The organism is Pediococcus cellicola (assembly GCF_001438655.1).
In the GTDB taxonomy this organism is placed as follows: Bacteria; Bacillota; Bacilli; order Lactobacillales; family Lactobacillaceae; genus Pediococcus; species Pediococcus cellicola.
On sequence record NZ_JQBR01000011.1, the window covers coordinates 1 to 57,671 of the forward strand.

The 57,671-nt window shown below is 39.1% G+C and carries 39 protein-coding genes and 1 tRNA gene (1 of these 40 running past the window's edge); 25 read left to right on the forward strand and 15 right to left on the reverse strand.

The window, feature by feature from the left end; all coding sequences use genetic code 11:
* Positions 1–308: 308 nt before the first annotated feature.
* The 6 genes from IV80_RS08655 to IV80_RS08680 all read left to right on the forward strand — a co-directional run bounded on the left by IV80_RS08655 (position 309) and on the right by IV80_RS08680 (position 6,780).
* Positions 309–2,045, forward strand: coding sequence for an ABC transporter ATP-binding protein (locus tag IV80_RS08655; RefSeq protein ID WP_057752337.1), 1,737 nt, complete (start codon positions 309–311; stop codon positions 2,043–2,045).
* Complete coding sequence (locus tag IV80_RS08660; protein ID WP_057752340.1) at positions 2,032–3,927, forward strand: ABC transporter ATP-binding protein; 1,896 nt, start codon at positions 2,032–2,034, stop codon at positions 3,925–3,927. Before IV80_RS08655 ends, IV80_RS08660 begins: the two co-directional genes overlap by 14 nt.
* Before the next feature lie 85 nt (positions 3,928–4,012).
* Positions 4,013–4,336, forward strand: coding sequence for a hypothetical protein (locus IV80_RS08665; protein WP_057752343.1), 324 nt, complete (start codon positions 4,013–4,015; stop codon positions 4,334–4,336).
* Between the two features lie 15 nt (positions 4,337–4,351).
* Positions 4,352–5,173 carry a Cof-type HAD-IIB family hydrolase gene (locus IV80_RS08670; RefSeq protein WP_057752346.1) on the forward strand — a complete coding sequence of 274 codons (822 nt, stop codon included), beginning with the start codon at positions 4,352–4,354 and terminating at the stop codon, positions 5,171–5,173.
* A gap of 322 nt (positions 5,174–5,495) precedes the next feature.
* Positions 5,496–6,590 (forward strand): glycosyltransferase, encoded by a 1,095-nt coding sequence (locus IV80_RS08675; protein WP_057752349.1) that lies wholly within the window; start codon positions 5,496–5,498, stop codon positions 6,588–6,590.
* A gap of 118 nt (positions 6,591–6,708) precedes the next feature.
* Positions 6,709–6,780 (forward strand) — tRNA-Arg (locus IV80_RS08680).
* A gap of 45 nt (positions 6,781–6,825) precedes the next feature.
* On the opposite strand, the gene IV80_RS08685 is transcribed toward IV80_RS08680, so the two are convergent.
* Positions 6,826–7,377: a hypothetical protein gene (locus tag IV80_RS08685; RefSeq protein ID WP_057752352.1), complete on the reverse strand. Its 552-nt coding sequence runs from the start codon at positions 7,375–7,377 to the stop codon at positions 6,826–6,828.
* 488 nt (positions 7,378–7,865) lie between these two features.
* On the opposite strand from IV80_RS08685, the gene IV80_RS08690 reads away from it, so the two are divergent.
* From IV80_RS08690 to IV80_RS08700, 3 genes are all read left to right on the forward strand, one after another.
* The gene (locus IV80_RS08690) at positions 7,866–13,052 is read left to right on the forward strand and encodes a S8 family serine peptidase (RefSeq protein ID WP_057752355.1); all 5,187 of its coding nucleotides are present in this window, start codon (positions 7,866–7,868) and stop codon (positions 13,050–13,052) included.
* 148 nt (positions 13,053–13,200) lie between these two features.
* Positions 13,201–13,485, forward strand: coding sequence for a hypothetical protein (locus tag IV80_RS08695; protein ID WP_162259302.1), 285 nt, complete (start codon positions 13,201–13,203; stop codon positions 13,483–13,485).
* A 167-nt stretch (positions 13,486–13,652) separates the two neighbouring features.
* Positions 13,653–14,558: an alpha/beta hydrolase gene (locus IV80_RS08700; protein WP_083490580.1), complete on the forward strand. Its 906-nt coding sequence runs from the start codon at positions 13,653–13,655 to the stop codon at positions 14,556–14,558.
* A 72-nt stretch (positions 14,559–14,630) separates the two neighbouring features.
* Here the strand turns inward: IV80_RS08700 and IV80_RS08705 are convergent, their stop codons facing one another.
* Positions 14,631–14,852 carry a hypothetical protein gene (locus IV80_RS08705; RefSeq protein ID WP_057752361.1) on the reverse strand — a complete coding sequence of 74 codons (222 nt, stop codon included), beginning with the start codon at positions 14,850–14,852 and terminating at the stop codon, positions 14,631–14,633.
* Positions 14,853–15,012: 160 nt separating this feature from the next.
* Between IV80_RS08705 and IV80_RS08710 the strand changes: the two genes are divergently transcribed.
* Complete coding sequence (locus IV80_RS08710; protein WP_057752363.1) at positions 15,013–15,861, forward strand: hypothetical protein; 849 nt, start codon at positions 15,013–15,015, stop codon at positions 15,859–15,861.
* A 247-nt stretch (positions 15,862–16,108) separates the two neighbouring features.
* Here IV80_RS08710 and IV80_RS08715 read toward each other — a convergent pair whose 3' ends face one another.
* Positions 16,109–16,972 carry a LysR family transcriptional regulator gene (locus IV80_RS08715; RefSeq protein ID WP_057752366.1) on the reverse strand — a complete coding sequence of 288 codons (864 nt, stop codon included), beginning with the start codon at positions 16,970–16,972 and terminating at the stop codon, positions 16,109–16,111.
* A gap of 147 nt (positions 16,973–17,119) precedes the next feature.
* Between IV80_RS08715 and IV80_RS08720 the strand changes: the two genes are divergently transcribed.
* The 3 genes from IV80_RS08720 (at position 17,120) to menC (ending at position 20,849) form a co-directional block, all read left to right on the forward strand.
* On the forward strand, positions 17,120–18,469 hold the full coding sequence (locus tag IV80_RS08720) for a M20/M25/M40 family metallo-hydrolase (RefSeq protein ID WP_057752369.1): 1,350 nt from the start codon (positions 17,120–17,122) through the stop codon (positions 18,467–18,469).
* 14 nt (positions 18,470–18,483) lie between these two features.
* Positions 18,484–19,671, forward strand: a complete 1,188-nt coding sequence (locus tag IV80_RS08725; protein ID WP_057752372.1) for an MFS transporter — start codon at positions 18,484–18,486, stop codon at positions 19,669–19,671.
* A gap of 74 nt (positions 19,672–19,745) precedes the next feature.
* Positions 19,746–20,849, forward strand: a complete 1,104-nt coding sequence (gene menC, locus IV80_RS08730; RefSeq protein WP_057752376.1) for an o-succinylbenzoate synthase — start codon at positions 19,746–19,748, stop codon at positions 20,847–20,849.
* 85 nt (positions 20,850–20,934) lie between these two features.
* Here menC and IV80_RS08735 read toward each other — a convergent pair whose 3' ends face one another.
* Positions 20,935–21,486, reverse strand: a complete 552-nt coding sequence (locus IV80_RS08735) for a YiiX/YebB-like N1pC/P60 family cysteine hydrolase (RefSeq protein ID WP_057752381.1) — start codon at positions 21,484–21,486, stop codon at positions 20,935–20,937.
* 443 nt (positions 21,487–21,929) lie between these two features.
* Entirely contained in the window at positions 21,930–23,156 is a 1,227-nt protein-coding gene (locus IV80_RS08740) for a DUF2075 domain-containing protein (protein ID WP_057752462.1), read from the reverse strand.
* Positions 23,157–23,270: 114 nt separating this feature from the next.
* On the opposite strand from IV80_RS08740, the gene IV80_RS08745 reads away from it, so the two are divergent.
* The 3 genes from IV80_RS08745 (at position 23,271) to IV80_RS08755 (ending at position 26,717) form a co-directional block, all read left to right on the forward strand.
* Positions 23,271–23,795 carry a GNAT family N-acetyltransferase gene (locus IV80_RS08745; RefSeq protein WP_057752384.1) on the forward strand — a complete coding sequence of 175 codons (525 nt, stop codon included), beginning with the start codon at positions 23,271–23,273 and terminating at the stop codon, positions 23,793–23,795.
* Between the two features lie 303 nt (positions 23,796–24,098).
* Complete coding sequence (locus IV80_RS08750) at positions 24,099–26,087, forward strand: DUF1430 domain-containing protein (RefSeq protein ID WP_057752387.1); 1,989 nt, start codon at positions 24,099–24,101, stop codon at positions 26,085–26,087.
* Positions 26,088–26,090: 3 nt separating this feature from the next.
* Positions 26,091–26,717 (forward strand): ATP-binding cassette domain-containing protein, encoded by a 627-nt coding sequence (locus tag IV80_RS08755; protein WP_083490582.1) that lies wholly within the window; start codon positions 26,091–26,093, stop codon positions 26,715–26,717.
* Between the two features lie 94 nt (positions 26,718–26,811).
* Here the strand turns inward: IV80_RS08755 and IV80_RS08760 are convergent, their stop codons facing one another.
* From IV80_RS08760 to IV80_RS08790, 7 genes are all read right to left on the reverse strand, one after another.
* Complete coding sequence (locus IV80_RS08760; RefSeq protein ID WP_057752391.1) at positions 26,812–27,651, reverse strand: aldo/keto reductase; 840 nt, start codon at positions 27,649–27,651, stop codon at positions 26,812–26,814.
* A gap of 133 nt (positions 27,652–27,784) precedes the next feature.
* Positions 27,785–30,532, reverse strand: coding sequence for a cation-translocating P-type ATPase (locus tag IV80_RS08765; protein WP_057752467.1), 2,748 nt, complete (start codon positions 30,530–30,532; stop codon positions 27,785–27,787).
* A 213-nt stretch (positions 30,533–30,745) separates the two neighbouring features.
* On the reverse strand, positions 30,746–31,594 hold the full coding sequence (locus IV80_RS08770) for an alpha/beta hydrolase (RefSeq protein ID WP_236699594.1): 849 nt from the start codon (positions 31,592–31,594) through the stop codon (positions 30,746–30,748).
* The gene (locus IV80_RS08775; RefSeq protein WP_057752397.1) at positions 31,587–32,864 is read right to left on the reverse strand and encodes a PTS transporter subunit EIIC; all 1,278 of its coding nucleotides are present in this window, start codon (positions 32,862–32,864) and stop codon (positions 31,587–31,589) included. The genes IV80_RS08770 and IV80_RS08775 overlap by 8 nt, the downstream gene beginning before the upstream one ends.
* Positions 32,865–33,015: 151 nt before the next feature.
* On the reverse strand, positions 33,016–34,596 hold the full coding sequence (locus tag IV80_RS08780; RefSeq protein ID WP_057752400.1) for a BCCT family transporter: 1,581 nt from the start codon (positions 34,594–34,596) through the stop codon (positions 33,016–33,018).
* A gap of 455 nt (positions 34,597–35,051) precedes the next feature.
* Entirely contained in the window at positions 35,052–35,627 is a 576-nt protein-coding gene (locus IV80_RS08785; protein ID WP_057752403.1) for a sugar O-acetyltransferase, read from the reverse strand.
* A gap of 31 nt (positions 35,628–35,658) precedes the next feature.
* The gene (locus IV80_RS08790; RefSeq protein WP_057752406.1) at positions 35,659–36,729 is read right to left on the reverse strand and encodes an Mbeg1-like protein; all 1,071 of its coding nucleotides are present in this window, start codon (positions 36,727–36,729) and stop codon (positions 35,659–35,661) included.
* A gap of 146 nt (positions 36,730–36,875) precedes the next feature.
* Between IV80_RS08790 and IV80_RS08795 the strand changes: the two genes are divergently transcribed.
* The 8 genes from IV80_RS08795 (at position 36,876) to IV80_RS08830 (ending at position 50,609) form a co-directional block, all read left to right on the forward strand.
* Positions 36,876–37,574: a VIT1/CCC1 transporter family protein gene (locus IV80_RS08795; protein WP_057752409.1), complete on the forward strand. Its 699-nt coding sequence runs from the start codon at positions 36,876–36,878 to the stop codon at positions 37,572–37,574.
* 41 nt (positions 37,575–37,615) lie between these two features.
* Positions 37,616–38,278: a VIT1/CCC1 transporter family protein gene (locus tag IV80_RS08800; RefSeq protein ID WP_057752470.1), complete on the forward strand. Its 663-nt coding sequence runs from the start codon at positions 37,616–37,618 to the stop codon at positions 38,276–38,278.
* 488 nt (positions 38,279–38,766) lie between these two features.
* The gene (locus IV80_RS08805) at positions 38,767–40,509 is read left to right on the forward strand and encodes a thiamine pyrophosphate-dependent enzyme (protein ID WP_057752412.1); all 1,743 of its coding nucleotides are present in this window, start codon (positions 38,767–38,769) and stop codon (positions 40,507–40,509) included.
* Positions 40,510–40,659: 150 nt separating this feature from the next.
* Positions 40,660–41,418 carry an exodeoxyribonuclease III gene (locus tag IV80_RS08810; protein ID WP_057752416.1) on the forward strand — a complete coding sequence of 253 codons (759 nt, stop codon included), beginning with the start codon at positions 40,660–40,662 and terminating at the stop codon, positions 41,416–41,418.
* A gap of 21 nt (positions 41,419–41,439) precedes the next feature.
* Entirely contained in the window at positions 41,440–43,470 is a 2,031-nt protein-coding gene (gene ligA / locus IV80_RS08815; protein WP_057752419.1) for an NAD-dependent DNA ligase LigA, read from the forward strand.
* Between the two features lie 69 nt (positions 43,471–43,539).
* Positions 43,540–48,546 carry a bifunctional glycosyltransferase/CDP-glycerol:glycerophosphate glycerophosphotransferase gene (locus IV80_RS08820; RefSeq protein ID WP_057752423.1) on the forward strand — a complete coding sequence of 1,669 codons (5,007 nt, stop codon included), beginning with the start codon at positions 43,540–43,542 and terminating at the stop codon, positions 48,544–48,546.
* Positions 48,547–48,684: 138 nt separating this feature from the next.
* On the forward strand, positions 48,685–49,500 hold the full coding sequence (locus IV80_RS08825; protein WP_057752425.1) for an ABC transporter permease: 816 nt from the start codon (positions 48,685–48,687) through the stop codon (positions 49,498–49,500).
* A gap of 20 nt (positions 49,501–49,520) precedes the next feature.
* Positions 49,521–50,609: an ABC transporter ATP-binding protein gene (locus tag IV80_RS08830; RefSeq protein WP_057752428.1), complete on the forward strand. Its 1,089-nt coding sequence runs from the start codon at positions 49,521–49,523 to the stop codon at positions 50,607–50,609.
* A gap of 75 nt (positions 50,610–50,684) precedes the next feature.
* On the opposite strand, the gene IV80_RS08835 is transcribed toward IV80_RS08830, so the two are convergent.
* Together IV80_RS08835 and IV80_RS08840 are read right to left on the reverse strand one after the other, a co-directional pair.
* On the reverse strand, positions 50,685–53,540 hold the full coding sequence (locus IV80_RS08835; protein ID WP_057752431.1) for an LTA synthase family protein: 2,856 nt from the start codon (positions 53,538–53,540) through the stop codon (positions 50,685–50,687).
* An 18-nt stretch (positions 53,541–53,558) separates the two neighbouring features.
* On the reverse strand, positions 53,559–55,064 hold the full coding sequence (locus IV80_RS08840; RefSeq protein WP_057752434.1) for a hypothetical protein: 1,506 nt from the start codon (positions 55,062–55,064) through the stop codon (positions 53,559–53,561).
* Positions 55,065–55,297: 233 nt separating this feature from the next.
* Here IV80_RS08840 and IV80_RS08845 point away from each other — a divergent pair, with 233 nt between their 5' ends.
* Positions 55,298–57,013, forward strand: a complete 1,716-nt coding sequence (locus IV80_RS08845; protein ID WP_057752437.1) for a hypothetical protein — start codon at positions 55,298–55,300, stop codon at positions 57,011–57,013.
* A gap of 108 nt (positions 57,014–57,121) precedes the next feature.
* Here the strand turns inward: IV80_RS08845 and IV80_RS08850 are convergent, their stop codons facing one another.
* On the reverse strand, positions 57,122–57,671 hold the 3' portion of the coding sequence (locus IV80_RS08850; RefSeq protein WP_057752438.1) for a DUF4811 domain-containing protein. 191 nt of this gene lie beyond the right edge of the window; only the last 550 of its 741 coding nucleotides appear in the window; its start codon lies beyond the right edge, outside the window; the stop codon is at positions 57,122–57,124.

The following is a 57,671-nucleotide window of genomic DNA, read 5'->3' on the forward strand; positions in this document are numbered from 1 at the left end:
TTCATCTGACAACCACAAAGGGATTATCGCACACCTAAGATTGTGTTTAGAAGAACTGCTTTTTTAGTTCTTTTTAACTGAGTAAACGTCAAATGGGATGCCTTAAGAAGCCGGTTCAAATCTTTGCATGCCTTTTATGTAAGTGCTATCATACGTTGTTAGATTTTGAACAATTATTTCTAAAGAAGTATCAAAAAAACATATTTTATGACGAATGATGGGATACATAACTTAAGCGAATTAGCGCCGGATTCGATGATTGTTTTATTTATTCACTAAAAGCAACTGAGGAAAGGAACGTGAGGAAAATGATCAAACGTTTAGGGCATTCCGTGCGGGAATATAAAAAGGATGCGTTTCTTTCGCCACTACTTGTGGCACTTGAGACCTTTATTGAAACATTTATCCCTTATTTAATGGCCAACATTATTGATAAGGGAATCATTCCGGGTAATCTTGGCTACATTGAAAGGTTAGGCGGAGCTATGTTAGTTGGCGCGTTTATTTCTTTAGCCGGTGGTGCCGGTGCGAGTTGGTATTCGAGTACGGCTAGTGCGGGTTTTGCCAAAAATTTACGGCATGATTTGTATTATCATATTCAAGATTTTTCGTTCGAAGACTACGATCACTTTTCGACCTCCAGTATTGTGGTTCGTTTGACAACTGACATTATGAATATTCAACAGGCGTTTCAAATGTTAATTCGAGCGGCTGCCAGAGCGCCACTTATGCTGATTTTTTCAATCACCATGGCTTTTACCGTTGATTCGGAAATGGCGTTGGTGTTTGTAGTGGCGGTGCCCGTCATGTCTATTGGTCTAGCACTTATTATTGCTACCGGGCGAGCGCTGTTCAAGAAAGTGTACCAACGTTATGATGGTTTGAATCGGGTGGTACGAGAAAACTTACGGGGCATTCGAGTCGTCAAGACCTATGATCGGGCTGATGTTGAAAATGAAAAAGAAGCTCAAGCGTCGACCAATATTTACGCTGTCTTTAACAAAGCGGAACGCATTCTCCAATTAAATAGTCCAATTATGCAATTGGTTATGTATGGGACTTTGCTATTTCTGGCGTGGTTCGGTTCAAAAAGAATTGTGGCTGGACAAATGCAACCAGGACAGCTAATTAGTTTGTTAGCATATGCAATGTCTGTATTGATGAGTTTGAATATGTTGTCTAATATTTTCAACCAAATGACCATTTCATTAGCGTCTGCTCAACGAATTGATGAAGTTTTGACTTATAACAGTACATTAACTACCCCAAAAGACGCGCTAAAAGTTGTTCCTGATGGCGAAATTGAATTTGAAAACGTTAATTTTGGTTATGCTGATGATCATGTGATGCGTCTACATGACATTAATTTGCACATTAAGTCAGGAGAAACAATTGGGATTGTCGGAGAAACGGGTAGTGGCAAGAGTACGTTGGTACAGCTCATTCCACGACTATACGATGCTAACAGTGGCGTTGTAAAAGTGGGTGGACAAAATGTCTGTTACTACGATATTCGCACGTTGCGTGATAAGGTCTCAATGGTGCTGCAGCAAAATGTCTTGTTCTCCGGAACCGTAGCAGAAAATTTGCGATGGGGCGATGAACATGCTACCGACGCACAACTGGTGCACGCAGCTAAATTAGCTCAGGCGGATGCGTTTATTCGTAAGTTACCTCAGGGCTATGACACGTACATCGAACAAGGCGGTAGTAATGTTTCTGGTGGACAAAAGCAACGGTTGACCATTGCGCGCGCTTTACTAAAAAATCCTCAAATTTTAATTTTAGATGATTCGACAAGTGCCGTTGATACGCATACAGACAGTTTGATTCAAAAAGCTTTTCATGACGAATTACCGAACATGACGAAGCTAATCATTGCACAACGCATCACTTCTGTACAAAACGCAGACCGAATTGTTGTGCTGCAAGATGGCAGGATCGAAGGTGTTGGGACACATGCGGAGCTGTTAGCTTCCGATGCTATTTATCAAGATATTTACAATTCCCAAATTAAGGGAGGCGATTCAAATGCAAAGAGCTAGAGTAGCCGGACGTGCGAAGTTAAATGGGTCAGCTTGGAAAATTATGTGGCGGCTTTTAAAATACATTTTACAAAAAAGTCATTTCGCGCTCTTTATTGCCTTTTTCTCTGTGATTGTTTCCGCAGGGGCTGCAGTGATTGGAACTTTGTTTATCCAACGTTTAATTGATGACTACATCATGCCTTTGGCGAAAGCCGCCAATCCAAATTTTACACCGTTATGGCATATGATTATGTTGATGGGCGGCATCTATCTGTTAGGGGTCATTGGCACTTTATTGTACTCACAGATTATGATTATGACGGGGCAAAAATTACAAAAACGAATTCGCGATGACATGTTTTCTCATATGCAGAAACTGCCTTTGAGTTACTTTGACTCTAATGACTATGGGGATATTATGAGTCGTTATACAAATGATGTGGATACGCTACGCCAAATGATTGAACAAAGTTTTCCCATGTTCATTAACGCCATTTTTAATATTGTGTTTACCTTAGTTGCGATGATTAGCCTGAGTCCTTTTCTAACCATTGTGAGTTTGGTCGTGTTTGCCCTAAGTATCCTTGTGGTGCGCAAATTAAGTTCCAAAAGTAGTCAGTATTTCCGATTACAACAAAAATCATTGGGGAACATTGACGGTTATATTGAAGAAATGCTGAACGGTCAAAAAGTCATTAAGGTCTTTTCACATGAAGCACAGGCTAAAGCGGGATTTGATGTGCGTAATGAGGAGTTACGAAAAGATGCGAGTTTGGCAAATGGCTTATCAACCATGCTTTTTCCAATTATGGGAAATGTTGGGAATATTTTGTACGTGCTAATTGCCGTGATTGGTGGCTATTTTGCCGTGAATCAGATTACACCTATCACGTTGGGTGAGATTGCGGCTTTCTTGCAGTTGAGTCGCTCGTTTAGTCAGCCTATTGCTCAGATTACGATGCAATTAAATGCTATTATTATGGGACTGGCAGGCGCACAACGCATGTTTCAGCTATTTGATGAACCAGTTGAACAGGATTCTGGTAACACCACCTTGGTTTATGTCACCCAAAATGATCATGGTGAACTGAAAGAAACTAGCGAACGAACCGATCAGTGGGCGTGGAAGACGGTTACCGATGAAGGACATACTCAATTAACACCAGTGTTAGGCCACATTATTTTTGAGGATGTCAGCTTTAGTTATGATGGCAAGAAAACTGTTTTGCACCACATTTCCTTGGAAGCTAAGCCAGGTCAAAAAATGGCTTTTGTGGGCGCAACTGGGGCTGGCAAGACTACGATTACTAATATGTTGAACCGATTTTATGATATTGAAAGTGGCAAGATCACTTATGATGGCATTGATATTAAGCAAATTCGTAAGGCTAGTCTGCGCTTGTCGATGGGGATTGTCTTGCAAGAGACCACTTTGTTTACAGCTTCAATTCGTGACAATATTCGTTATGGCCGGCTAAATGCAACTGATGAAGAAGTGGTAGCAGCAGCTAAATTAGCGAATGCAGACGGCTTTATTCGAAACTTGCCAAACGGCTATGATACGGTGATTGATGGCTCTGGATCGGATCTTTCTCAAGGCCAGCGGCAACTATTATCCATTGCCCGCGCAGCAATTGCTGATCCGCCAACAATGATTATGGATGAGGCAACCTCCAGTATTGATACGCGAACAGAGCGTCTTGTACAAACAGGAATGGATAATTTGATGCAGGATCGCACAACGTTCGTCATTGCCCACCGCTTATCAACAGTGCATAATTCAGATGTTATTTTAGTGATCGATGATGGTCGCGTTGTGGCGGCAGGGACACATGAATCGTTAATGGCACAAAAGGGTGAGTATTATGAATTGTATACGGGTAAAACAGCTTTAGCCTAAAGTTTTTAGGGCTATTAATGGGCACTACAGTGTTTGCATGCTAAAATAGACTTTGAGATTAAATTTGGAGAAGAGTGTGTAAACCATGATACAAATTCCACAAGATATGACAGAAGTCAAAGTGAAAATTGCCCAGCTTGAAGAACTCGGACATAAAAGTGATGAAAAACAGGTAATTTTTGATGCTATTCAGGATAACGCACAAGCCCTTTTGGATGAGCAATTGGAAGGACACTATTATTCCTGTAAATTAGACGGGGATACCATTACCGTGTTCGATGTCATTCAAAAGCCACTGGGGATAATCAGATCCCAAGGAACTAATTTTGAAGCGGATTTTCGAAAAAATGCGCAAAACATGTTGATTGATATTGATAACAAGATGCAGAAAATTATTGACCAACGTTAAATTAAGGAGTTTTAGATGACGATTAAACTTATTGCGAGTGATATTGATGGCACCTTCTTAGATGATCACCATGAATTTGATCATCACCGTTTTCAGGCTCAATTAGATGAAATGAACCGTCGTGGCATTCACTTTGTGGTGTCAAGCGGTAATCAGTATTTGCACTGTACGAAAGTTATGGAGAATATTCATGGCGATTTAACGTATGTCACGGAAGATGGCGGCCTGATTGTGGAGCAGGGAAAAATTTTGGATGCCAGTGCTATCGCAACAGAATTGTGGCAATCGGTTGTCAGCAGTGTTTATCAAAAGCCCGTCTTGAAAGATGCGGTCGTTATTTTATCTGGTTTAGACGCGGCATACACAAATATCACACCTAAAAGTGACTTATGGGCACGAACAAGTTACTTTTACGAAGCGTTACGTCCGGTCTCGGCCTTTTCCCAAGTTGCTAGCGATATCTACAAGGTCGATGTGAATTGGCCTGGTTTAACGGATGTACGAGATAAGCATGCCGAATTGGTAAGCGAATTTGGTGACCAACTTAATGAGGTGATGAGTGGTTACGGCGGCATTGATATTATTAGACCACATGTGACCAAGGCCTATGGTTTAAAACAGTTGCAGCGTCTTTGGGGAATTTCAATGGACGAAACGATGGCCTTTGGAGATAATCAGAATGATGCGGCCATGTTAAGGGATGCTAAATATGGCTATGCCATGAAAAATGCAGCTCCAGAGGCTAAGGCAGCCACGTCATTAGTGACACCGCTAGATAATAACCATGACGGTGTGTTAGATATGATTGACCGCGTTTTATTAGATCGCTTAAATTAACGGTGCTTAATAAGATATGTCTACTCAATTTAAATGTTAAAGTTTAGCTTCGTTTCAAAATCATTTTGATGGATTTGAAACGAAGCTTTTTTGTTGCACTTAAATTGGTAATTCAAAATCAAACGTTTATATTAAATTGAAATTATAAAAATCATAAGCATAACGTTTGAATCGAAATGATCAGCGTGTTAAGCTACAAGCGTTAACCCCTAAATATTGGGATAACGTGAGTGCAACTGGAAAAAGCACTTATCGTGTATGCCATATAAGGTCGTTTTCCTATCAAATACGAATTCACTTTGAACGTAAAAGAGGGATGAAGATGAAGATTTTAGTCTGCACAGAGAATTATTTAATGGATGGATTGAAACGGGCGACGACGGTGGTGGCTAATGAACTGGCTACACAAATTGAGGTGAATTATTATAGCCTGGCGGATATTGAACCCTATTTCGAGTTGAAGGCACCCTTAATTGTGGCGAAACACCCGATTGATTCCGGTGGAAAAAGCTTTCGTGGTGCGAAACCACTGCTGAAATTTAAAACTCAAATTGAAGATCTGGCGACAACTTTAAAAAGCGGTAAGTATGATGTGGCCATTTTTACGGCGGGATTACTTACAAGTTTTACACCCGAAATAAAGCGTTTGGTTCCGGATGTGCGCGTGATTGCTTGGATGCATAATAATGCGGATACCTATCTCAATAATTATTATGTACAAATGAAACAGGAATTTTGCCAGGGCTTACGAAGTGCTGATCTTGTGGTGACACTGACAGAACAAGATTTGAAGAGCTTTAGCGCATTCAATTCGCGAACGCTCAAAGTTCATAATCCCTTAACTTTGAAGACGACTGGAAAAGCCAACTTAGAAAACCACATCCTTAACTTTACGGGCCGCATCGATATTGAACAGAAAGGTATCGATTTGCTGCTTGCATTAGCTAAAGACCTTCCTGACAATTGGAAACTCTCAATTGCCGGTGGCGGAAAACCAGAAGCAATGAAAAAATTTCGAGCGCTGATTAAAAAATATGGTGTGGAAAATAAAATTATATATCAAGGTCATTTAAATAACCAAGAGTTAAAAGAGAACTATCAAAATGCGTCAATTTTCGTCATGACATCACGGTGGGAAGGACTACCGCTTGTCGTTGGTGAGGCCATGAGTCAAGGTCTCCCAATTGTAGCGATGTACAATACGGGGGTTGATGAATATTTGGCGCATGGAAAATATGGCGTTCTTCTTCAAAACCACCGTTTGTCGGACTTTCAAAAAGCCCTTAAACCTCTATTACACAGTGTGAAAGAACGACAAAAATATGCTGAATTATCGTTAAAACGTGCCCGTGATTTCGAGTTGACGAAAATCACGAATCAATGGCTTCACTTATTGAACAAGGTGCAAACGTCATAGTTGTAAATTGTTCAGGATTCAAAAGATAGGTACAATTTGAGGAAGCTGTCTTTGCTACAGACCGACGCAAAACTTTAGGTTGAATTTTGACTTGAAGTTCATTAGAATTGTAATGAAGGCGTCGGTAGTGTAATGGATAGCACATGAGATTTCGGTCCTCATGATCGGGGTTCGATTCCCCGCTGACGCATAAGGATAGCATTTAAAAAGCACAGGTCATGGCCTGTGCTTTTTTCTAATTTTGTGAACTAGTATGACTAGCAGAGCTTTTGGAAGAACTGGCATGGCTGTCTGTTTTGCTACTTGAGCTTGTTTTATCTTGAGTGCGAGAACTAACCTTGGCCGCCTCACTTGATATTTTTTGAGCATCAGTGGCATTTTGTTTAGCAGCTTTGGATACGGAACTAGCGTATTTAGCTGTTTTTTCTTGTTCTTGTTTCAAAGAATCTGCAATCTTACTATTGGCTGCTTTTTCTTGTGCCAAGGATGCGCGCGCTTTACTAATTGAATTGCGTGCTCGAAAAATTGAGGAGGACTGCGCGTTTGATCGGTTCTTGGCACGCAAACTGGATTCAAACTTATCGATGGACGCGGATTCTGCTCTTTTTTCTTTACGTGAGCTGGCGGCGCTGATAGTTAGGTTGTTGGTCGGTGGTTTCATACGGGAATGACTGACATAGACAAATGTCGTGGTAGCAATGAAAAGTAGGACAACCAATACCCAGGGAATCGCCCGCATGAGTAGCCGTTTGTGATGTTTGCTGAATCGAGAATGCTCTTGTGGCATGACTGCTATGTTCCTCCTTTTAAATTCAAATTGTTACCTTGATTATAACCGATTTTTGTTTAAGTGGTGTTAAATCAAGTAATTGGAAAATTTGGTGTATTAAGATAAGGGAGGGTAAATAATTAGTATATGTCAGGTAGCCGTCTTGTTATTTTTTATGTTTATTCCTTTTCATTAAACAATGAAATAACTGCTATTTTTTTTGCTCTAAATTTCCGTCAAATATTAAAAAGGTTTACAGGAAAAAGTCAAACATGTAACTAATGGTAGCCTGTAAAATTTTATACTGTTAATAATTTGCCTGCATGCTTTGTCCACCAAGCTTTTAAAATTCCCTATAAAATACAACGTGTACTTTAATATACTATTAATGAAAAATACATGATTAAATCCTTAATTGACAAGTATACGACGTATTGATATCATTCAACTAATCTAAATTTAATTTTCATTTAATTTTATGAGGATATTATTAGGGAGGCGTTTTTATGGAAACAAAAGTCAAAAAGCGAGTTGTGGAAGAACCTAAGGAACACTATAAGATGTTCAAAGATGGGAAACAATGGGTGATTTCTGGAATTGTGGTGTTTTCAGCTGGAGCTGTGTTCACAATAGTCAATCCTGCGGTTTCCGCAGATACTACTCAAGACACAGGGACATCAAGCACAACTGAGTTGGTTAAGTCATCTAAGTCGGCGATTGATACCGATACGCAAGTACAAGACCAATCCGATACCAATACGAATTCTGAAACGGTAGTTGACCAATCGACTTATCAGGCCAGTGAAAAAAGTCAAAGTGACTCTCGGGTCGCTGTAACGACTAAAAAAGAAACCAATCAGACGAATCAGGTTGAAGAAAAAGCAGCTAGTGAGATTTCAACTGAGACATCTAATCAGGATGCTGAGTCAACAACAACTGACGTCCAGGCTGATGAAAATGTGCAAGGAGAAGATGTGGCTTCAAAACAATTGCAGTCGGATAAGGCCGCAGATACGACACAAAGTAGTCAGGTAGACCCCACAGAATCAATTGATCAATCCAGTACAGCTCAAGATCATGTAAAAGGTAATGTTGCTGCGGCCTGGGAGCAAGGCTATAAAGGTCAAGGCATGGTTGTTGCAGTCATTGATTCAGGAATTGATTCTACACATCAAGATTTTCGGTTAACCGATGATACTACGGGCGAAATTACTAAAGAAGAAGCCGAATCTAAAATTGCACAACTTGGATATGGTACATATATATCACCTAAATTTCCATTTGTGTATAACTACGTAAGTCAAGATAATGATTGGTTAGAAAATGACGAAACGGCCCACGGTGCCCATGTATCAGGAATCATTGCAGCGAATGGACAACCAAATAAAAATGGGGATGTTTATACAGTCGGAGTGGCACCTGAAGCGCAACTGTTAGAAATGCGTGTTTTTGCACAATTTGCCGACGAAAAACCAGATGATATTGCAAAAGCCATTCACGATGCAGTCGCATTAGGCGCCAACGTCATTCAGATGTCTTTAGGAATTGGTGCGCCTGACCAACAATTGACGGATATTGAACAGCAAGCTGTTCAATACGCAGTTGATCACGGTGTGTTCGTTTCAATTTCAGCAAGCAATAATGGAAATTCTGGTTCGATCATTACTGACAATAATGGAAATCCGGGTTCTAATCAGCTAGCATACTCGCCCGTGAATAGTAGCACGATTGCGGACCCAGGCGTGGCTAATAACGCAATGACCGTGGCTGCTGAAAACTCGGCAGTTGGTGATGAAGACGATATGGCAAGCTTTAGTTCTTGGGGGCCACTTTCAGATTACGCATTAAAACCAGATATTTCGGCACCGGGTGTGGATATCGTTTCAACGGTGAATAATGGACTTCATCAAAGTATGAGTGGGACTTCAATGGCCGGTCCATACAACGCTGGTGCAGCACTGTTAGTGATGCAAAAACTCAAAGCTACTACAAATCTACAAGGAGCTGACCTAGTTAAGGCCACTAAGTTAGCTTTGATGAATACCGCAACGCCAATGAAGGATAATGCTTATGGGGCGTTAGTGTCGCCAAGGCGTCAAGGTGCTGGCGAGATCAATGTGGGCAATGCGACTGCTAATGAGGTCATTGCGGCTGGAAATAATAATACCGGCTCTGTTTCATTGTATACTGTCGGCGAAAAAACGATTTTTGATGTGACATTCACAAATTTAGGTGACCAGGCACAAACCTACACATTTAATGATTTCGGCGGACCAATGACAGAGCTACAAGCCGAAGACGGGACAGCATACGATGCATATTTAGCAGGGGCATCTGTGAGTGCCGCGCAAACACAAATTACTGTTGATGCACACGCCACCAAAACACTGAGTTTCACATTGTCACTGGCAGGATTAAAGGAAAACGAACCAGTAGAGGGATTTCTTGGATTTACAAGTGATACAGAGGGTGTGCCGGATCTTGTGGTTCCTTATTTGGGTTACTATGGCGATTTAACTGATGAGCAGGTTTTTGATAGCTCAGCTAATCAAGAAGACAGTATTTTTTCGGGAAATTATTTTGTTAACGAAGAAAATTATCCTCGTGGCATTGCGGATGAAAATTCACTTAAAACTTTGGTGAATTTAGAAGGTAATTACGATTGGTCCCAAGTAGCAAAACTTTATCAAGATGGAAAAGTCGCTTTTTCGCCCAATGATGATCAACAAAGTGATATCTTGAAGCCATATGAATTTATCAAACAAAATTTGCAAGATTTAACTATTCAAATTTTAGATGCTGACGGCAATGTGGTACGGACCTTGGCAAACGAAAAAGGAATTCAAAAATCCTTTTACCCAGATGGTGGCAGTGGCAACCAAGATGTAACGTTATCTCCAAGTATGCGTAACGATCCAACAGCCTTAGATTGGGATGGTACTCTATTTGATCAAACAACTAATCAGTCGGTTGTGGCGCCAGATGGAGAGTATGAATATAAGTTTGTTGGCACACTTGTAGTAGATGGTGCACAAAAATCACAGAGTGCTTCTTATCCGGTAATCATTGATACGACTGCCCCAGTAATCACTAATGTCAGTTATGACGCTCAAAATCAGATATTAAGTGCAGATTTTAGCGATACTGGTTCAGGATTTACAGACTATTCGTATGCAACCTTAACAATCAACAATAAGGCCTTTCCAGTGCAACTCAAAGGAAAGTATACGGATGAAGCTAGATTAGCGGGTCAACTTAATGTGCAACTGACTGAAGATAAGCTTGCAGCTTTTAGTGCATCCGATACCCAACTGGTATTAGCAGTGAGTGATGTGGCGGATAACACGGCAACTGCTCAGCTGCTTGTATCAGGTCACGCACAAGGCCAATCAGTGGCTATTTGGAATGCCACCAATGGTCTTGCTTTTAGTAGAAAATCACCCGATTATGATGCAGACACACAAATATACACACTAAAGGGATCCGCACAAAATGATTTTTACTTGAATGGTAAATTAGTTCAAGTTGTGGATGGCCGATTTGCCGTTCCAGTATCTGCCATGTCAACAGATCCACTGATTTTTTCAAGTGATGCACAGGGCAATAACGTGCTATTTAATTGGACAACTAGTACGCCAGAAGCTGAATTTGCTTGGCAACATGTAAATGGTACTGATCAAAACTGGGGTGTCGTTGTTTATGGGATTTGGCCCAATTCGCGTCAGTTTACCGCCCAAGCCTTGGTTAGCAAAGGGGAAAACGTTCGAGCATTTGCGCAAGATTACTTCTCTGGAACAGAGTACGAAGCTACAGTGAAGGATGGCATTGCTACTTTTTCTGGCACTCTGCCGGAAGGCTCGAATAACGCGCTACTAGTAGGATGGACTGAAGTCGACGGTCCAACGTATAATGATAAACAAATGACCGATACGAATAACATTAATGATCAAAGCTATTTTGGAGTGGTTTATGATGCAACTTCAGAATCATTACCTATTCTAACTTCGGCAGACCAGTTTGGGGTAACTATTCCAAATAAGAACGCGGATCCAGATACAATTGGCTCACCTGGTGATCTACCACAACATAGTGTTGCTGATCTCACCACACGTGCTGATCCAAATACAAGTGTCCTTACGTTTGATAATGTTGTTGACAATGACTTTGTTCGCTACGGTGCAGATGCTGTAACTGCAGGCTATTATGATTCTGCTACGCAACGATTCACAGTAACTGGTAAGGTTGCCGATGACGTGGTTAAGTTGACTATCTTGGGTGATGGTTCCGAAGAGACCGATGAAATTAATCAAGTAAAATTAAATTCGGATGGTACTTTCACGTATCAGTTTAAAATGAAACCAACCGAAGACCGTGGTGTTTCGTATATTGCAGTGACAGATCAGGGTGAACGTGTGCGAGGTATTTTCGATGTAATTTTGGACATTAATCAGCCGACTCTCAATGTGCCAGTTCCAGATGCAAACTTCTGGACGATAGATGCTGATGGCAATTACGAAGTTTATACCAATCAACCAACTGTTACGATATCTGGGCAAGGTGATGACAACTTAGATGGATACCGGATGTTTGTGAACGATAATAATTTTTATCGTCAGTACCATAATTCGGGTGTCAACTATATTGCTGATTTCTTTACAAATGCAGATGGGACAGTGTCCCAGACAGACACCAATCCCTATCCAGCTCATGACTTTGTGCAAACTTATGATCTGGTTACTGCTGATGATCAAGCAGATTTTGTCCCTAACGATGGGGATGCCGACAATGTCTTCAATGTCAGTCTGATTGATCAGGTTGGTAATACGGTGACTAAACGAATTGTGGTACATTATCAACCGGCAACCGTCGATACTGCCGTGACTGATTTTAAAGTGGTTACGCCAGAGGTTGCCAATGAATTAATTGCTGACTTTAGAACGCAACAAGCCTCAGTAAGCACTTTGCTTGATGAAGGAAATGTGTGGGAAAATTATGTTGGCTCAAGTACTAGTGACGGAAATTATTACCGTATACGAGACAAGTATGGAAATGAAGTGGCGGCTTTGTTGGTTAAACAACCGGTAGTCCCAGTTACACCGGAAGAGCCAGAAGAAAATCCTACGAAAACTACAGAACCCAAGCAAAACCAAGGGCATGAAATTACCACACCATCAAGCCAACAACCGGGAGAAGTGGTTGAGAACACAAAACCTGAGGAACAACCAGGTAAGACGAATGACACACAGTTGCCTACGGAAAATACGGAACAGAATCCGAAACCTGAGCAACCGCTCCCTGAAACTCAGCCAAGTAAGTCCGAAGAGGAATCAGGAGTTCAAACACAGGCACCAAGCAATGAAACTCAGCAGTCGGATGAACAAAATCAGGTTGATTTAACTGATTCTGAAACCAAAAAAGAAGTAGATGTTGAAGGACAACAGTTAGATGGAAATCGACAATCCGCAAGTGACACGGTGGCTGACGTACAAAAACAAGAACAGAAAAAAGACGTGTTAGCGGGCGTTTCTGCTACTGTTTCGGATGACCAAGAAACCACAATTTTGGCAACTGATTTGACTAGCCGTTTACCGCAAACTGATGAAAAGGAGACTTCAAGAGCCTTAACGTGGATAGGTGCAGTAATTCTTGCTGGCTTAGGATTGATCGGTTTAAAGCGGCGAAAAGAAAATTAGGATAAGTTTCAACGAGTCAATTTTTGATCATCATAATTAGGCAATTAATCTCTGCTGTGCTAGACTTTAATTTAGTGATCAAAAAAGAAGAGGTTTAGAAACTATGACTTTAGATGGTATTATAAATAATCTCGTGGCAGAAATAAATATGCGGCGACATCCACGCCAAGACAACATTAAGTATCAATTTAACGAATGCACGTTTCCAATTACATTTACCCGCGACGGTTACAAGGAAGCTGATGGTTGTCTCATTCTGCTGATGGAACCTGACGGTAAATACAGCATTAAGAAGTTTGATACCCGCTACATGGACGTTAAAGATCCAGTTAGACAGATTTATCACGCCGCTATCTTTGATTGTGATGACGAACCGACTGTTATTGACGATTTCATTAAATCTCTAGACGACAAAGTGAAAACAACAGCATAAATTCAGGCACCTGAATCATTCGAAAGAGTGAATCATGTGCCTGTTTTAATAAGATTTGACATTTCTGTGGTAAGGCTTACATTAAAGGTGTATGACACAACCAGAGACGATTGACACCTTAATTAGGCCCATGAGTTTCAATTTTGAACATAAAGGGGAAATTCATAATGAAAGTGACACAAGCAGTACTAGACGATATTAAACGCACGACAGATCAGTGGCGCGCTTCAGATGAGAAACGAGATGCAGGACTACCAACGGAGTTTCCGGATGTCAAACGATATGACAACATCAGTTATGGTCCAGCTGGTGAAGAAAATTTGTTAGATGTTTATACACCTAAAGATGTGACACAAAGTGTGCCTACCATTATCGATATTCATGGTGGGGGGAACGTATACGGGTCCAAAGAGCTTTATCAGCATTACTGCCTTGGTTGGGCGAGACATGGATTTGGCGTTGTTAATTTCAATTATCGGCTGGCACCTCAAACCATTTTTCCAGGCGCGCTGCAAGATACGGCACTCGTCGCAAAATGGGTTGCTGATCACGGGCAAGACTATCATTTAGATACAAACAATGTTTTCATCATTGGTGATAGTGCGGGTGGCACGCTCGCCTATCAGTATTTGACAGCATATGCGAATCCTAAATATCGTAAGGCGCTGGGATTAGTCTCTAGTGGGCAACTTGTTGTCCGAGGTGGGGCACTGAATAGTGGCTTTTATTTTGTGAAACGTCCTGGTGCCATAACACCGGACAGTTTGATGAGCGCTTATTTTACACCAGAAATGATGCAGAAATATGATCAGGAACTGCATACAGAAAACTATGTGACGCCTGATTTTCCACCAGTTTTTGTAATGACCGCCAATCATGACTTTTTACATGATGAGGGCGTGCGCTTTGATCAATTTCTATTGGACCATCACCTGGCACATCGATTTGCCAGTTTTGGTACGGAGAGTGATCCGCGCGAACACGTTTTTCAATTGAATCAACGTGATGCCGTGGCAGCTAAAGCTAATCAGCAACAGGAAAAATTTTTCAGAAGTTTGTTTGTAGAAAAATAAGGTGATCTTCGAAAATTAAGTAAACAAAAAGACCGGGATTATTGCACTCCCCGGTCTTTATTTATATGAACATTATTCAGCAATTGCTTGGAAGAAAAGTACGGTACCCCAAGTTTCACCTTTAATTAAGTTCTTGGCAAATTTAGCAGCGGCATCTAAATCGTTATCAGGGGTTACTTTGAATTCAAGTTTCATACCGGTTTTTTTAACGAATTCGTATTTGAAATCGCCTTCATATTCTGTCAAAAGCTTAATAATGTCATCCTGTTTTTGTGGTGAGTTAATTGCAATCATTTTTTCTATCTCCTTATGTTTGTATGTAAAAGTTTTAGCGCTTCCATAAGTAAATATTATTATAAATAGTTAAAAAAGTAAACCTTTTCAAAAATCTAGTCTTGTAATCAATTCATTTTTCGAGTAACGTGAAAACATAAGATCAGGAGGGCGAATTTCTATGACGAATAGTAAAATTTTTGAAACGAGTAGAAATGGCTATTTGAATTTTGGTGGCCATTATGCAGCAGGAACTTTCTTGGACAATAACGTGCAGGCCACGAACTACACTAAGATTGCATTGGTACCAACCATAAAGACAATTGCAACCTGGTCTAAGCTGTATCAACAATTCAATCTTGGCGAGGCTTATACGGATGAGCAATATTGGCGTGATGCTTCGAAGTACCTTTTGGATGTCACACAAGCTCAGGAATGGTTAGAACAACTGTTTAAAAACCAGTTTAAAATTACGGCAGTGGGCGCGGAGTTCTTAGAAGGTGTAGGTAACCGTTCTTCAGAGCACTCGGTGCAATTGACTGAAGCAGTAGATGCCCAGAATAATTGTTATTATATTTTACAAAGTGGTTTTCCAGCTTTGGAAGCTAAGAGTAATGCGATGAAACAAGCGTCAGATGTGGCCTATGATCGTGATATTTTCTCGATTGATGCTGAAAAAAACGTGAGCTATGACGGACGCAATTTGGACTTGCTGATTGTGGCTATGATTAAAGATTACTTTGATCGTGAAATCAGTTTGAAAGAATTAGGTGCCAAAATGCCTGGATTCCGTGTTTGCGGGACCTTTAATGACTATGGACGACCAGCAACTACAGGGAATCGGCTGTGTACAGTTATCAAGACGACACACAAGAATGAATTAAGTTTAGACACAGATGATGTGCTTTTAGCTAAACTAAAAAAAGATGAAGATTTATTTTCAGGAGTCGCACGAACAGATATCTGGAAAGCCAATGAAAAGAAACGGCTAGAATGGCTGTTAACTGGTCAAAAGTTGACGCAAGGATAAAAATAGAAAACTTGTTTTGAGAGTAAAGTGAGCTCTCAAAACAAGTTTTTTTATTTGATTGAAATTTTATAACTGATTTTGATGAGCCAGCACAGATGAGTTTTTAAAAGTAACTCTAAGTAATATGCGTATTTATTCCGCAAATCATTTACTATTAAAACCATAAAAATTTCACATAAAATATTTTTGGGTGATTTGAGAAAATAACAAAGGATACAAACAATTCTGTGCTTTTTTGGCCAAAACATCACAGTTTCTCAAAATAAGCTTCAATTGCGCGTTCTACCTTTACATGAACGGGATTGAGATCCATCGAGGGTTGAAAGCTCAAATAAATTTTTCTGTGTGGTGAATCGGGATAGAGCTTGTGTAAAGAAATAGCAGATAAATCAACGGTTAACCAGGATCTTTCAGGGACAAATCCATATCCAATATCTTGCGCAATTAGGCCATGAAAAGTATCCCGATCGCTCGTCACAAATTTAGGGATAACGGTTTTGAAATTATGGTCAAGTAAGTAAGATTCTAAATAAGTTCGTAGAGGACTTTTTTCAGATAAAATAAGATTTTCATTTAAAAGGTCATCAGGTGTTAAGTGTTCTCTTCTACTAAGTTTGGAATGGCTGCTAACAGCGACGTAAATCTCTTCGTCAGTTAGCAGCTTATTTGTGTTACCGCTGATCGGATGTGTACTAAACTCAAAATCATAATGCTCCAAGCGATTATTCTCCAGGCCGTGCTGCACAAGGTTAACAGTCACGCCTGGGACTTGAGCTTTAATAGTCTGAATTAATGTTGGAATCATAGGAGATGACGTCTCAAAACGCAAAGTTACCGCATTATTACTGGCAGAACTGATTGTTTTAACCGCATTAACTGCATCATCAAGTTGGTTAAGAACTTGGGTCACTTGCTTTGAAAAAACAGTCCCTTGTGAACTCAACTTTAGTGAATGACCATTACGAATAAACAATGTCACACCAAGTTCTTGTTCAAGTTGTTTCAGTGTTTTGCTGAGTGAGGGTTGGGCAACACGCAGTTTGCGTGCAGAACTAGAAATATTCTCGCTTAAAGCAACGTCAACAAAATATCTTAATTGTAGTAAACGCATGGGTTTCATCTCCTATAGCCTTTTAGGTATACTGCATGTGAATTATTGTATTTCATTTTTATGGCAAAAAGCAATAGTATTATTAATATTAAGTTAGAAAAAAATGAGTTAAAATTTAAAAGTAACGTTTGAAAGGAGAAAGCAAAAATGGATCAAGACGCAGAATACATAAATGAACATTATTTGAAGTTTGAACAACTATTAAAACAATTTGTTGAAATCAGATCGGTTAGTAACACAGATGATGATATGTCGGCATGTATTAATTTTTTGAAAACAACCTTCGAAAAATTTTTACATGCAAAAGTTACCCTGATTAAAACAGCCGGACTGCCATCTCTTGTGGCCCAAATTAGTGGAAAAACGGACCATACTGTCTTGTTCTACGGGCATTATGACACAATGCCGGGCGGTGATCGTGAGTTATGGAAAACGGACCCTTTTAAACTAACCTTGAAGAATGCAAGATATTTTGGTCGTGGTGTGGGTGACAATAAAGGTCAGTTGATGGCCCAAATTTTAGGCATCTATACATATATTCAATTACACGGAACGTTACCATTCAATGTGACTTTTTTAGTGGAAGGCGAAGAAGAACGAGGCAGTGTCAATCTAAAAACAACGGTTTCAAACTTACATGAAACTTTACTAAAACAAGTGGAATTAGCAGTGGTCGTGGATGGATCGATTAATCAAAATGGTGAGCATGTGATTAGGCTTGGAAATCGTGGTCTTTTTGGATTTGAACTAACCACAAAGACGGGTGAAAATGATAATCATTCTGGTAATGCTGGCAATATAATGACCAGTGCGGCCATTAAGTTAGTTACGGTTTTAAAAAAATTATATGATTTTGACGAACAGCGCGTTTTGATTCCTGATTTTTACCAGGGTGTGCCTCAAGGAAAAGAAATTAAAACTGATCTGTTAGAGGCGCTACCTTATGATAGAAAACAGATCAGTTCTCAAATGGGTTTGAAAACTATCCCAGATAAAATGGAATTTTACCAACGATTAATGTATCAACCGACTTTTAATATTGCGGGAATTAATGGGGGATATACTGGCAAAGGATTGAAGACGGTCATTCCACACCAAGCTAACGTTAAGATTGATTGTCGTTTAGTGGGTAATCAAAATATTGAAACAATTCGCGAAGGACTGGAAACGGTCTTAGCAACTGAAATTCAAAGTGGCAGAGTTTCAATTAACTATTTAGGTGCAATTCCACCTAGTACTTCAGACTTGTCTAAGTCACTCATTGACACTTTTGCAGCAATTATTAAAAAGGCGACTGGATCAGTGGTCATTGAACCGGTCATGGCGGGAACGGTGCCTAATTATGTATGGACGGAAGTACTTAAAGTGCCGGTGGTTACGATCCCGTATGCCAATTATGATCAACATAATCATGCTCCAAATGAAAATATGACGAAAAAAGATTTTATGGATGGAATTAAAATTTCGTATGAATTAGCCAAAAATTTATTTAAATAACAGAGGTAAAGTCTATGGAAAATAGTGCATTTTCAAGTATTCAAACGGAAACCAAGAAACCAAAAGCAACATTTATCTTAATTTATATTGCGTATATTGTTTGTTTTTTAGACAGATCGGCCATCAATATTGCTTTATCGTACATTGGCAAAGACTTTAATTTAAGTACCACAACTTTGGGTGTTGTTGCTAGTGCTTTTTTCTTCAGCTACTCGTTAATGCAAATTCCTGGTGGCTGGTTAACTGACAAATTTGGAACGAGAACTACAGTAGTTGTAGCAATTACCATGTGGTCAATTTTTACCGTATTTACGGGATTTGCCTGGTCCCTAGGTTCACTTATCGTGATCCGAATTTTATTTGGTTTGGGGGAAGGCGCCTTTCCGTCAGCCAGTTTGAAACAGGTAGCCGAAGAATTTTCCTACAAAAGTCGCTCACAAGCCACGTCAGGCATGATTTCTTCTAATTATGTGGGTGCCGCAATTGCGCCGGTCATCATTGCCCCAATTATTGCTTCGGTTGGTTGGCGAAGTGCGTTTCATTTATTAGGAATTGTTGGAATCGTATTTGTAGTTGTTTACTTTTTCGTTATGAAGCCCAAACAACAAAAGGAAAAATCAACAAATTCAAAACGTGCAAAAGTTAACTGGTCACAAGTGTTGACGAATAAAACGATTTGGCAGTTTTTCATTGTGGTTTTTGGACTCAGTTCAGTAACAAAGGGACTAGATACTTGGATGCCAACATATTTATTGCAGGCTAGACACATCAACCTAGCAGGGGTGGCCTGGATGGTTCCCTTACCGTCAATTGCAGCCGGAATTGGAGCTATTGCTAGTGGCTTTATCATGATCAAATGGTTTGATGGCAAAGAAAAATGGTTAATCGCATTGACAAGTTTGCTAGCAACGGTTTTTATGTTTGGTATGTATAAAGCGACATCTGTTGGCGCTGTAATTACGTTTGAAGTGATTACTTATTTCTTTAAATCAATCGCGTTTAGCAGCAGCTTTGCGTTCTTTGCTAGACTAATGACAAAAAATGCATATGGTTCTTCGATTGGAATTGTGAACTTTGGTGGCCAATTGGCCGGTTTTATTGCGCCTATTTTGATCGGTTTTTTGGTACAACTTTTTGGTGGTTCTTATAGCGCGGCCTTTCTGTTTTTAGTGGTTGCAGCTGGAATTGCCTTTATCACATAACTGACATTTAACGAAAAAAATATTGAAAAATACAAAGAAAATGTTGTCGCAAGCCAAGAAAGTGAAGACTAAACATGAAAATAGTAAGTGCTTTTATCAGAAAAGTGGATATTCCGCTTAAAACCCCGTTTGAAACTAGTTTTACTAGAATGACTAGTAAAAAATGTCTTATTTTGGAACTACATGACCAAGACGGCACAGTCGGCTATGGTGAGTCATCTGCTTTTGATCAGCCATTCTATAATGAAGAATTTCGGGATGGCAGCTGGGAGTTGATAACCAAGCAACTGCTACCAAGAATAATGAATAAAGAACTCAGGCATCCAGATGATATGTATCATTTAGTTATTGATATTCGTAGGAATAACATGTCAAAAGCGGCAATTAACTGTGCGCTTTGGGATATCTATGCCAAACAACGACATCAAACTTTAGCACAAGCGTTGGGGGGCAAAAAAGATAAGGTAGAAACTGGAGTTAGCATTGGTGTGCAGGATTCTCCGGAACAATTGGTGAAAGTCGTTGAAGGCTATATTCAGGATGGCTATCGACGCATCAAAATGAAAATTAAACCGGGCAAAGATTATGAATATATTGCTGCGGTTAGAGAAAAATTTCCAGATACCATGTTGATGGCCGATGCTAATTCTGCTTACCGGTTGGCTGATGTGGAAATGTTAAAAAAACTCGATGATCTGAATTTAATTATGATTGAACAACCGCTTGAACCCGGAGATTTAGTGGATCATGCGACGCTGCAAGCACAATTAAAAACAAGTATTTGTTTGGATGAAAGTGTGACTTCTTTAGATGATGCTCGTAAAATGGTGCAATTAAAAAGTGGCAGAATTATTAATATTAAGGTTGCCAGAGTGGGCGGCTTAACTATTGCCAAACAAATTCAAACCTATGCACAAGAAAATGGTATCGAATGTTGGTGCGGTGGCATGTTAGATTCAGGAATTGCGCGAGCGGGTAACATTGCGATTGCCACGTTATCTGGATATACATTGCCAAATGATATTGCCGCTTCTGAACGGTATTATGCAGATGACATTATCGAACCCACAATTGCATTAGACGGAACGTTTGTTGATGTTTCTGCAAAAGAAGGACTCGGATACGCTATTAATCGAGAAAATTTGGATCGCTTTACGATTCAGGCAAAGAAAATTTAAGTATATTAAATTACAGAAATAGACTAACTCTTAATTGATGGGAAAACAGTCGTGATGTTTGGACTGTTTTTTGTTTTAATGTTTTTTATAGCACCACATTAGTGATTTTATGCAAGTTTCCTTGCTGCACCATTTCATTAGGATTTAAACCCGGCTGTCCATTGGGAACGGATATGCCTAATTGTGAATAATAGTCTACCCAGAATGGCAAAATGGTCTTGTTTTTTTGATCCATAAAATTCATTGAAATAAGTTTGAAAATTTGATTATTTTTAAAAGCTGTATAAACAAAATCGGCACAGTAATAACCATGGGCATTTGGGCTGTAACTGTCATTATAAGGTTGACCAAGAAGTTGCTTTGCTTGAGCAATAATCTGGGTAGTGTTAATGAGTTGGCTTGAACGGAATAGATCTATTCGTGCCCAGTCGCGAGTTTTGAATTCTGAATAAGATTCGCGAATGCTTCCAGTGGACGGTAAACTATGAAGGACAAAGATTTCATTATTAGCTGTGACTTCGATAAGTGCAACGTGGTCATAAGTTGTCTTTTTTGAAGTGACAGTGCTGTCAACGATGGCTTGAGAAAAATTGTCGGGGACACTTTGTAAAAATAACAAATCAGCATTTTTAAACATAACTGAATTCTCCTTAAATGGACGGTGAATTTAATTCTAATTGTAGGCATTTAATTTAAAAAAGCTCAAGTATTTTTTGAAGCAAAAATTGTTAAGCTTTTAATTACATGTGTGAACTAAAAGTAGATATATGCTTAAATATTTGCGATGTCGACGTTTACCATCATTAGAATTGGTGCATTCACAACACAAAAGAGTTTTAATTTAGGCCGAGAAACCAAGAAAAATTTCAATTAAAAGTAACAAATAAGATTTCTCGCCATAGCGGCCAAGCCATTTTTTAATCTTGAATTTAAGCTTTAAGCGCAACGAAAGTCATAGCAACACTTGCAGTCCTATTGGTCTCCCAAAGTAAATCAAAAAGAGCTGATACGGGAAAAGATTTCGACGAGTCAATGTTAAATCAAGAGATTCGGTGGTGATTATTGAAGTAAATAAAATACTTAAAGACTGTCCACGTAAAGATTAGCCAATTTTTGGCGCAGTTCTGGCTGACTTGCGTAAATATATAACCCATGAACACCACGTTTTAAAAGGACGTTCAGTGTGTTCATGATGAGGCGTTGTTTGATTTTGATGAGTTCTTTTTGGTCGGTCAAGTCAGCTCGTTTTTTAAAAATTTCACTGTCAGTGACTTTACTTAGATTGACGGTCACGCCCTCTGTAAGGGGATCATATTCAATGGGTGGTCCTAAGATGACACCGACATAATTTAAATCAAATCCTTGAACGGTATAAATGGAGCCCACTTCATGAATGGTTTCTGGTTTTTCTGCCCAAGACTGACGAGAATAATTGTACTGATCCCAAGGTAACTTAAAGTTACCTTCGACAATATAATGTTTACCACCATCTAATTTCGATGGATAACCGGTTGTGGATACAATTCTGGATAAACCCACCGCTTGATTTTTTGCTTGGATTAACTGATACATTTTTTGGGCGTCATCCAGGATGCGAAAATCGAAGTGGTCTTGTCGATGTTTGGGAAGAGGATCAAGGTTGCCGTGTGTCAAATCATCAATCCAAGCGATTAACCTAGGATCAGCATGCATACGAAATTGATCTTGTAAGATATAACTGTCATGATCATACGGATTCACAATTTTTGCCAAACGTTCGTGATCCCAATAACTTTTCGTTTTGAGAACTTGATTTTCATCGAAAACGAGGATGACAATTTTGCTGTGCTTTATAATTTCAACTAATTGATTTTGCTGATCAAAATTGTTGTAACGATCAGGACGTGATAACAAAAGATGTGCCTCATCAATGACAGTGATGTCAGCTATTTTTTGGTCTTTGTGACGCCGATTAATAAAGGAAGTCGGGCGATCAAAGTCCTTTTTAAATAGATGTGGTTGTTCTCCCGCGATTTCTTGATAGACCTTCAGAATTTCAGGATGATTTACAAGGAAAACATTTTTGGTGCCATAAAGTGCACTTTGAGGGTTACTACGGGCGGCAGTCTGTAATTTATTAAAAATTTGGCTTAAGACCACACTCTTACCGGTACCTGCTTCACCGTAGATGGTAAAAACAGCGTGTTGCGATTGGCCGAGGTGTGTATGAATAAAGGCCATTACTTTATTTTTTAATTGAAGTTGTTCAGACGACAGCGTTTTAAATGGAGATAACTTATAACGTGCGTCGTTATGTTGATCTGAAATCATGAAATGACCTTCTCTCTTAAGAATACTTAATTTTATGGTAAATCAAAAAGCAGGATTCTTCAAAGTGCTATACTTTTTACATGACATAAACAAAGGTAGGCTTCGTTAGAGATGATCAAAATTGTGAGTTTGAACAAAGAAAATTTAAAAGAATGGGATCAATCTAATACGCCGTTTTCATTAACGGGTCGTGTCATTCCGGCTCTAGAAAACGGGCAGTGGACAGTAAGCGAGGAACGTTTCACAAATGCGAAGACAACGAAATTTCCAGCAGAAGAGCCAGACGAAAGTTACTTAAAAGATCCACACAAGCAACTGTACTTTGCCTATTTAAATGGTGAAAATGTTGGGCAAATCCGCATGTTTAAGAATTGGAATAAGTTCGGCTACATCGAAAATATTGCGATAAAAGCTGGCTATCGGCATGCTGGAATTGGTCAACAGCTCTTTGAGACTGCTGAAAAATGGGCACGCGCTAATCAATGTGTGGGACTGCAATTAGAGGCACAAGATGATAATTTAAACGCGTGCCGATTTTATCAAAAACAAGGAATGCAACTTGGTGGGGTGGATACGTTGTTCTATACGGCCAATCCCAATATTAGTGTGGCTCTACAATGGTACAAACTGTTTTAAAACGATTCAAATGTGCATTGGGTGGCGATTTAGGCCGGTATACTGACTTTGTTGATGAGATAATTGTTTAAGCGTGAAATGGACAACTTAATATTGGTGAAAATACTAAAAGTTGGTCAATAAGAGATTGTTAAAAATGACTTCATAAAAGTAAAGTTTTCGAGATGAACATAAGGCTTGGGGCAACCTGTTTAACTTGAAGACTTTATTCGTTTATAGGGACTTCTCAAGGATGGCATTAAGTATTATTTATTGATACTTGGATTAGGTCCCATGTGTACATATATAGGGGGAGAAAATAAAGTGAATAAAATTAGACGTATCACAATTAGAGTGGTCAGCGTTATCTGTTTACTTGTGCTTTTTGCTTTTGTTCGGTCTATTGCGCCAACATATATTGAATCAAGTCGTACTGCCTATGAAATCAATGGTATGCGCGGCGGTATCGATAGCAAAAGATTTAATAGAGCGATCACAAATTACACAAATCAACACCATGTTTCAGCAATAAAGGTATTTAATGTCCAAACTGTAAATGATACTGGCGATACACAGACTAAAATGTACGTTTTTGGGAATAACACAAAGGTACCTAAAGAATCAATAGCTACAAAACTAGAAATGCAAATTAGCGACATAAGATATCCACTTTATTTTGTCGGGCATGTAAACCGAGATTCCATTGAACGAATGTTTAAGCGTAATAAAATTCAATATGCATCAATAAACGAGAGTTGGAATTGGGGAATTTCGGATTTTCTGAATACCAATCAACTATCTAGTATTCTAATATTGGCTTTTTTAGTAATGGGAATCGTTATCATTTTAGCTAATTTACACAACTTAAAAAAAACTAATATTCGTAATTTATTGGGTATGTCGAATTTTGATGACGCTTTTGACACTTTTATAGATGATCAGGGCTATTTCTTAAGCAGCTACTTACTTGGTATTGTTCTGTTGATGATTTATATGTGGATGAATAAGTTCATGAACTGTTATCGAATCGTAGCTTATTTTGCGTTGTTATTATACTTGATAGTTATTTTGGTAACCGGAGTAGCAGCAATTTTAAGAGCCCATTCACATTCTGAACGAACCATTGTTAATGCCATTAAGGGTAATGTTAAAAACAAACTTGCTTTCTATATTAATATGATCATTAAAATTGTCGTGGAAATCTTTGCTTGTTTGACTTTCGTGACTTTACTGGGAACGTTAAAACAAAGTCAACAATTAAACAACCAATTATCTGTTTGGACACATGGTAAGACTTACTATACCGTCAATCTTTCTCCGATTGATACGACAAGTAAAGAAGATAAAATCGTTAATCATGGATCCACCGTCTTATTCCATTATCTTGAGAATCACGGTGGAATGCTTGCTAATTATCAAGGCTGGGGAACTGGTAAAGCAGACGTCATGAACTCTTCTAATGGTCATGTTTTGACTGTAAATCCCAATTACTTAAAAATAAATTCGGTTCTAGCTTCTGATGGTAAACGGATTCGCATCCCAAATAAAACTAGGACAACTTACGTTCTAATTCCGGAAGACCAGTATGCCAATCGTAGTCAGATTTTACGAGAATATCGAAGTGATTTGTGGCTAAATAGTGCCGAGCACAAAACCGGAAAGAAACTGACAATCAAAGCAATTAAGATCAAGAATTCACAACGTTCGTTTACCTATAGTGCGAATGCACTGGATTTGGGTTATTACGATGCTTATGTCAATTCTCCAGTTGTGCTTGTTTTAACAAACGAGTCTTTAGGTGGTATCGGTAAGCATAACACAGACGCAAACAGTATTTGGTCAAGTTATCTTTCCAATGAAGCCTTTCTTAGTTCTAGTGTTTCAGTAATGCACAAAGCTATTCAAAAATCAGGAATGTCCCGCTATATTGGTGGTATTGTGGATACCAAAAGTTATGCGATGAAACAATTAACACTAGTTCGCCGCAAACTAGAAATTTCAATAGCTGTGCTGGTTATTACATTAGCGATCATTATCATTGAAAATATTTCGTTTAATAGTATTTATTTTAATAACAATCGTAAGAAGATTGCCATTAAACGATTATTGGGAAGCCACTTCATTAGTATTTTTGGTAAATTCATCAGTTTGAATTTAATATTAAGTCTTTTTGAAGCCTTCATTGTGTGGGCAATTACTAAAAATATGATGGTTACGATACTGTTGCTAGTGTTGTCCAATGTTGTCGAACTGCTGATATTGAGCATTCAGAACCATTATTTGGATATTAATAAGGCAATCAAAGGGGAATAAATCATGACCAGTTATTTAAAACTTACAGGATGTAGCAAAAGCTTTGATCAATATCATGTTTTTAAAAATGTCGACTATCAATTTGAATCCGGAAAAATGTACGCCCTTGTCGGACCGTCTGGGAGTGGCAAGACTACCCTATTGAATAGCATTGGGCGTTTAGAAAAGTTAACCGCTGGTTCCATCAGTTTTGAGGGCACAGATATCACAACTATTCCGAGTTTGAAATATTTTCGTCAATTTATCGGGTATCTGTTTCAAAATTATGCACTGGTTGACGAAGAAACAGTTGCCCAAAATCTTAATATTGTGAAACATTATCGAACCGCTGAATTACAGAACCATTTGGCAAAATTTGGCTTAGATGATACCTATTTAACACGTAAAATATTTACGTTATCTGGTGGGGAGGCACAACGAGTTGCCTTAGCACGCTTAAGTTTGCAAAATCCTTTAATTGTACTAGCAGACGAGCCCACGGGTGCCTTAGATCACGCTAATGGTCAATTGGTTCTTGATAGTTTACGGGCAATGGCGGTTTCTGGTAAAGTCGTTATAATTGCGACACATGATAACCATGTGAAAGCCGCAGTAGACGAGTGCTTAGATATTTCAAGTTTTAAAGCATAACTGCTAAGTTTTTGTTATTGTGCGTCTATAAATATATAGAAAAGGTCTTAAATGTTGCGTGTAATCAAACATTTAAGGCCTTTTTAGGTTGCTATTATTCGTTGTGATCTTCACCTGGTGCAGTGTCCACCAAGCTGTCTAACAATTTCATATCCGCTTCAGGAATCACAAAGTCTAAATCAGTGTTTTCTTTAATATGTGCCGGATTAATGGCTTTAGGTAAAGGCAAAATGTCATGTTGTAAGCAATATTTGATAGCCAATTGGGCAATCGTCACTTGATTACGTTTGGCAATGTCTGCCACTTCTGGATTGTGCAGTAAGTAGCCAGTTGCTAGAGGTGAGAAAGCTTCAACCAGCATGCCACTTTCTTTGGCAAACTTCACGTTTTGTGGCTCCGTGTAGCCAATGTAGTATTGCAACTGATTTACCATAGGTTCAATTTCACAATTGTCCAAAATGTTTTTTTGATCTTGAACATTAAAATTCGAAATACCGATTGCTTTGGCACGTCCGGATTGATAAATTTTTTCCATTGCCCGCCAAACTTCAACGTTTTCTTTAGAGTAGTCAGCACCAAACTCGTCCCATGGCCATGGGGCATGAATTAAATACAAATCAACGTAATCTAAATCTAGATTCGTCATGGTTTCTTCAAAATAACGTAAACTATCTGCATAGGTTTTGCTCTTAGCAGGCAATTTGGTGGTTACAAAAATTTGATCACGCGCAATGCCGGAATCGCGGATAGCTTTACCCACACTTTTTTCGTTACCGTATTGCCATGCGGTGTCAATATGGCGATAACCTGCCGCTAAAGCATTTTTAAAGGCATTGTAGGCTACTTCACCATCTGGAACTTGCCAGGTGCCAAAGCCGACCTTAGGAATTTTAACGCCGTTTCGAAGTTCAAAAGTATCAGTTAATTCATGCATCTTACATCTCTCCGTTTCGATTAACAGTTTTTGGAATACCTAATCATACCATGAATTTGGCGTTCGAAAATTAAATTTGAAACTAAAAAATGAAGTCCAAATTTCTTGGACTTCATCAATCATTTATATTTTGTCACGCGACGTTTGATTTAGGCGCGTGCTTTTTGCGCATAAATAATTTGCGTGCTTCTTCAATTAATACCAGAGGAATAGGGATGCAGAATAACAAGACCCAGTCATGCCAATCAATTGGCGCGGTGTTGAATAATCCCTGGAGGAACGGCACATAGATTAGCAAAGCAAGTAGCGCGACTTCAAAGACAATACCGCCCCAAATGCGTCGGTTGCTGAATATTCCAATGCTAAAAACAGATGAGTTTTTAGTTCGACAATTGATGGCAGCGGCAATCTGACAAAAGACAATGGCAGCTAAGGTCATCGTAGTGGCTTCTTGATAGACCGGGCCAGACGCAGCCAAAGCGATATTTGGCCAACCGTGTTGACTGTTGACGAAGAAATAACCAATTGTGGAAATAATCGACGCTACCATGCCATACCACGCGAAGGCTTTGAGAATAATACCTCGGTTAAGTAGGTGAGCAGTTCGCAAACGCGGCGGCTGTTTCATGATGCCAGGTTCGCTTTTTTCAGCACCTAAACCTAATGCGGGTAACATATCGGTTCCCAAATCAACGGTTAAAATTTGCATAACAGTTAGGGGCAGTGGAATCAAGCCCCGTGAGAATAGGAATAAAATTGAAGGGGCAGCTTCCGGCATATTACTATTCAAAATGTAAAGTAAGAATTTTTGTAGGTTGCTGTAAACGGTTCGACCTTCTTCAATAGCAGCGACAATGGACGCAAAATTATCATCAGTAAGGATCATATCAGCTGCGTCTTTAGCGACATCTGTTCCAGTCACACCCATGGCTACACCAATATCAGCTTTTTTCAAAGCGGGTGCATCGTTGACGCCATCACCAGTGGAAGCTACGATTTCGCCATTACTTTGTAAGGTTGATACGATGCGGTACTTTTGTTCAGGCGCTACACGAGCAAAAATGACTTCTCCTTCAAGCGCTTTTTTGAGGTCCGCTGTGTGCATTTCAGCTAATTCATCACCTGTAATTACACGGGCGTTATCACTTGTGATACCAATTTTAGTTGCAATACTTTTGGCAGTTAATGAACTATCTCCAGTGACCATAATGATTCGGATGCTAGCTTCGTGGCATTTACGAACGGCCTCATAAATTTCTGGACGCGGTGGATCTTGCATAACGGTTAGGCCGACGAATGTTAAATGTGTTTCAGCATTCTCAATAGTCCAGTCTTTAGGATCATTGGGAAGACGATCGTCATCGTTGGCATCACGGTACGCAATGGCAAGGGAACGTAAACCTTGAGCGGCGTACTTTTTGTCAGCAGCATTAATTTGTTGTTTGTCTGCCTCAGTGATTGGGCGAACCGTACCGTTATCCAAAATGGTATCACTGATTGGTAACATGCCGTCTAACGAACCCTTTACACAAATGGTCGTTTTATCCCCAACCTTGTGGAAAGTCGACATCCGTTTGCGATCAGAATCAAAAGGTAATTCGCCAATACGGGGAACTTTTTGGATTTCTTCTTCAACGTTCATTCCCGCCTTTTGTGCCAGAATAATGAGCGCGGCTTCTGTGGGAGTTCCGATAATTTTCGGGTTGTCTCCCGCATTTTTGGGTTGTTCAACCTTGGTATCATTATTCAAAGCTGAGACTCGCAATAACATTTCTAGATCAGGGTGTTGGGCGATTGTGACGTCTTGGTTGTTCATCTGAATATGACCGTTATTGACATACCCTTGTCCGGTTACGGTAAATTCATGACTGGCCAGCCATAGGTGATTGATGGTCATCTGATTTTGCGTTAACGTTCCCGTTTTATCCGAGCAAATTACTGTAGTTTCGCCCAACGTTTCCACACTGTTTAAATTCTTGACTAAGGCGTGTTTTTTGGCCATTCGGGTCACACCTTGTGCTAAAGAAAGGGTGACAGTCGGTAAGAGGCCTTCTGGGATAAAGGCTACAATCATTCCCAACGCAAAAATAAATGATTTGGCAATCGGGTAATGAACGAAGAAAATTGCGGCGATAAAAAAGATGGTTCCAATCAAAATCGCAATTAAAGAAAGTTGTTTGGTTAAATGATTCAACTCTAATTCTAGTGGGCTAGCGTGATGCTTTTCACTTTGTGTCAACTTGGCAATTTTACCAAATTCTGAATGCATCCCAGTAGCCACCGCCACAGCAGTAGCAGTTCCACTACCAGCAACGGTTCCAGCAAACACGATGTTAGCTTCGGCAAATCGCCCAACTCCATGGGCGTATTGGGCTTGTTTGCCAACCAAGACGGATTCACCGGTCAAAGCCGATTCGTCAACTTGAAGAGCATTTGATTTGATGATACGTGCATCGGCAGAAATACTGTTACCAGCCTGAATGATGAACACATCCCCAGGAACCAAATCTTCCGAATTGATTTGTTGGGGTTTGCCATCCCGTAAGACTTGCGCGTAAGTTGGCAACATCTTAAGGAGGGAATCAGTGGCTTTTTGTGCTTGGTGTTCTTGCCAATAACTGAAAATACCATTGATGACATTGACAGCCCAAATAGCAATTCCCAGTTCAACCATTTGTGCAAAAATGGCAATGAACCCACTAATCCACAACAAAATGGCCATTAAACTCGTAAAGTTTTTTAAAAATGACTTGAGTTGTGATTGTTTTTTATTGCGCTGAATCGTATTTTTGCCAAATTTTTTTAATAATCCAGCAGCTTGTTCGGAAGTTAAACCCGTTTCCTTGGTACCAAAGTACTTATACACGTCGTTCATGTGCATGGACGCATACCGCGTCGTACTTTTTTGGTTTACTTTATCCAAAATACCGGCCTCTTTCTTTTCTATTTTAGGTGTAATGCCTTGCACCGTATAAGTATAACGCCATTTGCAAAAAAGGAGGACTTTAATTCTTAAATTATTTTTAAGCCAGCCTAAGTTGCAAAATAAAAAAGCCCTACTGCAAAGATTAAACGTAGCAGGGCTTTGAAAAATTTAGTGGCGAATATTAATATTTGGTTGATCTGGAAGATTGTTCACATGCAAAATATATTGTTGAATTAAGCTTACAATTTCTCCATTTTGGGGCAGATCATGATGGGTACTATCTTCACCAGTGACCGTAATCTGTGTATATTTTTTAGCTGTGTTTTGGTAAATATACTTGCCGGCTTCCACGCTGGCAAACGGCACGGTGCCATCATTATTGTAGTTTTCGGTACCAGCAACCGAGTACATAATTAAATTGGAAGGAATCTTGGTGTTGGCTTTGATCATGTCACTCAGCATTTGTGTGCGTTTATCAATATTGGTTTCCGAAAAATTAAAGGGTGATGCAATCGTCATCAGTGTCGTGATACGTAATTTTTGGGGATTAAAGTATTTTTCTAAATAGCGTGTCAAAACGAGGCCGCCGTTAGAGTGACCAATGGCAGAAAAGTGATTAAATTGGTATTTTGCGCTTAAAATTTTTATGGCGTGGTTGAACCAGGCTGCCTGTTTTTTGATGTTGGAATAACCATCATGATTGTTAGCGAAGGCGATCACAATATAGGGATGACTACGACCTGGTTTGAAAGTGCCACTGTAAGATAAATGATTATCTGTATGAACGGTCACCTTGAGAAGGCTACTCGTCGTTTTTGTTTTGCCGTTAAGCTCGTTGACCATCGCGTCAAAACGCTCTTGTGTGGCACTACTGCCAGGGACAAGAATGATGGGGGAAATTCTGGAATCAGCAGCAGGTATCGCATTTCGCATATTTTTTTGTGTCCAGTTCAGACCTAAAAAGCCCATGTAGGTCATTAAGGTCGCTAAAATGATGAAACGTAGCCATTTATACATTAAGCTCATCTCCATTCTGAGCGGTGAATTGATCAAGAAGGTTGACGAATGGATAGTAGACTAACCCTGAAACGCACACACAGAGCAGACTAACAGCCAAAGCGCCGAAGTTACCGTTTGTGCCAAGAAATGCTCGCAAAATTCCGGGTGTGGCGTATGGAATCACGTAGGCAGCAGGTGGTACTAAGTGCATACTGATAGCTAAGTAACCAATAGTCATACTCAAAAAAGGTGCTAACAAAAGAGGAATAAAGAATAGGGGATTAAACAAAATTGGGACGCCAAACATGAGGGCCTCACCTTGGTCGAACAGAAGCTGTCCAAACGTCAGTCGAGCAACTAAGCGAGTTTGTTGGTTTTTAACCCGTAACAAAATAGTGCTTCCTAAAGCTAAAAGCATCCCATTTCCACCCAAGGCACCATAAGAATCATACAGCGTATGTAAGTTAATAGGATAGGGAACTTTCCAAAGGCTATGATGTACGGCCAGGTAGGCCAAATTAGCCCCCTCTGAAGAAAAATGGTTACCCATATTAGTTGTGAATTCATTAATGATGCCTAGAAAATGCCCTAAATTTCCCAGTGTCGTTGCTAAGATAATTCGCCAAAATGTCGGTTGTTTTCCTGATTGAAATAAGTTTTGAACTTGCTGAAAAAGATAGTTTGGGTAGAGCTGGGTTTGGTAAATAATAAAGCTGAGCGCGCCAATGAACACAATCAAAAAAGAAAAAATAGCGATTAAATGGGTTGTCGCCCAGTAGCTAGTGGTGATTTTAGTTGGTTGACGGCGTTCAATAAAACTGTAGATGAAACCCGTCAACAAGCCAATCAGAATGGGAATAAGAAGGTTACTGGCCACTGTTGCAATTTGAGGTAAATCAAGACTAGAAGCTGTTTCAACAATTAAAAGAAAATAGATAAACAGACTGGTAATACCGGCTAAGTGTTCGTGTGACTGTCGGACATGCAACTCGTAAAGTTTCTCGGCCGAGAAAAAGGCCAGTAGCAAGGAGACCGTGATAAAAGTAAGATCATTGGTTGATTTTAATAGGTATGCTAAGTCTTGAAAACCAGGTAGGTTAGTTTTTAAATTCCAAGCAGTTTCTAAAATGCCATTTTCATGAAAGCAAGTTTCATAAATAATATGAAAAGTGACGCCGACAAATTCCAAGGGAAACACTAACCATAGCGTGGCTAAAATGGCACGATAAAGGTTCCAGTGATAGAGCTTTTGAGTAAATTTCAGTAAATGATTTTTAACGGTTACCATTGAAATCACCCCCTAATCCGTTTCTCTTGATTATACAACATCTGTACGGGTACAGCCTGCATTGTAATTTTTTATTTGCAGTATAATTTGGTTTAAAAAAGATCCAAGCAGAATTTGAATTTCTGCTTGGATCTTTGTGTAATGTTGGAATTTAATCACTTAAATAACTTTCTAGTGTCACTTGAACATGTTTACGTTTCTTGATAATTTCAGGTGTAACGTGAGGCAAAAACAAAACGGTCTCTTTTTTGGCAACCGCCACTTGTTGGTCTTTGTGAATCATTTGCCAAATGGACAGCAATAATAACGCACAAACGGCAATCAGGGGGAAACCAGCAATCGAACTAATGGCCTGAACGGTCTTGAACCCACCGACAAACACGATACCAAACGAAAAGATGATGAAGACAATAACCCAGATCAAACGATTGAACTGACTAGGTTGTTCACCTGGTTTAAGATGCCGGCTCGTAAAGGACGATACGATAAACGCTGAAGAAGAAATCGTCGTGGCCAAGAAGATAAAGCAGGAAATGCTATAGATAATTAACATCAACATCTTTAATGGCAAGGTACTGATGACGGCGGCAATGGCTGCGGCCTGTCCTTGGGTGTTTAAAATGTGTACCAAATTGACGATACCACTTTGTTGCAAGTACAACGAGTAGCCACCCAGAATGGCATAAAAACTCATACAGCCGAGCGCGCCATAAGTGAGCATACCGACAATGACCTGGCGAATAGTCCGACCGCGTGAAATACGTGCAATAAATAATCCCATTACTGGCATATAGGATAACCACCAACCCCAGTAAAAGATGGTTTCTTGTTGTGCCACTCCTGGTTTACCATTTGTGGTGGTGCTCGCACTCATGGTGATAAACTTTTCGACCATCAAACGCAGACTGTTACCCTCATCACGAAAGATCGTTAGGGTAGGCCCAATAAAGAGCACAATGAGCAAGAAGCCAATGGCAGTCCAAATATGAGCAGCACTTAGCTTATCGATACCGCCCTTGATGCCATGAAAAACAGTGACGGCAAAAATTAAGAATAAAATTAAAAACATGAATAATTTTAAAAAGAGGGTATCGGGGATACCGGTGATTTCATTGATAATTCGTGAAAGAACCGGAATTTCCATTCCAACTGAGGAACCAATTCCACCCATAATGCCGAAGACGACTAAGAAATCAATGATTTGACGAATGATTTTTTTGGAACGTTCGGGACCCTTTAAAAAGGAAATGGCGGAACTAATGCGCATGACGTGAACGTTTCGTACGTACATCACGTAGGCAATGGCGATAGTTGCAGAAGCAAACATCATCCAAGCCATAGGTCCCCAATTGAATTGGCCTAGCATGTGAGCATCGCCATAAGCGGCAGCAGAATAGGGTTTGTCTCCAAAAACGGGACTTTGAACGTAGCGTAATGGGTCGACCATGCTCAACATAAGAATACTAGCATCAATGGCAGTGGCAAAAACCATGCTGCCCCACTGAAAGCTACTGTACTCAGGTTTATCTTTGGCATGGCCAAGCTTGATATTGCCAAAATGACTGAAAGCTAGGTACATAAAGAATACGAAGTTGATGATGTAGATGCCCAAGTAAGCCCAGGACATGTGTGCGGTGATGCCGTTCATGACGCTGCTTAAAGCGACACGAAGGTGAGAACCTCCAAGGATGAGCCCAAGTGAGACAAGGGCGAAAAGACTAACGGTAGGAATAAAAACGGTGCGGTCGATATTTCTGTGGTGTAAAATAATAATCCTCCTAATAATATATAAGTGAGTGTAGGGGAGTGCTTATGTATTGAGAAACAAAGGTGTTTTAGGCAAAACGTTATTTTGCAGTAAGCGTGCCGATTTCTCAATACATGCTTCCAAAAATGTTTTAAAAAAATGTGTGTGAAGTGTTAAAGCCACAGTAGTGTGTCCGTTAGCAAAATAAAGGCTTGCGTTAGACCTATTTTCTACTGTGAATGGCTTCTAGGAACTGTCCGAAAGGAACCGATGAAGCCGCAATGTAAAATAAATGGCTTTGAAAAAGCGATGAAAATAACTGAGTGACTTACAAAATTTCAAACAAAAAAACGCCCACAATTATCCCATCAGGATATCTGCACAGCGTTTTAAACTTATACAAATACTAATGAATTCGCTCGCTTTTTCGTTGATTGAATTTAGTTTTTGATCACATCCCCATTTGCGTCAAGATGATGAATAATCCGTGCTGGATTACCCACAATCACAACATCATCTGGAAAAGATTTGGTGACGACAGATCCTGCACCAACAACGACACGGTTTCCTAAAGTGACGCCAGGAAGGACTGTGACACGGCCACCCATCCAAACGCTGTTCCCAATTGTAATTGGGGCGCCCATTTCGACATCAGCATCGCGCCGTTTGGCGTCTAAGGGATGCACAGGTGTATACAGGCCAACGTTAGGACCAAAGTAGCAGTGACTGCCAATTGTAATTGGGCAAGTGTCCAACATGGTAATGTCATAATTGCCATAGAAGTGGTCACCAATGCGAATGTTAAAGCCGTAGTCGAATTTAAAACTACTCTCTACAAAAAAATGGTCACCTGTTTCAGCAAGCAAGCTTTGGAAACGATGATTTCGATTGTCATTATCAGTAATCTGGTTAATCTCTTGCAGTTGTTGCCGAATAAACTTTCGTCGTGCAATCAATTCAGCATCAAACTCCTGGTAAGATTCGCCAGCGGTCATTTTTTCTCTTTCAGTTTTCATAGTACTAGCGTACCACGTTTAGCCAAATTTGTTAAAAGTGGGTAAAACCAATGATAATTTGAAAGGCGGATTGGAGAGCTTTTTGGCCCATTTCCTTTGCAAGTGGCGCAAAAGAAGTACTTTGCAAGCGAAATTCTTTAGTGACTTGTTGCCAGTGTTTTAAAAGATCGTTTACAGAAATTGCGTTTGTTTGATTTAAAATTTCCCAAAAGGTGTTTACAAATCGATGGGCATCGCCTTGTGTCTGCTGCTGTAGCCATTTTGGAAGCGTTGTGGACAAAAAAGTATCGCCTAAACGCACATCTCCCAAAATAACCGGCTGATCATCATGCAATTGCCAGCTATAAATATCGTGTTGCCAAATACCACTGGTCGTACTGTTGACAACGTGGACAGGAGTGGCGAATTTGGAGCCAATCGTAAAGAAAGGTAATTGTGGCACGAAAGTTTGAAAATGTGTTTTAAATTGGGTAGCAGATAAGTGGTCTTCAAAGATTTGGGGACCATCAAAATTGATGACTTGTGTGATTTGGCGTTTAAGGGTGCCATCAGCATGACTTGCCGCGTAGATGGCCATACTGCCACCTTTGGAAAAGCCAATGATTTGAAGTGTGTCGCTTGCAATAGCGGCAACTTGCGCCAAATAGGACTGGCTAAAAGTCTGCCAATCAGAAAGAATTGGGTTATAAAGTATTTTTAGGTCAGACTGCCAGCCGAGTTTAGTTCCATCCGCACCACGAAAAACGACGGCTTTGGTATGTGGTTCAATTTGGACGGTGAGTCCGCCACATTGACGTTCCAAATCATTTAATGAATGGATTTGAAAGCCGGAAAGCAAAACTTTTTGGTAGCGAAAGGTTTTACTTAACTTCTCAATTAATAAGCGATCATTGGGAAGCAAGAGGTGCTCGGCAGTAGTCGCTAACTTCTTCGAAAGCTGTTGCATGGCATTGGGTAAAGAAATAGTTTCTGTGGGATCGCTTGAAACAATACCATTCAAGGGCAAGAATGGCAGTCGCGAAAAAACGAGTTGGTCAGCAGTTGTTAAAGTTGAGGTGACAGGCCGATTATAGTTATCTAAATAAGTTAACAGATCAGGCATTTTGATATCTCCGTCGAAAAAATTTTTCGTTTCCTACATTAAAAACTACCATTGCAACGGCAACGAGTCAATTTGCAAAATTAAAAAGAACTAGTATGATAAAAGTGAACTTGGTTAGAATCATTCTAATGAGAGGGAGTGTTTATATGGAGATTCACAAAAAACAGCGAAGATTTTCGCCTTCTCTGGCGCAAAAAATAAACGTCATGCGAGCCAGTGTGATGGGAGCAAACGACGGTATTTTGTCGGTGGCTGGTATTGTGATTGGTGTGGCTGGTGCGACAACCGATAGTTTTTCTATATTCATTTCGGGAATCGCGGGAATGATTGCGGGAACAGTTTCGATGGCAATGGGGGAATATGTGTCGGTGAATACGCAAAAAGACGCACAGCAGCATACCGTTGAAATTGAGAAACGTGCCTTAGCTAATCATTATGAAGAAGAGTTTGCTAGTGTGAAACAAAAGTTTTTGGATTCAGGCATTTCAGAGAGCCTGGCACAAAAAGCTACTGATGAAATGATGACCCAAGATGGTTTAACGACCGTGGTGCGCGAAAAGTATGGCATTAATATTCATGATTATACGAATCCTTATTATGCCGCTTTGGCTTCGATGATTTCTTTTCCAACCGGCTCACTACTACCTTTGTTAGCGATCAGTTTTATGCCTACAGCTTATAAAATTCCACTCACTATTCTTACTGTAGCATTCGCGTTAGCAGTGACAGGATATTTAGCGGCGGCCTTAGGTAAGGCGATTCGGCGTAAAGGTGTCCTTCGCAATGTGGTGTCCGGACTAATCACAATGTTGGTTACTTACTTCATTGGAAGCTTGTTTGCGTAAACTGAGGGGATGAGAATTTGACGCAAAAAAAGAATAAAAATATGGATAATTGGCTTAACACTTTGCGTGCCGGTGTATTAGGCGCTAATGATGGAATTTTGACTGTGGTTGGTGTGTTATTCAGTGTGGCAGCAGCCACCACCAATTCATTTACAATCTTCATTGCTGGCTTATCTGATTTGTTAGCTTGTGCGTTTTCAATGTCAGCTGGGGAGTTCGCTTCAGTAAGTTCGCAACGCGATACAGAAAAAGCGGTTGTAGGTCAAGAACGACTATTATTAAACACCAAGTTTGCGGATGAAAAGGATCATGTGGTGAAGTTTTACGAAGCAAAGGGCGTTCATCAGCAAACAGCCCAAGCCATTGCGGATGAGCTGCTGGCACAAAAAGATCGTGCTTTAGCTACAGTTGTGAGTGTGAAATATGATATGAACTTGAAAAGTTATTTGAATCCGTGGCAAGCGGCTTTATCTTCATTAGTTTCGGCTGCTTCAGGAGGCATTTTTCCACTTTTGGCAATGACGTTTGCACCGGCAGGCATGCAATTATTGGCAACAATTTTAGCTGTTTTAGTGGCAGTTGCACTGACTGGATATATGAGCGCCAGACTAGGAAATGGATTACCTAAAAAAGCAATGATACGTAACATTATTGTGGGGATCATTACTATGTTTATCCACTACTATGTGGGCAAGTTATTTTAGATTTGAAACAAATTAAGGCTGGACTGTAGATAAAAAAGCAATCTTAGTTTCGAGTTTAATTACCATGTCTTAACGATACATGGTGTGTAAACTGGGAATTGTGATGTTGGCTGTTCTGGTCGATTGTGAAATCTTAATCGTAGAAAAGTAGAGGGAAAAAGCGTCATCCTTTTTATCCGACGGCGACTGCTAAAGTTTGAAAACGGTGAGAGACTGGGGGATCCCAGCCTCTCTTTTTTGCGGCAAAAAATTTACGTTTCAAACAACGGTGTTCTGGTGTTTAGACATTTTTTATTGAGTGTCTTCACTTGTCTAAGAAAAGACGATACCTAACTCAAGTTAAGACTATGAATAAATGGCTAAACGTAGCTCAAAATATATTCAAATATAAATCCTTGCTTCTTTACCTAATTGCTTGTACAATGTATTCAACTACTTACGAAAAGTAAGCAATACAACTTAAAAATTAATTCAAGGAGTATACAAACATGACAAAAATGAAAGCAGGACAAGCCTTAGCAAAAGTTTTAGAGAGCTGGCAAATTGACCATCTTTATGGCATTACCGCTGACTCCATCAATAACACCGTTGATGGCTTGTACCAAGAAAAAGACAAAATCAAATACATTCAAGTTCGTCACGAAGAAGTAGGGTCCCTTGCTGCTGCCGCTGACGCCAAACTTACCGGCAAAATTGGTGTGAGCTTTGGTTCAGCTGGCCCTGGTGCCACCCACCTGTTCAATGGGTTGTATGATGCCAAGATGGATCACACACCTGTCTTAGCCATTGTGGGGCAGTCCGCGACGGGCGTCATGAATACTTCCTTTTTCCAAGAAATGAACCAAGATCCCATGTTTGTAGATGTGGCTGTTTTCCATGAACAAGTGGTGAGTGCACAACAAATTCCTTACGTTGTGGATCAAGCGATTCGCGCCGCATACGCAAATCGAGGACCAGCTGTTGTGATCATTCCTGATGATTTGTCTGGTCAAGAAATTGATTTTACAGAATTCAAGACGGCACCAATCTATAAAGAACAAATGCACACTAAGTTTGATGAAGCTACGATTGATCGCGTTGTTAAAGCTATTCAAAACGCAAAGCATCCTATCATCTGGGCTGGTGACGGGCTGAAGGGTGCCAAAAAAGAACTTGTGGCAGTGTCTGAAAAATTCAGTTTGCCGGTTCTTTCCACAGTTCCTGCGACGGGCGTGATGCCAACCGATCATCCTAACTTTATGGGATCTCGTGGTCGTTTAGGTACGAAGCCAGGATTTGAAGTCTCTCAAATGGCTGATTTGGTACTTTCTGTCGGCACAAACTACCCGTTCCTACGTTTCTTACCAGAAGGCGTAAAGATTATTCAAGTGAACAATAATGCCGCTGACATTGGTAAACAACGGGACGTGGATCTAGCTATTTTAGGTGATGGTAAAGATTTCTTGAATGAGTTGTTACAACGAGATGTGACGATTGCGCCAACCAAGTTTTTGAAGGCGGCTCGTTTGGACAAGCAGAATTGGGATAAGTGGCTTGATAAGCTTGCAAGCGATGATTCGGAAGGCTTACCTGCAGAAGCGGTCATGAAGACCATTAAAGCGCACGCTACTGACAACACAATTTTTGCAGCGGATGTGGGTAATAATACTGAATGGGCTGTTCGTCAATTACCGTTCAATAAAGGCCAAAAATTCACGCTTTCGTCTTGGTTTGCCACAATGGGCTATGGGTTGCCAGCTGGTATGGCAGGTAAGTTAAGCTATCCAGATCGACAAGTAGTCAACGTTTCTGGTGATGGTGGCTTTGCAATGGTTATGCAAGATTTGTTGACCGAGGTTAAGTATCAATTACCAGTAGTCAATGTGGTGTTGGAAAACAAAGTGTTTGGGTTTATTCAACATGAAAAGATTGCGGCAAACCAGGCACCTTATGGCATTGATTTGCAAGGGGCAAATTGGGCTGGTATTGCAGAAAATATGGGTGCCATCGGACTGACAGTCACAGACCAAAAATCTTTAGATGATGCGTTCGATAAGATTGACGCGTTACAAAAGAGTGGAAATACCAAGCCGATCGTGGTGGACGCCAAGATTAAAAATGTAGATCCAATTGACACTTCATTTATTCCAATGGATCCTGAACAATTTGATCAAGCAACCATTGATAATTATAAGAAGACTTATAATGTGTTTGGACAACCCGCATTGTCTGAAATTTTGAAAGATATGTAAAAATAACGAATCTCTAGCCTGTGGAAAAATTTCCGCAGGTTTTTTTATGTCTTTGTTAAAGCTCAGGATATTCTTTTCAGAAGCTATGTTCAAAATGGTATAATTCTAAGCATAGACCGATATTCGAAGTAAAGAAGGTTGTAGATAAAAATGAAACTAATTTCTTGGAACGTAAATGGCATTAGAGCGGCGGTCACACATGACTTCATGCACACTTTTGAAGCCTTAGACGCCGATATCTTTTGTATTCAAGAAACCAAAATGCAAGAAGGACAACTCACGTTAGATTTGCCAGGGTATTATCAGTATTGGAATTATGCAGATCGGAAGGGTTATTCCGGGACGGCCATCTTTACAAAAAAAGAACCACTTAATGTGAAATATGGCATGGGCATTGACGCGCATGACCATGAAGGACGTCTAATTACATTAGAGTACCCAGACTTTTATATGGTGACGAGTTATACACCTAATTCTCAAGCCAAGTTAAAACGCCTTGACTATCGTATGACCTGGGATGACGATTTTAGAAACTATGTAGATCACTTGTCGGAAAATAAACCCGTTATTTTTTGTGGGGACCTCAACGTGGCCCATCAACCAATTGATTTAAAAAATGATAAAACCAATCATCACAATGCTGGCTTTACAGATGAAGAACGCGAAAAATTTACGGAGTTGCTTAACAGTGGCTTCACAGACACGTTCCGTTATTTTTATCCTGATAAAGCGGATGTCTATTCCTGGTGGAGTTATCGGTTCCATGCTCGAGACAACAATGCAGGGTGGCGGATTGACTACTTTGTGACATCTAATGACTTAAAAACGAAGTTGCAAGATGCTAAAATTCATAATGAAGTTTTTGGTTCAGATCATTGTCCAGTTGAACTAGATATTGATTTGGCATAGCGGAAATGGGGAGGAAGAAAAATGGCGTTACCAAAACCAATTGCAAAGTATTCTGAGCAAGAAGCTAGTGATGCGGCACAAGAATTACGTCAAACGCTAGATAGGTGGAGCTCTGATTACTACACAAAAGATAATCCCGAAGTTGAAGATGCCGTTTATGATGAAAAATATCGGGATTTGCAAGAGCTAGAAGCTGCATTTCCATCAATTGTGACGCCCGATTCTGTCACACAAAAAGTGGGCGGTGAAGTTTTAAGTGGTTTCACTAAAGTACGTCATGAGATTCCGATGCTATCTATGGGAGACGTGTTTTCTCGAGATGAACTCGTCGAGTTTGATAATCGGATTCAAAAAAACGTCGGACATCCAGTGGATTATAACGTTGAATTAAAAATTGATGGGCTTGCCATTTCATTGGTTTACGAAAATGGTAAGCTAGTCCGCGGTTCAACCCGTGGCGACGGAACAATTGGGGAAGATATCACCAAGAACCTGCAGACAATTGACTCAATTCCGCAAACTTTAACGAAACCTGTTTCAATTGAAGTGCGTGGGGAGTGTTATATGCCCAAGCAGGCTTTTGCAGATTTAAATCAACAACAAGAGGAACGTGGGGAAGCAGTATTTGCTAATCCTCGTAATGCGGCTGCGGGAAGTTTGCGCCAATTAGATACGCGCGTGACTAAAGCACGTAAATTGGATACGTTTATTTATACAATTGCGACCTTTGATGCCTTGCAAGTTACAACGCAGCACGAAGCCATTCATACTCTGGAAGAGCTGGGCTTTACGACTAATCCTACCCAACGAGTTTGCCATGATTTAGATGAAGTCTGGCAATACATTGATGACTATCAAGCTAAACGAGATCAATTGGCTTATGGCATTGACGGGATTGTATTAAAGGTCAATGATCTAGACTTGCAAGCACAACTAGGACATACTGTAAAAATACCGCGATGGGAAATTGCATATAAGTTCCCCCCCGAGGAGGCCTTGACAGTCGTTCGTAAAATTGAGTGGACGGTTGGGCGTACCGGTGTGGTGACACCCACTGCCATTATGGATCCTGTGCAGCTGGCAGGATCTACAGTAGCTCGGGCGACACTAAATAATGTTGACCAGATTGAAGCTAAGGGCGTCCGACTTGGTGACACAGTCAAATTACATAAGGCGGGCGATATTATACCTGAGATTACTGAAGTAGTCTTGGACAAACGCCCAGATGCCAGTGCGCCTTTGCAAATTCCAACAGTGTGCCCATCTTGTGGGCGTGAATTGGTGCATTTGAATGGTGAAGTTGCGCTTCGGTGTATTAATCCGGATTGTCCAGCCCAGATTGTGGCGCGCTTGGAGCATTTTGCTTCTCGGAACGCTATGAATATCAATGGTTTAGGCCCAAGGTTGTTACAAGTCTTTTTTGATCATAAATTGGTTCGTAGTTTTTCAGATTTGTATGCGCTGAATCCAGATGATTTGGCAGAGTTAGATAATTTTAAGGAAAAGCGAATCGCTGGATTGTTAGAGGCAATCAACAATAGTCGACAAAATTCGTTAGAGCGACTCGTTAACGGAATCGGCATTCCCGGAGTAGGGACTAAAATGGCGCGAATCCTTGCTGAACATTTCATCACGATGGATAAGTTGGCACATGCGAGTGAAGAAGAGCTGACAGAAATTGCCGCCGTCGGGGATATTTTGGCTGCTAATATTGTGACGTTTTTTCAAAGCGATGCGGCAAAGGACACGATTGAAGAGCTGATCGCGTCTGGTGTGAATATGAAATTTGAAGGTCAGACACCAGCCCAAGTTGAGGATAACTACTTTACTGATAAGACAGTGGTTTTAACCGGAAAGCTCGAGAATTATACACGTAACGAATTAAAGGAAAAGCTTGAAAATCTCGGTGCGAATGTGACGGGATCCGTCTCTAAGAAAACAGATTTGTTGATTGCGGGAACCGATGCCGGAAGCAAGTTGACGAAGGCAGAGAGCCTTAACATTGAAATCATGAGTGAAGCTGAAATGGAAACACACTTTGCCAATCAATAAGTAAAGTGATAAATTGATTGGGTTAAGATAATGTTGATTTTATAGGATTGTTTGAAAGGTTGTTTAAAAATGACGAAACCAATTTTACTTAGTGTTGTGGTTGCTTGTTATAATGTGGCTGACTACTTAGAAGAATGCCTTGATTCTTTAGCTAAGCAAACGTATAAAAAAATAGAAGTAATCTTGATTGATGATTGTTCCACGGATGGCGGTCGCACAGCTACATTGGTTGATTCTTATGGGAAAAAATATGCTAATTTTCACAGTTATCATAATGAACATAATCTGGGTCTAAGTGATACTCGAAACCGAGGCATAAACTTAGCAAATGGAGACTATATTGCCTTTGCTGACGGGGACGATATTATTCCAGAAGATGCTTATTTAAAATTAGTTAGTTCTGTCTCCCAAAAGCAAGCACAAGTGGTAACTGGGTTTGTCAGACGATTCGATAAGAACCGTGACAAGCCTTCATATTTACATAAATTTGCTATTTCGGACACAGTTTTAGGCACAACTTTAGAACGTAATCCAGAACTTGTTTATGATTCTACCAGTTGGAATAAAATTTATAATTTAGAAATGGTCAGACGTCATCAATTGCGTTTCCCAGCCAACATGCTTTATGAAGACATTCCATTTGTTATGCGGGCTTTTACGATTGCAAGTAAAGAGAGTAGCATTAACGTTTTGTCTGACGTCGTTTACCGATGGCGTTGGCGAGATGGAGATAGCAAATCCATTACCCAAGTTAAAAATGCGATGAAACCATATGGTGATCGGCTTAAGATCTTAAATATGGTTCGTCAAAACTTTATTCACGATAAAGTTAGTAACAAAATTTTGCAAACATTTTATGTGAAAGTGTTGACGATTGATATTCCACTTTTTATGGACGATATTGCCGACGCAGACGATGATTTTATTTTAGATTTTCAGCGAGCTACTTATCTTTTTTTACGAGATTGGGAATTACTTGATAGTAAGTTGTATGAGCGGCTTTCTATTAAAATGCAGTCACAATATAAGGCACTTTTAAGTGGTGATTTTGCTGAATTAAAAAAGTATTCATATTCAGGATATAAAGGCAATTTCACCAAGCGAATTATTCATCATTTTTTGGGGACATCTTCAAAAAACGTCATGAATAGCGTTGGCGTCACTAATCAGATCACTGCCGTTAAGGCTGTCAATTTGCCAACTAAATTAGGAAGGAAAAACCAAATCTTGATTGAAGGTTATCTTCAACCAAACACTTTTAAACTACACCGAATTTGGGGGACGTCTGCTAATCTAAATGAACAGTTAAGCGCACATTTGCTTAATATTGATAATCAGAAAAAATTTGCGGTCAAAGCTATTCGTGAGAGTGCTTTATTTAATGTCCGTTTACATGGTCAATTAGGGCCTTACGCACGTTATCAGGCTTCATTCGATTCAGATGAAGCACTTGAAGCATTAGGAGCCGGGACCTGGAAGTTGGAACTTGTCATTAAACATTCGGGACAGGTACTCACTTCATACGCCGGTCAACCAGTAGCAGGTAGTGCCCGGATGCACACGGTCTCCAATCCTAAACTGCAATTAAGTCTTATTCAAAAGTACAATAATCAATGGGAATTAACGTTTACCGCAAATAAAACCCTTGACGTGAAAACCACGCATGAAGTGAATGATGAAAATAGCTTGATAGATATAGCTACTGATAAAACGAGTCTGGAATTAACGTTTAAGGTTCGATCAGGCTTGAATCAGCCATTGTTACGTTTCAATAAGCAGCAGGTGGGATCTGTTGTAAAACATGAGAAACAAGAATTTGTATTTCGAATTAGTATGGACGACCTTGAAAAAATGAAAGGTTCAATGACCCAGCTTGAAGTGATTGACGCTGAAACTAACGTGGCCGAAAGTTATGCATTTAACCGTTCGAAAAAATTTGAAATATTTCATATGAGTGATGCGGATGTTTTTGTATCATATTTAGGTACTTATGGTATTTGGTTGATGAAAGAAGTCCCTATTTTGCCATTGAAGACTGCCAGTTGGGATGTAGCTGGTGAAAGTAGTGCTTTGGATTTGAAGGTGGCGCTACCCAGTGATTGGCCAGATACTGAGATTGAGGGATTAGGGTCTGTTGAGCTATTAGCAACTAATAAAAAAAATCGGTACCTTTCAATTGGTAAAGTTTCGGCTGATGGACGTGACTTACAGGCGAAAATTCCTCTCATTATGAATAAGCAATTAAAGGTTTTGTCGGGAAATTACCGTATTTACTTAGTGTTGCCTGGGAAGAAACAAATTAGAGTGAGAGTATTTGATCCCAATCATGTTGCGGTATCAATTGCCGAGCATGACAATCAATTCGGCGAGTTTACTTTAACCGAAAATAACGATGGTTTTGCTAATTTATCTGTAAAACAGCGAGTTTTCTGGTTGGACAAAACGAAATTACGTAGGGGAATTAGCTACTCAATTTTGTATCCTTTGATGCGCATGCTACCTTTGAATAAGAAAATGGTGGTTTTTGAAAGCTACTGGGGCGATTACTTTAATGGTAGTCCTAAAGCCATGTATGATTATTTGAGGACACATCATCCTGAATTGAAGTTTGTTTGGATTTTTACGAATGATCAAATTCAAACAGATGGTCAAACTAAAGTTGCCAAACGTTTAGGATTCAAGTACTGGTATTATTTGGCTCGCGCAAAGTATCTTGTGCAAAACACCAATTTTCCAAACCAATATTCAAAACGTGCGGGACAAATTGAAGTTGAAACGTTACACGGAACGTTTATGAAGACAATGGGATTTGATGAACCTCATTTTAAGAATGGTAGTGCCCGTATACAAAAAAACTTTGCGATACGTAATAATAGGTGGGACCTGCTAACGGTGCCTTCTCAATATATGGCAGATACTGCAACCAGAGCTTTTGACTACCAACATGAGGTAGTGAAGTCTGGTTTTCCACGCAATGATGCTTTGTATCAACATAATACTAAGGATTATATTCAGAATGTTAAACAACGACTCAAGATTCCGTTGGATAAAAAAGTTGTCCTTTATGCGCCAACCTTCAGGAATAATGATAGCGGGTCTTTCGATTTTGAATTAGATCTTGAAAAATTAAGAGCAAAATTAAGTGATCAGTATGTTGTCTTGGTACGATTACATTATTTTGTGGCACATTCAATGTCATTTTTGGACCAACATGGGTTTGTTTGGGATGTAAGTGACTACCCGGATATTGCCGATTTATACTTAATTAGTGATGTTATGATCACGGATTATTCTTCGGTGATGTTTGATTATGGCCATTTGAAACGACCAATGATCTTTTTTGCGTATGATAAAGACTGGTATTTAAATGGGGATAATCGTGGTGTTTACTTAAATTATGATCAAACGGTTCCTGGTCCAGTTGTTACAAGCACAGATCAGGTTATTGATTCATTAACGAACTTAGATCATTTACATCATAAGTATGCAGACAAGATTGAAGCATTTTACGATAAGTTCTGTACTTATGGTCGTGATGGGAATGCAAGTGAAGTTATTTCAGAGCGCATGTTATCACTTGCGCCTGCAGAACAGTTATCTGTTGTGCGACACCTCTTCTGGAAAAAAGTATTGAGAGCTGTTCATCTAAAAGATTTTCAATCTAAACTTTTAAACTTTTTAAGTCGCCACTTGTGGAAACGAAATATTATTATTCTGGAAAGCTTTTTTGGCACACAGTATTCAGATAGTCCCAAAGCAATCTATCTTTATTTGAAACGAAAGCATCCAGAATATAAGTTGTACTGGAATGTTAATCGCCGTCATGTCGCCTATTTTAAAGAACATCATATTCCTTATATTGTTCGTTTTGGCTATAGGGGCATTTTTAAGCAGGCACAGGCCAAGTATTGGTTTACGAATACGAGAAGACCATTTAGATGGCAAAAGCCACAAGGTGTTAAGTTAATTCAAACGTGGCACGGGACGCCACTGAAAACAATTGGAACGGATGTCCAAACGGTTACGATGCCAGGTGTGACACAAAGAAAATATCACCAACAGGTCATTAGAGATTCGGCCCGTTGGGATTACCTAATTGCACCCAATCAGTATTCATATGATATTATGCAAAGAGCTTTTCGGAAGCCTTATGCACAAATGATTAGTAGTGGTTATCCACGAAATGATATTTTGCATGTCCCAGATTCCGCACAAATAGCGTCAATCAAAGCAAATCTAAATATCGATGGCAACGCCAAAGTGGTTTTGTATGCACCAACATGGCGTGATAATGATTACGTTCGCGCGGACGAGTATCGTGCAGATCTGCATTTAAACCTTGAGATGATGCTAGATCAGTTGCAACCAGATACGGTTATTTTGATCAGAACACATTATCTTATTGCCAACCAACTTGACCTCTCTAAATACGGAAGTCGCGTTGTGAATGTTAGTGATTATGAAGATATTATGGAGCTGTACTTGATCGCCAACGTTTTGATTACGGATTATTCCTCCGTAATGTTTGATTTTGCTAATTTACAGCGTCCAATGTTATTCTTTGCTTATGATTTGGATGAGTATGCTGATGATATCCGTGGCTTTTATGTGGACTATCAACAAACGGTACCAGGTCCGATCGTTAAAACCAATGAAGAAGTGGTGTCCACTTTAAACGATATGTTAGACAATCCCAAAAAGTATGTCCAAACAGCTAAATATCAAGATTTTCAAGCAAAATTTACCAGCTGGGAAGATGGGAACTCTACTGAAAGACTGGTAGAGTATGTACTCAAAAATAAGCAGTATGGAATTTCACAACAAAAATTGGCGGCTGACCAAGTTAAAATTAAAGATGGCTCACAGCTGTGGTCTGGCATTCCAAACACGCCTTCAGCGAAATTTATCAAAAACTTAAACATAAGCGAAGACGAAAAATTCCAGCAGCTCTCAGTGGCAAGATTACAAGATCCAATCCGTAAGCAAGATGTCGGACAAGCGTTTGTTGAAATTAAGAACATGGCAATTTCAAAGCAAACCTTCTGGGTCCGTCAAACAGATATCAAAGTAAAATAAGGTCTACTATGAACTAGTCAAACTTTTCAGTGAGTTGGCTAGTTCTTATTAGGAAACGTAGGCTTTATTGACGTGTTGAATTTAAACGTCTATACTATCAAAATATGAATAAATGTCTAAATATAAGGGGTTAGAGAAATGCATACAATGTTTCAGATAATCTCTGAACAATTTTCCAACTACAAAATTATTCGGAGAATGGCAAAGTTCGACGATAAGGCAACTTATCAGAGCCATTATTTGGGTTTGGCATGGGAGTTTCTAAATCCATTAATCCAAATTGGAATTTACTATTTAGTTTTTGGTGTTGCACTGCGTCGTGGTGATCCAATGCCAGGTGTCCCATACTTACCATGGATGGTAATTGGGATTACACCTTGGCTTTATATGAGTAAGACTGTTTTGGATGCTTCAAAAAGTGTGTATCAACAAGTAAATTTAGCATCCAAGATGAAATTTCCAGTGAGCATTTTACCTTCCATCAAAATTGTTGGAAATTTAGCAAGCTTTTGGACGATGTTAGCTTTCTCAATTTTTCTAATGCTGGTTAACCATATGTATCCAACCATTTCTTGGATTCAATTTATCTACTATTTTATTTGTATGATAGTTCTGTTATATGCGTTAGGAATTTTTAATTCTACGGTCACTGTCTTAGTTCGAGATTGGCAAATCACACTACAATCTATTTTGCGAATGTTATTCTATATGAGTGGTGTCCTTTTTAACTTTGCGACTTCAAATTTTCCAGTTGTCTTAATTCGGATTCTGGAATTAAATCCTTTTTATTACGTCATCAATGGTATGCGAGAATCAATGTTAAGTAAGGGATGGGTATGGCAAGAACCAAATCTTACGATCACTATCGTGTTTTGGATGTTTGTCTTTATTGTTATGACGGTAGGGACGTTCTTGCACAACAAATTCCGTGCTAACTTTGTTGATTTGATTTAGTGAATGGAGAATTAAAGGTTATGTCTGAAGATTATAAGATCAAAGTAGAAAATGTAACTAAAGAGTATGATCTATATCGCAGTAAGAGTGAAAAATTAACGAGCTTTTTTAACTTAACGCGGCATGACTCAGTGCCTCACTTTTGGTCCTTAAAGGGCATTAGTTTTGAAGTTAAGCAAGGAGAGGCACTGGGACTGATTGGTGTAAATGGTTCTGGTAAATCAACAATTTCCAATATTATTTCGGGAATTATTCCACAAACTACTGGTTTTGTTGATGTACGTGGTGATACTTCAATTGTTGCTATCAGTGCTGGTTTAAAGTGGAGCTTAACTGGATTAGAAAATATTAGACTAAAAGGCCTCATGCAAGGTCTGACATTTGATGAAATTGCGGCGGTTCGTGACGATATTATTGACTTTGCGGATATTGGCGATTTCATTGACCAACCAGTAAAAGACTATTCTTCTGGTATGCGTTCTCGTTTAGGCTTTGCGATTGCTGTTCATATTAATCCTGATATTTTAATCATTGATGAGGCGTTGTCTGTGGGTGACGATACTTTCTATCAAAAATGTTTGGACAAGATTCAACAGTTTAAAAAAGAAGGAAAGACAATTATCTTTGTCAGTCATTCACTTAAACAAGTCGAAATGCTTTGTGACCGTGTGGCCTGGATTCATTTTGGTGATTTGCGTCAGATTGGGGATACAAAAGAAGTTGTCAGTGCTTACCGTAAGTTTTCATCTGATTTCAAGAAGAAAACTGCTAAAGAACGTGACGAGTATCAAAAAGGCAAAAAGCAAATTCAATTGAATTTCGATGTTAATGCTTATGAAAAAGAAGTTGCACAGCAAAAGGCCAACGATATGTCCTTAACAGATCGTGAGGCAAAGCGTCAAACCCATAAATTGTTTTATGGTGAAGTCTTACCAAGTAAAATGACTACGACAAGTAAGTGGTTGATTTTAGCGGCTGTGATCGTGATGATTTTCTTTGCAATGGTAACGATCTCTGGTCATTCAATTACAAAAAGTATCAGTGATCCTTCTTCGTTAGTTCATCCCGTTTATCCTAAATCACAGAGTGACAAACAACATTTTAAATAAGTAATATATACAAAAATAAACACCTAACTGATATTTTTTCAGTTAGGTGTTTATTTTTGTATATAAAAGCTTTTATTAAGGTAGGGTTACAAACTTCTTGTGCTTTAAAGCATATTGCTTACCGGCCGTAATATCATATTGAATCATCTTGTAGTCAGACAAAGTTTTCTTGGCGCGTTTAGAGAGCTTATTTTTTGAAATATATTGGCCGTTGGCGCCCATGAATTTGTTTCTTTCAGCTGCAGGAACATCCTTCTGTACCTCTGTTAGGAGAGCGTAATAAGGCGAAACTTTTTCGTTAAGTTGTTCGAGTAACATCGGTGTGAACATATTAGGCGAGACCACTTTTGTGTTGGACACACCATGAGTTTTAAAATTACTATAGATAAAATAATCTGTTTGGTGTAATTTTGCATCAGCACTTGCCGTATTCTTGCCACTAACGGCTGACCCACTGTAGATACCAGGTAAATGGTCACCATAGGAAACAATTGTAACATGTTGTTTCATTTTGCTGATTTTTGCAATGAAATTTTTGAGTGCTTGATCGGAATAATGGATTCCTTGAGTATAAGACTCAATTTGATTAATGCTATTTTGTGAAAGATTTGCAGAGACTGTGTAATTATTTTGTGCATAGGTTCCCTTTGTGTAAGGCATGTGGTTTTGCATAGTTGATAACTGGATAAATTGTCCGCCTTTAACGCTTTGAATTTGTTTTAAAGTTTGATTGTACGCTGACTGGTCTGAAACGTAGCGTGATTTGTCAATTTTCTTCGTATATTGAATGTTATGGTGATCTAAGGTATAAAAGGTTTGAAACCCAAACTTTTTGAATACTTTTGCGCGATCATAAGTGGAACTTTCATATGGATGAATCGCATTTTTGTGTGCGAACAAGTCGGTTACGACAGGTAAATGATTAACTCGTGGGACAAGAAATACATATGGCGTCACGAGGGATGGATCAAAATTATTCATAGAAAGACCAGTAAGAGCCTCGAATTCAATATTTGCGGTACCACCGCCATATCCAGGAGAGTACATAAGTCCTGAAGTATTTTGTTTCATGATCTCATCTGTATAAGGGATGGGATTAGAGGAAAGACGCACGCTTGGAACACGATCAGGATTGGCAAAACTTTCACTTAAAATATAAATAACAGTTTGCTTGTTTAGATCATTATGATGACGAGTGCGGTTGATTTGATCTGCAAGTCGTTGATACTTTTTAGTCACGCGTTTAACCGTTGCTTGTGAATAATGACTGGGCTTATCCATTGTTTTGACAATCTCAGTACTGGTAAAAATTAAAGCTGGTCCGTAAGCTTGTGCATTATGTCCAAGATTTTCCGGATGAGCTGTGTAACCAGCAATAGTCAGCATCTGTGCAATTGGGTTCTTCTGATCCGGCTTTTTGTTTAACCAAACACTCAGGTTCATTTGATTTTCAACAATAGCAAACTGCCATAAAATAGTGGCGGATATTCCGATGATCACAATCCTTGGGACAAGTTTAAATATTCTTCCTTTTAAAAGTTTCTTCTGTAGGTAAAACGCCAATATAAGCACTGCCACAATGGCAACAGCTAATAAGATAACCGTACGGACATTGACCATTTGGACAATGTCTGGCAATGATTTGACCATGGCCATATCAGGGTAGATGACCGGTTCATTACGATATTGTATTTTTTGAGCATTGGCAAATGAAAAGGCCACGATAAAGCAAGAAAAAAGTACCGTACTAATCCAAAAGCGGTTCACAATACCAGCTAATATTAAATACCAGAGAGCGATAATTAATAAATTTAAAAAGGCCAAGTATATACGTCCGTCTTGCTGCTTAACCATGGCGTCGAAACCAAGACTTTGAAACTCTGAAAAATTATAAAGAATGTAGACTGATAAAATAGAACTTATTGATAATGGTAGAGCGCCCAAGATGGATCGCTGTTTCAGATGAAGCTTTTGGACCATCATACCAACGGCATTGCCATAGCCAAGTAATAAAATGGCTACAACGAAAAAAATGACGAAACAGAGTAATGAACCGATTTTTCCTGGAACATAGTAGGCTTGGAAAAAATTCTTGGCTAGTGTTAAGAGCAGTTGATTATTTAAAATGAGCAAGATGGGAAAAAGGCCAACCAAAACGTATGATAAATGCGGTGACGATTCTGTCATATGTGGCGATTGCTGAGACTCAAATTTACTGAGCACTAATAAAAGAAAAAACGGTGCTAAGTTGCTGACAATGTTCAAACGGTAAGGAATATTGGTGAAAAGACCAATACCTACCGTTATCACGAATAAAGTAATACCACCCTCAAAAAATAGATTGTTTTGAAATGGATTTTGATCCACAGTGGCAATCAAAAAAGAAAAAGCTAACCAAAGTAAAGCAACTAGGGTAGGATGATGAATTAGCCAGATTGACAGTATAATCAATACGCCACTAATAGTGTATAAAAACATACCTGCATGTAATTTGATGAACTCGGGAAGTAAAAACTTTACCAGAGGTAATGCTAAAATAGTAATTACTAGTCCAGTAATCCATATATTGTGTGGCGAAAAAAACGGGACAATACTTTCTACAAAGTTTTTTGGGGAGATTGTTCGAACGTCTAAAGCAAATGATAGCAGCATTGCTGGAATAAAGATGCTTAGGATCTCTAGATATAACGTTAAGACGGCTTTCCATGTAAACATCGTGTGACGTTTTTGAAAAAGAATACAGAATGCTAATCCAGTAAAGATTGGATAACGTAAAGCAGCTAAAGTTTGCCATCCAGTTAAAACATTGTTATGAGTGAAGAGCATGGACCGTTTTGTTAAAACGACACTTGCAATGACTGTTAAAAAAGCAAAAACGATTAATAAAAAGTGAAGATAATGAAAATTATAAAATTTAGATTTAAATGACATGGTAAGGGCTCCCCTTTATTAATGAATGCCGTAAACAGCATAATAATAGTTATGAAATGCCAATCTGTAGTGATACTTGATGAGATTTTTTAGATTAGTTTCGTATTTTCTGTCAGAAGAATGAGCCAAAAAAGTGTTTTTTACAACAATATATTTAGGCTTGTTTTTTATTAATTTAGCATCAAATTCAGCACGTAGTTTCGGGAATTTGTCTAAATTTACTGAAGGTAATGTAAAGAAACGTGAATTAGAGCTACGCTTAGCAATATTGTAGATGTTTGCATCTGCTTGATGTATATAAATAGGGTCTGAAGGTCGCGTGTGACGTTTAATGAAAGATGCGACACTACTGGTATTTTTTGAATATAAGGTAGGCGTTTGTTCCTTTTGAATGAGATCAGTGGTTGTTTTTAATGCTGGAAAAGCAACAATTATGAAGGTTCCCAGGATTAAAAGGACTAAACTAATTTCCTTATAGTGCCAGTATTTTTGTATAAGAGCTATCAGAAGTGCAATAGAAAAAATAATAAACGGAATTTCGGTTGCGAGATAGTGCGGATAATTACGCTGTGAAAGTAAAATAGATAATAAATTTAGCCATCCAAACATACACATCATGTACAAAAAATATTTTTTTCCGAATGTTTTGAAATTTATTTTTTTAAACAAAATCATAGCCGGTAAAAAAAACAGTGTGATTAAAAGCCCGTTTTGTCCCAATATATAAGCAAAAAAAGAAGTAACATCCTGAAACTTGATACCAGGAGTATGTTGGACATATAGATAGTTGAAAATGATGGACTGATAGATCATCTGGTAGAGCGAATTTGTTTTTAGACAGTAAATTAGAATGGGAAGTATCACGACCAGGGCGCCAATAAAAATCCCGATAATACTTTTACCTAATAATTTAAGATTACGTCTATACAAAGTGTAAATTAAAATGCTTATACAGCCAATGACCCAAATAATAACCATATTGGCGCGAAGAAAGAAAACACAGGTGCCACTAATTCCTAAAATGATCAGATTAAAAAGATGATAATCCTCTTTTATATAAAATAAAGCTAAATAAAAGATTGCAATGCTGATGAAAGGTAACGCATACTCCTCAGAATAATTACCACCATGCAAAAGTACTGTGTAGAGTACTGAAACCAGAGCTGTTGAAAGAGTGGCATATGTACGTGATAAAAAAAATCGATTGGTTAGGTATGAGAATAAAAAAGTGATAAAAATTGAGAATATTTCAATTGGCCACAAAAAACGTATGCCATGAAAAGAAAGTCGTCCTAAGGCATTAATGAAAAACAATAAAGGACCCTTGTGGTCAAACATGTCCACATAAGGTATTTTTCCGTGTGTCATTAATCGTCCAAAATACTGAAACATTGAAGAATCGTGGAGTGCATTACCAATGTAAAACGGATTGGATCGGAAGCTCCAAGCAATTAAAATACTGAGTACGAGTAAAAATAAAATTGGAATGCTATCAAAGTAACTGTAGCGCAATTTATTATTCATAAATATATCCTTCCTAACAAGATGACTCAAATACCTTAATTATACCGCATGTTTTTTTTTATTTAATGGCATTTTTATGTGGATTTACGAGCAAATTAGGAAAGAAAAAATAAAAATAATTGAATCGAAAATTTTAGAATTAAATGTATTTTTAGCTTTTTAAAGCTATAATAAACTTAGACTTATGTATTTAAAACTTTTGAATACTATAAAATTTGGAGGAGTGAATTTTTATGTTACATAAATGTAAAGGGGTAGTGACAGTTCTGTCTTTGTTGGCATTAATAGGTCCTACTATGACTAATCAGCAAGACGTAAAAGCGTCAACAGGGTATCGACGTACAAAAACCACTGCAGTAAGTCATAAGGATTATTATTCAATGAACACAAAAGCAGCTACATATTCGGCTAATGGATCAACCACTCATTTTAAGTTTAAGTTAAATCATTATCTAAAGAATTATAAGAATACAACGTGGACAAGAACTAGTAAAACCTATATTACTAAACACGGAAAGAGATACTTGTACTACTATGTACATAATGCTAAAAGTGGCGTTGCTGGCTGGGTATGGCACGGTTATTTAAAAGCCGGTAAAAATTATCAACTTACGAGTATCAAAAACGTTTCTGGGACGTATGTTAAAAATAGAAGTGGTAAAATCTATCCATTTCAAAGTGGCTATAATCCCATCAGTTTTAGTGGTGGCAGATTCTTAAGTTCGACAGCATCATACAAAAAAAGCAAACAAGCTTATATCTACAAAAAAGGTATTAAGTATTTGTATTACTATGTAACTGGTTCTAATGGGACAAAGGGTTGGATATGGCACAGCTATCTCAAAACGGCACCAGTGGGTACTACCCACGCTGCTGGCACGAATAGTTATGGACCAGTTTATGCAACTACTGGGGATGTTTTAGATAATTATAAAACGGCTAACTTTTCGTTAGTGACACCAAAACCTGGTTATACAACAGCTATTGCACATGGTAGTTATCAAAAAGTTCCCGCGTATGCAGCTAACGTCTTTCAGACGACTGCAGACACATTGAATGCGGATAAGCATTACGGTACTGAAAATTATAATTTCAAAACCGCAATGTTTCTTCCGGTCACGTACAATAAGTCGGGTGACTTAGGTAATCCGCAGAGTGCTGCATTTAACAAGGATGATACGGAATTGTATGTCGCATATAACGCTAGTGGTTCAGAGGGTAGTGATTCACAGCAAGGATATTTTGTAAAATATGATTGGAAAAAATTAATGCAACAATATAATGAGCCTATGAGCGCCATTCGTCATGCAACATGGGCACATTCTAATCATTCAGAAAATGCAACTGATCAGGCAGTTTTACGTTATATCCACGTTGGCACAACGACCATAACGGGACATATTCAGGGACTTGCATTAAACCCTAAGACAAATGAGTTATGGTATGTGGATAAAACAAAAGCTGGTGCCTCAGAAGCACAACGTTTAGATCCAAGTTCTCTAAAACCTAATGCAACGGTTGATTTTAGTTTAAAGTCTACTGTACCAATGAGTAGTAATTTAACTTTTGATAATAATGGTACAGCATATATGTGGACAAGAACGGTTAATCCGTGGGCAACGGCACCTAAAAATTCCGTCAAAATATACAAAGGTACCTTAAGTACAAACCGTGTGCATTTTAGTCTTGTCATGCAAGGACTTAGCACGGCACCTGGAATTGAACCACAGGGAATTGCTTATAACAATGGTAATGGACGCTTATATTTTGTTTCTGATGAGAGTATTGCCTCGGTGCCGGTCAAGGATCTTGGCAAATTGAAGGCGTCCGAAATCAATGAAATTACCTTCAATGGTAACCGTGAATTTGAAGGTTTAGTATTTGCTCATAGTACTAATCAAGAGTATTTATTGACTAATAAAGGTGCTGAAATGATGGCGGCCCACTGATATAAGTAATATTATGGACGTGTTATTAGTTAAGAAAATTTGTCAAAAAAAGTCTTAGTTACATGTACAAAATAAAAAACGCCAAATCTGGCGTTTTTTATTTAGCTATTATTTAATTTCGGCTACCATTTTGGCCATTGCCTGTTTTTGATAAGCAGCAGTGGCCTTTTTAGTAGCTTCTGCGGTCAGTGCCTTTCGTTTAGCAGCTGACATAGTAGGGTCTTTTCTCATAGCTGCTGTAAGTGTCTTTTTCACCGCAGCAGTTACGTAGACTTGAGCCTCTTTTTTCATTTTAGCTGTATTTTGTTTAGCTAGGTGTTGTAGTTTCTTGGCTTGCACAGAGCTTAAAGTCAGCCAATCATTGTTAATCTCAAACGTATTTTTATGTTGGATTAATTTATGATTATTCCCTGCAATACCAAACCACAACTTATACGCGTCATTTTTATAAACCCAACGTGTGGTCTTAGTCACGATACGTGGAGATTGTGTAGTGACTTTGACTTTATTCGTTGTGTGGGTAGGATCAGGATTGGTGGTTGTTGGCTTCTTTTGCGTCGCTTGTGTTTTATAAATATAGACCCGATTCTTGCTAGAAGTGCCCACATTTTGATAAAGCAACATTTTAAGTTGCTTAGATGGTGAGACCGAAATCAAG

Bases quoted from the DNA above. Each gene is read 5' to 3' on its own strand.
- IV80_RS08655 (WP_057752337.1), top strand. From the start codon at position 309: ATGATCAAACGTTTAGGGCATTCCGTGCGGGAATATAAAAAGGATGCG.
- IV80_RS08660 (WP_057752340.1), top strand. From the start codon at position 2,032: ATGCAAAGAGCTAGAGTAGCCGGACGTGCGAAGTTAAATGGGTCAGCT.
- IV80_RS08665 (WP_057752343.1), top strand. From the start codon at position 4,013: ATGATACAAATTCCACAAGATATGACAGAAGTCAAAGTGAAAATTGCC.
- IV80_RS08670 (WP_057752346.1), top strand. From the start codon at position 4,352: ATGACGATTAAACTTATTGCGAGTGATATTGATGGCACCTTCTTAGAT.
- IV80_RS08675 (WP_057752349.1), top strand. From the start codon at position 5,496: ATGAAGATTTTAGTCTGCACAGAGAATTATTTAATGGATGGATTGAAA.
- IV80_RS08685 (WP_057752352.1), bottom strand. From the start codon at position 7,377: ATGCCACAAGAGCATTCTCGATTCAGCAAACATCACAAACGGCTACTC.
- IV80_RS08690 (WP_057752355.1), top strand. From the start codon at position 7,866: ATGGAAACAAAAGTCAAAAAGCGAGTTGTGGAAGAACCTAAGGAACAC.
- IV80_RS08695 (WP_162259302.1), top strand. From the start codon at position 13,201: ATGCGGCGACATCCACGCCAAGACAACATTAAGTATCAATTTAACGAA.
- IV80_RS08700 (WP_083490580.1), top strand. From the start codon at position 13,653: ATGAAAGTGACACAAGCAGTACTAGACGATATTAAACGCACGACAGAT.
- IV80_RS08705 (WP_057752361.1), bottom strand. From the start codon at position 14,852: ATGATTGCAATTAACTCACCACAAAAACAGGATGACATTATTAAGCTT.
- IV80_RS08710 (WP_057752363.1), top strand. From the start codon at position 15,013: ATGACGAATAGTAAAATTTTTGAAACGAGTAGAAATGGCTATTTGAAT.
- IV80_RS08715 (WP_057752366.1), bottom strand. From the start codon at position 16,972: ATGCGTTTACTACAATTAAGATATTTTGTTGACGTTGCTTTAAGCGAG.
- IV80_RS08720 (WP_057752369.1), top strand. From the start codon at position 17,120: ATGGATCAAGACGCAGAATACATAAATGAACATTATTTGAAGTTTGAA.
- IV80_RS08725 (WP_057752372.1), top strand. From the start codon at position 18,484: ATGGAAAATAGTGCATTTTCAAGTATTCAAACGGAAACCAAGAAACCA.
- menC (WP_057752376.1), top strand. From the start codon at position 19,746: ATGAAAATAGTAAGTGCTTTTATCAGAAAAGTGGATATTCCGCTTAAA.
- IV80_RS08735 (WP_057752381.1), bottom strand. From the start codon at position 21,486: ATGTTTAAAAATGCTGATTTGTTATTTTTACAAAGTGTCCCCGACAAT.
- IV80_RS08745 (WP_057752384.1), top strand. From the start codon at position 23,271: ATGATCAAAATTGTGAGTTTGAACAAAGAAAATTTAAAAGAATGGGAT.
- IV80_RS08755 (WP_083490582.1), top strand. From the start codon at position 26,091: ATGACCAGTTATTTAAAACTTACAGGATGTAGCAAAAGCTTTGATCAA.
- IV80_RS08760 (WP_057752391.1), bottom strand. From the start codon at position 27,651: ATGCATGAATTAACTGATACTTTTGAACTTCGAAACGGCGTTAAAATT.
- IV80_RS08765 (WP_057752467.1), bottom strand. From the start codon at position 30,532: ATGCACATGAACGACGTGTATAAGTACTTTGGTACCAAGGAAACGGGT.
- IV80_RS08770 (WP_236699594.1), bottom strand. From the start codon at position 31,594: ATGTATAAATGGCTACGTTTCATCATTTTAGCGACCTTAATGACCTAC.
- IV80_RS08775 (WP_057752397.1), bottom strand. From the start codon at position 32,864: ATGGTAACCGTTAAAAATCATTTACTGAAATTTACTCAAAAGCTCTAT.
- IV80_RS08785 (WP_057752403.1), bottom strand. From the start codon at position 35,627: ATGAAAACTGAAAGAGAAAAAATGACCGCTGGCGAATCTTACCAGGAG.
- IV80_RS08790 (WP_057752406.1), bottom strand. From the start codon at position 36,729: ATGCCTGATCTGTTAACTTATTTAGATAACTATAATCGGCCTGTCACC.
- IV80_RS08795 (WP_057752409.1), top strand. From the start codon at position 36,876: ATGGAGATTCACAAAAAACAGCGAAGATTTTCGCCTTCTCTGGCGCAA.
- IV80_RS08800 (WP_057752470.1), top strand. From the start codon at position 37,616: ATGGATAATTGGCTTAACACTTTGCGTGCCGGTGTATTAGGCGCTAAT.
- IV80_RS08805 (WP_057752412.1), top strand. From the start codon at position 38,767: ATGACAAAAATGAAAGCAGGACAAGCCTTAGCAAAAGTTTTAGAGAGC.
- IV80_RS08810 (WP_057752416.1), top strand. From the start codon at position 40,660: ATGAAACTAATTTCTTGGAACGTAAATGGCATTAGAGCGGCGGTCACA.
- ligA (WP_057752419.1), top strand. From the start codon at position 41,440: ATGGCGTTACCAAAACCAATTGCAAAGTATTCTGAGCAAGAAGCTAGT.
- IV80_RS08820 (WP_057752423.1), top strand. From the start codon at position 43,540: ATGACGAAACCAATTTTACTTAGTGTTGTGGTTGCTTGTTATAATGTG.
- IV80_RS08825 (WP_057752425.1), top strand. From the start codon at position 48,685: ATGCATACAATGTTTCAGATAATCTCTGAACAATTTTCCAACTACAAA.
- IV80_RS08830 (WP_057752428.1), top strand. From the start codon at position 49,521: ATGTCTGAAGATTATAAGATCAAAGTAGAAAATGTAACTAAAGAGTAT.
- IV80_RS08835 (WP_057752431.1), bottom strand. From the start codon at position 53,540: ATGTCATTTAAATCTAAATTTTATAATTTTCATTATCTTCACTTTTTA.
- IV80_RS08840 (WP_057752434.1), bottom strand. From the start codon at position 55,064: ATGAATAATAAATTGCGCTACAGTTACTTTGATAGCATTCCAATTTTA.
- IV80_RS08845 (WP_057752437.1), top strand. From the start codon at position 55,298: ATGTTACATAAATGTAAAGGGGTAGTGACAGTTCTGTCTTTGTTGGCA.